At 62.6% G+C, this 56042-nt stretch carries 55 protein-coding genes (2 of these 55 cut by a window edge); 42 read left to right on the plus strand and 13 right to left on the minus strand.

Features of this window, described 5'->3' with window-relative positions; translation table 11 throughout:
* The 7 genes from rseP to lpxB all read left to right on the plus strand — a co-directional run.
* A protein-coding gene (gene rseP, locus AC1RNA_RS16770; RefSeq protein ID WP_492951819.1) for an RIP metalloprotease RseP crosses the window boundary here: on the plus strand, window positions 1-509 show its 3' end. The gene continues 640 nt to the left of window position 1, outside the view; the window shows 509 of its 1149 coding nt (coding positions 641-1149); its start codon lies beyond the left edge, outside the window; the stop codon is at window positions 507-509.
* A gap of 168 nt (window positions 510-677) precedes the next feature.
* On the plus strand, window positions 678-3131 hold the full coding sequence (bamA, locus tag AC1RNA_RS16775; protein WP_492951820.1) for an outer membrane protein assembly factor BamA: 2454 nt from the start codon (window positions 678-680) through the stop codon (window positions 3129-3131).
* Between the two features lie 138 nt (window positions 3132-3269).
* Window positions 3270-4358 carry a UDP-3-O-(3-hydroxymyristoyl)glucosamine N-acyltransferase gene (lpxD, locus tag AC1RNA_RS16780; RefSeq protein ID WP_492951821.1) on the plus strand — a complete coding sequence of 363 codons (1089 nt, stop codon included), beginning with the start codon at window positions 3270-3272 and terminating at the stop codon, window positions 4356-4358.
* On the plus strand, window positions 4358-4816 hold the full coding sequence (gene fabZ / locus AC1RNA_RS16785; protein ID WP_002715663.1) for a 3-hydroxyacyl-ACP dehydratase FabZ: 459 nt from the start codon (window positions 4358-4360) through the stop codon (window positions 4814-4816). Before lpxD ends, fabZ begins: the two co-directional genes overlap by 1 nt.
* A 4-nt stretch (window positions 4817-4820) precedes the next feature.
* Window positions 4821-5624 (plus strand): acyl-ACP--UDP-N-acetylglucosamine O-acyltransferase, encoded by an 804-nt coding sequence (gene lpxA / locus AC1RNA_RS16790; RefSeq protein ID WP_492951822.1) that lies wholly within the window; start codon window positions 4821-4823, stop codon window positions 5622-5624.
* A gap of 11 nt (window positions 5625-5635) precedes the next feature.
* Window positions 5636-6490: an LpxI family protein gene (locus AC1RNA_RS16795; protein WP_492951823.1), complete on the plus strand. Its 855-nt coding sequence runs from the start codon at window positions 5636-5638 to the stop codon at window positions 6488-6490.
* A 2-nt stretch (window positions 6491-6492) separates the two neighbouring features.
* Window positions 6493-7671, plus strand: a complete 1179-nt coding sequence (gene lpxB / locus AC1RNA_RS16800) for a lipid-A-disaccharide synthase (protein ID WP_492951824.1) — start codon at window positions 6493-6495, stop codon at window positions 7669-7671.
* A 40-nt stretch (window positions 7672-7711) separates the two neighbouring features.
* Here lpxB and gltA read toward each other — a convergent pair whose 3' ends face one another.
* Together gltA and gltX are read right to left on the minus strand one after the other, a co-directional pair.
* On the minus strand, window positions 7712-9016 hold the full coding sequence (gene gltA, locus AC1RNA_RS16805; RefSeq protein WP_009340742.1) for a citrate synthase: 1305 nt from the start codon (window positions 9014-9016) through the stop codon (window positions 7712-7714).
* A gap of 142 nt (window positions 9017-9158) precedes the next feature.
* Window positions 9159-10580 (minus strand): glutamate--tRNA ligase, encoded by a 1422-nt coding sequence (gene gltX, locus AC1RNA_RS16810; protein WP_492951825.1) that lies wholly within the window; start codon window positions 10578-10580, stop codon window positions 9159-9161.
* A 209-nt stretch (window positions 10581-10789) separates the two neighbouring features.
* Between gltX and AC1RNA_RS16815 the strand changes: the two genes are divergently transcribed.
* Window positions 10790-12460 (plus strand): glutamine--tRNA ligase/YqeY domain fusion protein, encoded by a 1671-nt coding sequence (locus AC1RNA_RS16815; protein ID WP_492951826.1) that lies wholly within the window; start codon window positions 10790-10792, stop codon window positions 12458-12460.
* Window positions 12461-12550: 90 nt separating this feature from the next.
* Window positions 12551-14824, plus strand: a complete 2274-nt coding sequence (locus AC1RNA_RS16820; protein WP_492951827.1) for a ComEC/Rec2 family competence protein — start codon at window positions 12551-12553, stop codon at window positions 14822-14824.
* A gap of 12 nt (window positions 14825-14836) precedes the next feature.
* Here the strand turns inward: AC1RNA_RS16820 and lexA are convergent, their stop codons facing one another.
* Complete coding sequence (lexA, locus tag AC1RNA_RS16825; RefSeq protein ID WP_009340738.1) at window positions 14837-15541, minus strand: transcriptional repressor LexA; 705 nt, start codon at window positions 15539-15541, stop codon at window positions 14837-14839.
* Between the two features lie 408 nt (window positions 15542-15949).
* Here lexA and AC1RNA_RS16830 point away from each other — a divergent pair, with 408 nt between their 5' ends.
* From AC1RNA_RS16830 to AC1RNA_RS16840, 3 genes are read left to right on the plus strand one after another with little or no spacing between them, the layout of a single operon-like run.
* The gene (locus AC1RNA_RS16830) at window positions 15950-16249 is read left to right on the plus strand and encodes a hypothetical protein (RefSeq protein WP_492951828.1); all 300 of its coding nucleotides are present in this window, start codon (window positions 15950-15952) and stop codon (window positions 16247-16249) included.
* Entirely contained in the window at window positions 16250-17446 is a 1197-nt protein-coding gene (locus tag AC1RNA_RS16835; RefSeq protein ID WP_492951829.1) for a PepSY-associated TM helix domain-containing protein, read from the plus strand.
* A gap of 2 nt (window positions 17447-17448) precedes the next feature.
* Window positions 17449-17643: a hypothetical protein gene (locus AC1RNA_RS16840; protein WP_492951865.1), complete on the plus strand. Its 195-nt coding sequence runs from the start codon at window positions 17449-17451 to the stop codon at window positions 17641-17643.
* A gap of 3 nt (window positions 17644-17646) precedes the next feature.
* Here AC1RNA_RS16840 and AC1RNA_RS16845 read toward each other — a convergent pair whose 3' ends face one another.
* From AC1RNA_RS16845 to AC1RNA_RS16865, 5 genes are read right to left on the minus strand one after another with little or no spacing between them, the layout of a single operon-like run.
* Window positions 17647-18855 (minus strand): molybdopterin molybdotransferase MoeA, encoded by a 1209-nt coding sequence (locus AC1RNA_RS16845; protein WP_492951830.1) that lies wholly within the window; start codon window positions 18853-18855, stop codon window positions 17647-17649.
* Window positions 18856-18870: 15 nt separating this feature from the next.
* Window positions 18871-19356, minus strand: a complete 486-nt coding sequence (gene moaC, locus AC1RNA_RS16850; RefSeq protein WP_009340733.1) for a cyclic pyranopterin monophosphate synthase MoaC — start codon at window positions 19354-19356, stop codon at window positions 18871-18873.
* A 4-nt stretch (window positions 19357-19360) separates the two neighbouring features.
* Window positions 19361-20158, minus strand: coding sequence for an indole-3-glycerol phosphate synthase TrpC (gene trpC / locus AC1RNA_RS16855; RefSeq protein ID WP_048755983.1), 798 nt, complete (start codon window positions 20156-20158; stop codon window positions 19361-19363).
* A 13-nt stretch (window positions 20159-20171) separates the two neighbouring features.
* Window positions 20172-21185 (minus strand): anthranilate phosphoribosyltransferase, encoded by a 1014-nt coding sequence (gene trpD, locus AC1RNA_RS16860; RefSeq protein WP_009340731.1) that lies wholly within the window; start codon window positions 21183-21185, stop codon window positions 20172-20174.
* A gap of 10 nt (window positions 21186-21195) precedes the next feature.
* Window positions 21196-23100 (minus strand): peptidylprolyl isomerase, encoded by a 1905-nt coding sequence (locus tag AC1RNA_RS16865; RefSeq protein ID WP_492951831.1) that lies wholly within the window; start codon window positions 23098-23100, stop codon window positions 21196-21198.
* Window positions 23101-23304: 204 nt separating this feature from the next.
* On the opposite strand from AC1RNA_RS16865, the gene tpiA reads away from it, so the two are divergent.
* The 11 genes from tpiA to AC1RNA_RS16920 all read left to right on the plus strand — a co-directional run bounded on the left by tpiA (window position 23305) and on the right by AC1RNA_RS16920 (window position 32494).
* Complete coding sequence (gene tpiA / locus AC1RNA_RS16870; RefSeq protein ID WP_492951832.1) at window positions 23305-24063, plus strand: triose-phosphate isomerase; 759 nt, start codon at window positions 23305-23307, stop codon at window positions 24061-24063.
* Between the two features lie 288 nt (window positions 24064-24351).
* Window positions 24352-24705 (plus strand): preprotein translocase subunit SecG, encoded by a 354-nt coding sequence (secG, locus tag AC1RNA_RS16875; protein WP_009340728.1) that lies wholly within the window; start codon window positions 24352-24354, stop codon window positions 24703-24705.
* Between the two features lie 185 nt (window positions 24706-24890).
* Complete coding sequence (gene pyrG, locus AC1RNA_RS16880) at window positions 24891-26522, plus strand: CTP synthase (protein WP_492951833.1); 1632 nt, start codon at window positions 24891-24893, stop codon at window positions 26520-26522.
* An 80-nt stretch (window positions 26523-26602) separates the two neighbouring features.
* On the plus strand, window positions 26603-27409 hold the full coding sequence (locus AC1RNA_RS16885) for a COG3904 family protein (RefSeq protein WP_492951834.1): 807 nt from the start codon (window positions 26603-26605) through the stop codon (window positions 27407-27409).
* 117 nt (window positions 27410-27526) lie between these two features.
* Complete coding sequence (locus AC1RNA_RS16890) at window positions 27527-27859, plus strand: NIPSNAP family protein (protein WP_009340725.1); 333 nt, start codon at window positions 27527-27529, stop codon at window positions 27857-27859.
* A 14-nt stretch (window positions 27860-27873) separates the two neighbouring features.
* Window positions 27874-28761 carry a VOC family protein gene (locus AC1RNA_RS16895; protein ID WP_492951835.1) on the plus strand — a complete coding sequence of 296 codons (888 nt, stop codon included), beginning with the start codon at window positions 27874-27876 and terminating at the stop codon, window positions 28759-28761.
* A gap of 71 nt (window positions 28762-28832) precedes the next feature.
* Window positions 28833-29684: a 3-deoxy-8-phosphooctulonate synthase gene (kdsA, locus tag AC1RNA_RS16900; RefSeq protein WP_492951836.1), complete on the plus strand. Its 852-nt coding sequence runs from the start codon at window positions 28833-28835 to the stop codon at window positions 29682-29684.
* Between the two features lie 97 nt (window positions 29685-29781).
* Window positions 29782-30714, plus strand: a complete 933-nt coding sequence (locus AC1RNA_RS16905) for a metallophosphoesterase family protein (protein WP_009340722.1) — start codon at window positions 29782-29784, stop codon at window positions 30712-30714.
* 11 nt (window positions 30715-30725) lie between these two features.
* Window positions 30726-31076, plus strand: a complete 351-nt coding sequence (locus AC1RNA_RS16910) for a cupredoxin domain-containing protein (protein ID WP_009340721.1) — start codon at window positions 30726-30728, stop codon at window positions 31074-31076.
* Window positions 31077-31106: 30 nt separating this feature from the next.
* Window positions 31107-31760, plus strand: coding sequence for a sigma-70 family RNA polymerase sigma factor (locus tag AC1RNA_RS16915; RefSeq protein WP_492951837.1), 654 nt, complete (start codon window positions 31107-31109; stop codon window positions 31758-31760).
* Window positions 31757-32494: an anti-sigma factor family protein gene (locus AC1RNA_RS16920; RefSeq protein WP_009340719.1), complete on the plus strand. Its 738-nt coding sequence runs from the start codon at window positions 31757-31759 to the stop codon at window positions 32492-32494. Before AC1RNA_RS16915 ends, AC1RNA_RS16920 begins: the two co-directional genes overlap by 4 nt.
* Here the strand turns inward: AC1RNA_RS16920 and queF are convergent.
* Window positions 32491-32967, minus strand: coding sequence for a preQ(1) synthase (gene queF / locus AC1RNA_RS16925; RefSeq protein ID WP_492951838.1), 477 nt, complete (start codon window positions 32965-32967; stop codon window positions 32491-32493). The genes AC1RNA_RS16920 and queF overlap by 4 nt on opposite strands.
* A gap of 161 nt (window positions 32968-33128) precedes the next feature.
* On the opposite strand from queF, the gene eno reads away from it, so the two are divergent.
* Window positions 33129-34412, plus strand: coding sequence for a phosphopyruvate hydratase (gene eno / locus AC1RNA_RS16930; RefSeq protein ID WP_009340717.1), 1284 nt, complete (start codon window positions 33129-33131; stop codon window positions 34410-34412).
* A gap of 96 nt (window positions 34413-34508) precedes the next feature.
* On the opposite strand, the gene AC1RNA_RS16935 is transcribed toward eno, so the two are convergent.
* Complete coding sequence (locus AC1RNA_RS16935; protein ID WP_009340716.1) at window positions 34509-34712, minus strand: hypothetical protein; 204 nt, start codon at window positions 34710-34712, stop codon at window positions 34509-34511.
* 178 nt (window positions 34713-34890) lie between these two features.
* Here AC1RNA_RS16935 and AC1RNA_RS16940 point away from each other — a divergent pair, with 178 nt between their 5' ends.
* The 7 genes from AC1RNA_RS16940 (at window position 34891) to AC1RNA_RS16970 (ending at window position 41202) form a co-directional block, all read left to right on the plus strand.
* Window positions 34891-35454 (plus strand): NADPH-dependent FMN reductase, encoded by a 564-nt coding sequence (locus AC1RNA_RS16940; RefSeq protein ID WP_492951839.1) that lies wholly within the window; start codon window positions 34891-34893, stop codon window positions 35452-35454.
* 42 nt (window positions 35455-35496) lie between these two features.
* Window positions 35497-35811, plus strand: a complete 315-nt coding sequence (locus AC1RNA_RS16945; RefSeq protein WP_009340714.1) for an FtsB family cell division protein — start codon at window positions 35497-35499, stop codon at window positions 35809-35811.
* 335 nt (window positions 35812-36146) lie between these two features.
* Window positions 36147-37166, plus strand: a complete 1020-nt coding sequence (gene pdhA / locus AC1RNA_RS16950) for a pyruvate dehydrogenase (acetyl-transferring) E1 component subunit alpha (RefSeq protein WP_009340713.1) — start codon at window positions 36147-36149, stop codon at window positions 37164-37166.
* Between the two features lie 16 nt (window positions 37167-37182).
* Window positions 37183-38574 (plus strand): pyruvate dehydrogenase complex E1 component subunit beta, encoded by a 1392-nt coding sequence (locus AC1RNA_RS16955; protein ID WP_492951840.1) that lies wholly within the window; start codon window positions 37183-37185, stop codon window positions 38572-38574.
* A 15-nt stretch (window positions 38575-38589) separates the two neighbouring features.
* Window positions 38590-39927, plus strand: coding sequence for a pyruvate dehydrogenase complex dihydrolipoamide acetyltransferase (locus tag AC1RNA_RS16960; protein WP_492951841.1), 1338 nt, complete (start codon window positions 38590-38592; stop codon window positions 39925-39927).
* A 28-nt stretch (window positions 39928-39955) separates the two neighbouring features.
* Window positions 39956-40369 carry a hypothetical protein gene (locus AC1RNA_RS16965; protein ID WP_492951842.1) on the plus strand — a complete coding sequence of 138 codons (414 nt, stop codon included), beginning with the start codon at window positions 39956-39958 and terminating at the stop codon, window positions 40367-40369.
* Window positions 40370-40401: 32 nt separating this feature from the next.
* Window positions 40402-41202, plus strand: a complete 801-nt coding sequence (locus AC1RNA_RS16970; protein WP_492951843.1) for a hypothetical protein — start codon at window positions 40402-40404, stop codon at window positions 41200-41202.
* A 15-nt stretch (window positions 41203-41217) separates the two neighbouring features.
* On the opposite strand, the gene modA is transcribed toward AC1RNA_RS16970, so the two are convergent.
* Window positions 41218-41979 carry a molybdate ABC transporter substrate-binding protein gene (gene modA / locus AC1RNA_RS16975; RefSeq protein WP_492951844.1) on the minus strand — a complete coding sequence of 254 codons (762 nt, stop codon included), beginning with the start codon at window positions 41977-41979 and terminating at the stop codon, window positions 41218-41220.
* Between the two features lie 148 nt (window positions 41980-42127).
* On the opposite strand from modA, the gene lpdA reads away from it, so the two are divergent.
* The 4 genes from lpdA (at window position 42128) to AC1RNA_RS16995 (ending at window position 46730) form a co-directional block, all read left to right on the plus strand.
* Window positions 42128-43546, plus strand: a complete 1419-nt coding sequence (gene lpdA, locus AC1RNA_RS16980) for a dihydrolipoyl dehydrogenase (protein ID WP_492951845.1) — start codon at window positions 42128-42130, stop codon at window positions 43544-43546.
* Window positions 43547-43733: 187 nt separating this feature from the next.
* Window positions 43734-43958 (plus strand): hypothetical protein, encoded by a 225-nt coding sequence (locus AC1RNA_RS16985; RefSeq protein ID WP_244469068.1) that lies wholly within the window; start codon window positions 43734-43736, stop codon window positions 43956-43958.
* A gap of 245 nt (window positions 43959-44203) precedes the next feature.
* Complete coding sequence (gene ilvD, locus AC1RNA_RS16990; RefSeq protein ID WP_048755996.1) at window positions 44204-45928, plus strand: dihydroxy-acid dehydratase; 1725 nt, start codon at window positions 44204-44206, stop codon at window positions 45926-45928.
* Window positions 45915-46730 (plus strand): tetratricopeptide repeat protein, encoded by an 816-nt coding sequence (locus tag AC1RNA_RS16995; protein WP_009340698.1) that lies wholly within the window; start codon window positions 45915-45917, stop codon window positions 46728-46730. Before ilvD ends, AC1RNA_RS16995 begins: the two co-directional genes overlap by 14 nt.
* A 107-nt stretch (window positions 46731-46837) precedes the next feature.
* On the opposite strand, the gene xth is transcribed toward AC1RNA_RS16995, so the two are convergent.
* Window positions 46838-47620 carry an exodeoxyribonuclease III gene (gene xth, locus AC1RNA_RS17000; RefSeq protein WP_492951846.1) on the minus strand — a complete coding sequence of 261 codons (783 nt, stop codon included), beginning with the start codon at window positions 47618-47620 and terminating at the stop codon, window positions 46838-46840.
* An 8-nt stretch (window positions 47621-47628) separates the two neighbouring features.
* Entirely contained in the window at window positions 47629-47958 is a 330-nt protein-coding gene (gene erpA / locus AC1RNA_RS17005) for an iron-sulfur cluster insertion protein ErpA (protein ID WP_009340694.1), read from the minus strand.
* Window positions 47959-48053: 95 nt separating this feature from the next.
* Here erpA and AC1RNA_RS17010 point away from each other — a divergent pair, with 95 nt between their 5' ends.
* The 7 genes from AC1RNA_RS17010 to AC1RNA_RS17040 all read left to right on the plus strand — a co-directional run.
* Window positions 48054-49259 carry a deoxyguanosinetriphosphate triphosphohydrolase gene (locus tag AC1RNA_RS17010; protein WP_492951847.1) on the plus strand — a complete coding sequence of 402 codons (1206 nt, stop codon included), beginning with the start codon at window positions 48054-48056 and terminating at the stop codon, window positions 49257-49259.
* Window positions 49260-49384: 125 nt separating this feature from the next.
* Entirely contained in the window at window positions 49385-51103 is a 1719-nt protein-coding gene (gene argS / locus AC1RNA_RS17015; RefSeq protein WP_492951866.1) for an arginine--tRNA ligase, read from the plus strand.
* Between the two features lie 103 nt (window positions 51104-51206).
* The gene (locus AC1RNA_RS17020; protein WP_492951848.1) at window positions 51207-52754 is read left to right on the plus strand and encodes an SPOR domain-containing protein; all 1548 of its coding nucleotides are present in this window, start codon (window positions 51207-51209) and stop codon (window positions 52752-52754) included.
* Window positions 52755-52801: 47 nt separating this feature from the next.
* Window positions 52802-53824: a beta-N-acetylhexosaminidase gene (nagZ, locus tag AC1RNA_RS17025; RefSeq protein ID WP_492951849.1), complete on the plus strand. Its 1023-nt coding sequence runs from the start codon at window positions 52802-52804 to the stop codon at window positions 53822-53824.
* Window positions 53821-54654, plus strand: a complete 834-nt coding sequence (locus tag AC1RNA_RS17030) for a segregation and condensation protein A (protein ID WP_048756001.1) — start codon at window positions 53821-53823, stop codon at window positions 54652-54654. The genes nagZ and AC1RNA_RS17030 overlap by 4 nt, the downstream gene beginning before the upstream one ends.
* Window positions 54655-54675: 21 nt before the next feature.
* Window positions 54676-55431: an SMC-Scp complex subunit ScpB gene (scpB, locus tag AC1RNA_RS17035; protein WP_492951850.1), complete on the plus strand. Its 756-nt coding sequence runs from the start codon at window positions 54676-54678 to the stop codon at window positions 55429-55431.
* A gap of 105 nt (window positions 55432-55536) precedes the next feature.
* A protein-coding gene (locus AC1RNA_RS17040) for a cytochrome c biogenesis protein DipZ (RefSeq protein WP_492951851.1) crosses the window boundary here: on the plus strand, window positions 55537-56042 show its start. 1264 nt of this gene lie beyond the right edge of the window; 506 of the gene's 1770 nt are visible here — the first part of the coding sequence; the start codon lies at window positions 55537-55539; its stop codon lies off the right edge, out of view.

A 56042-nucleotide genomic window follows, 5' to 3' on the forward strand; every position in this document is an offset into this window, starting at 1 on the left:
CCACGCCCGAACTGCGCGAGGTGAAGGACAGCTTCAACAACGTCCACAAGATCGGCATCCTCGGCATCAGCCGGTCCGCAACGCCGGGAGAGCATGCGGTTGAGCGCGTCGATCCGGCGACGGGCCTCTGGCTCGGCGTCAAGGAGACCTGGTTCGTCGCCAAAAGCACGATCCTCTACATCGGTGACATCTTCACCCGCCGCGCGAGCGCCGATCAGCTCGGTGGGCCGATCCGAATCGCCCAGATCTCGGGGCAGGTGGCGACCATCGGCCTTGCCGCCCTGGTCCACCTGACGGCCGTGCTCTCGGTCTCGATCGGCCTTTTGAACCTGTTTCCGGTTCCAATGCTCGATGGCGGTCACCTTTTGTTCTATGCGGTGGAGGCAATTCGGGGGCGTCCGCTGTCCGAAAGGTCGCAGGAAATGGGTTTCCGGCTTGGCCTTGCTCTGGTGCTGATGCTGATGGTGTTCGCCACCTACAACGACATCCTGCATCTCGCTGGATCGTAACGATTTTACCACCCGTGGCCGATAGGCAACGTCTTGGTGGGATTTTAGGTTTTCGATGCGAAAGGACGTTTGCCCGAGTGTTAAAATTGGCTACAAGCGGGCAATGTTTTGGGGAATCTCCCGGCCCTTTTTGAGGGTCGGCTTTGGAATGATAAGGGCGCCTAGCGCATGATGGTTGGATTGCGGGGTCTACGGGGTGGCCTGGCCGCTGCCCTGGTTCTATTTGCTGCGCCTGCTGCGACAGTGGCTGCCGTCGGTTTTAGCGTAACCGCGGCTTATGCCCAGACGGTTGCTTCCATTGGGGTTGAAGGCAATCGCCGTATCGAAGCCGATACGATCCGCTCCTACTTCAAGCCGGGCCCGAGTGGCCGCCTCGACAACGCCGCGGTCGACGATGGCCTCAAGGCGCTGATCAATACTGGCCTGTTCTCCGACGTCCGAATCGAACATCGCGGTGGCCGCCTTGTGGTCGTGGTGTCCGAGAACGCCGTGCTCGGTCGCGTCGTGTTCGAAGGCAACAAGAAGATCAAGGACGAGCAACTCACCGCTGAGGTGCAGTCCAAGCCGCGCGGCACGCTGTCGCGCGCCATGGTGCAGTCCGATACCCAGCGCATCATCGAGATTTACCGCCACGCCGGCCGCTATGACGTGACGGTGACGCCGGAATACATCGAGCAGCCGAACAATCGCGTCGACCTGATCTTCGTCATTCAGGAAGGCAAGAAGACCGGCGTGCAGGCGATCAACTTCATCGGCAACCACGCGTTCTCGAGCTACCGCCTGCGCGACATCATCAAGACCCGCGTCTCCAATTTCCTGTCCTTCCTCTCCTCCGGCGACGTTTACGACCCGGATCGCGTGGAAGCCGACCGCGACCTGATTCGCCGCTTCTATCTCAAGAACGGTTATGCGGACGTGCAGGTTGTTGCGGCGCTGACCGAATACGATCCCTCGGTGAAGGGCTTCATCGTGACCTTCAAGATCGAGGAAGGCCAGAAGTACCGCGTGGCTTCGATCAGTTTCAATTCCACGATTCCCTCGTTCGATGCGAATACGCTGCGTTCTCTGTCGCGCGTCAGCGTGGGCTCCGTCTACAACGTCGAGGCGGTCGAAAAATCGGTCGAGGACATGACGGTCGACACCTCGCGCCGCGGTTATGCCTTCGCGCAGGTCAAGCCGCGCGGCGACCGTAACTTCGAGAATCACACCGTTTCGATCGTGTTCGACGTGACGGAAGGGCCTCGCGTCTACATCGAGCGCATCAACATCCGCGGCAACACGCGCACGCGTGATTACGTGTTGCGCCGTGAATTCGATATCGGTGAGGGCGACGCCTACAACCGCGCGCTGATCGACCGCGCCGAGCGCCGACTGAAGAATCTCGATTACTTCAAGGAAGTGAAGATCACGCAGGAGCCGGGCTCCTCGCCGGATCGCGTCATCGTCAACGTCGACGTGGAAGAAAAATCAACCGGCGACTTCTCGGTGTCGGGCGGCTACTCGACCGCCGACGGTGCGCTCGCGGAAGTCAGCGTCTCCGAACGCAACCTGTTGGGCCGCGGCCTGTACGCGAAGGCGTCGGTGCAGTACGGCCAGTATGCGCGTGGTTACACGCTGTCATTCGTCGAGCCGTACCTGCTCGGCTATCGCGTCGCGCTGGGTCTCGACCTCTATCAGCGCAAGCAGTTGGCCAACAGCTACGTGTCATACAACTCCGACACGTTCGGCTTCAGCCCGCGTCTTGGCTTCCAGTTGCGCGAAGATTTGTCATTGCAGGTGCGCTACTCGATCTCGCAGCAGAAGATCGAACTGCCGTTCCAGTTTCAGGATTGTAATAACGACCCAACCAATCCTGTTATTCCATTCAATCCAACGCCGGGATGCTTTGCGAATGGCGAAGCCTCGGTGCCGGTCAAGGCTGGCTTGGCATTCGGCAGAGTCCTGACCTCGTCAGCAGGCGCGACGCTGACCTACAACACCCTCGATAACAACAAGAACCCAACCTCCGGTATTCTGGCCACCTGGGCAGAAGATTTCGCGGGCCTCGGCGGCGACGTGCGCTACGTGAAGTCCACCGGTGACGTGAAGTTCTATACGCCGGTCGTGTCCGACATCGTCGGCTTCATCCATCTGCAGGGTGGTATCCTCAATGGCTGGGGGGGCGGCGGCGCTGCGAATGCCGGCAACACTTGGGGCAATGTCCGCATGCTGGACAACTTCCAGATGGGGCCGAATCTCGTGCGTGGCTTCGCTCCGATGGGCATCGGTCCGCGTGATCTGACGGTTGGCACGACGAACGACGCGTTGGGCGGTACCAAGTACTGGGGCGCTTCAGCTGAACTGCAGATGCCGTTCTGGTTCCTGCCCAAGGAAACCGGCCTGAAGGGTGCCGTATTTGCCGATGCCGGTTCGCTTTGGGGATACGAAGGTGTGCAATCCTACCTCGGGCAGAATGTTGATCTGGGTGGCACTGACACCATGAAGGTTCGCTCGTCGGTGGGTGTCGGCCTGATCTGGGCCTCGCCGTTTGGCCCGCTGCGGTTCGACTATGCTGTGCCGATCAACAAGGTTACCGGCGACCGCGTCCAGCAGTTCCGGTTCGGCGGCGGTACTTCGTTCTGATCCGGGCTTGAGACACAGCTCGTTTTCACCGAAATTGAAGCGGCCGGATCACCTCCGGCCGCTTGATTTTATGGATGATTTGTTCCGGACTGCTTCCATTATGGATTTTCAAGGCCAGTATTCTGCGAGGCAGCAGGCATGACGCAGCCGGGCTTTTTCAAGCAGCCGGAGCCCATGACCTTGGGTGACATTGCCGCCCTGACGGGAGCTCAATTGGCCGACCCGTCGCGGGCCGGGCAGACTGTCAGCGGAACGTCCACGCTTGATCAGGCGGGTCCCAGGGATCTCGCATTCTTCGACAAGCGCAAATACGGCGAGGAACTGCATCGCTCGCATGCGGGAGCCTGCCTCGTCAGCGCGAGCCTTCAGGCGGACGTGCCCGACCACATCGCTGTGCTGCGTGTCGCCAACCCGTACACAGCCTTCGTGGAGGTTGCCCGCGTGCTCTATGCCGACACCCTGCGGCCGGCCTCCTCGTTCGGCAATGAGGGAATAGCCGAATCTGCCGTCGTCCATCCCGATGCGCTGCTGGAGGATGGTGTGATCGTCGATCCACTGGCTGTGATCGGCCCCGATGTCGAGATCGGCATGGGAACGGTGATTGGGGCCAGCACGGTAATCGGTGCGGGCGTCAAGATCGGTCGTAACTGTAGCATCGGCCCGGGCGTGACGATCCTGCATTGCTTCATCGGCAACGATGTCATCATCCATCCGGGCTGCCGGATCGGGCAGGATGGCTATGGTTTCGTGTCCGGACCGAAGGGGCACAAGAAGGTCCCTCAGCGTGGGCGGGTTCTGATCCAGAACGACGTCGAGATCGGTGCAGGCACCACGGTCGATCGCGGGGCGTTGCGCGATACTGTGATCGGCGAGGGCACCAAGATCGATAATCTGGTGCAGATTGGCCATAACGTCACCATTGGGCGGCGCTGCATTATCGTCAGCCAGAGCGGTGTGGCGGGAAGTTCGACGCTTGGCGATGGCGCCGTGCTGGGCGCGCGCGTCGGCGTAAGCGATCATGCCACCATCGGCGCGGGCTCGATGCTCGCGGCGCGCTCGAGCGTCGTCGGCGAGGTGCCGGCAAATGTGAAATGGGGTGGCTCTCCCGCCAAGCCGATCAAGCAATTTTTCCGCGAACTGTTCGAGGTCGAGAAGCTCGGCCGCGAAGGTCTCAACGGCGGCAAGTCGAAGAAATTGCCGGGTGCGAGTGAAGAAGGGCAACAATAATGGAAGCGCAAGCGCCAATACGCTTGGAGTCGGTGGACATCGGCACCATCATGAAGACCCTGCCGCACCGGTATCCGTTCCTCCTGATTGATCGGGTGGTGGATATTCGCGACGATTTCAGCGGCATCGGCATCAAGAACGTCACGGCGAACGAGCCGTGCTTTCAGGGTCATTTTCCGAACCGGCCGATTTATCCGGGCGTGTTAATGATCGAGGGCATGGCGCAGACAGCGGGTGTGATCGGGATGCTATCGACCGAGACCGAGCGGCCGACGGCGGTTTACTTCCTCACCATCGATAACTGCAAATTCCGCAAGCCGGCGGGGCCAGGTGATGTGATTTCGTACCACATGCGGCTCGTGAACCGGAAACGCGCGATGTGGTGGTTTCACGGTGATGCCAAGGTGAATGGTGTCACGGTCGCCGAGGCCGATGTCGGCGCGATGCTGGCGGATTGAGTTCATGGCCAAGATTGATCCTTCCGCGCGTGTTGAATCCGGTGCCGTTCTCGGCGCCGATGTTACTGTCGGACCCTTTTGCGTGGTCGGCCCGCATGCCGTGATCGGCGCAGGGACGACTCTCATTTCTCACGTCAATATCGCCGGCGCGACGACGATCGGCGAGAGCTGCACGATCTACCCGTTCTCATCGCTCGGCACAGCGCCGCAGTCGACCGGGTATCGCGGCGAGCTGACCAAGCTCGTCATCGGAAACAATTGCACCATCCGCGAGGGCGTGACGATGAATGCGGGCACCGTCTCGGGTGGCGGCGTCACGACCGTCGGAGATCGCGGATATTTTATGAACAATGCACATGTCGGTCACGACAGCCGCGTTGGTAATGACGTGATCTTCGCAACATCGGCGACGCTTGGCGGTCATTGTGAGGTTGGCGATTTCGTCTTCATGGGCGGTCTGTCGGCGGTCCATCAGTTTACGCGGATCGGCTCACAGGCGATAATCGGCGGCATGTCTGGCGTTACTCACGACATCATCCCGTATGTCATGGCTAATGGTCAGCGGGCTCGTCTGGAGGGGCTGAACATTGTTGGCATGAAGCGGCGCGGGTTTACCCCGCCACGCCTCAGGGTCGTGCGGTCGTTTTACGATAAGTTGTTTTTTGGGCCCGGCGTTTTCGCAGAACGGCTGCCGGCGCTGCAAAAGGATCATGATTCCGATCCGGCGATTCTGGACATTCTCGATTTTATAACGGCCGATCGGAATCGGCCGTTATGCCTTCCCTCGTTTCATTCCGATCACTCCTGAACGGGATGACGATGGACAATCGGACCGATCATCAACATCCGGTCGGATTGATTGCTGGAGGTGGCGTGCTTCCATTTGCGCTGGCCGACAGCCTGCTCGCGCAGGGGCGCACCCCGGTCTTTATCGGCCTGAAGGGATTCTGCGATCCACAGCGCATCGTGAATTATCGCCATCACTGGTTTTCAGTCGGCCAGTTTGGTTCGATCATGAAGGCGCTGCGCGAGGAAGGGTGCTCCGACATCACCTTCATCGGCAATCTGGTCCGGCCTGCGTTCAAAGATCTGCGGTTCGACTGGCTGGCGATGCGGCTTATTCCCCGGATTTTGAAGGGCCTGCGTGGCGGCGACGACCATATCTTGTCAGCCACGGCGCGGGTGTTCGAGGACGGCGGCTTTCGCGTGCTCGGCGTGCGCGACCTCGCACCTGATCTCCTGATGCCATCCGGCTGCCTCACGCATGCGCAACCTGATGCAGCGAGTCTGAATGATGCGGCGAAGGGGCGGGAGGTGCTGCGAGCGATCAGTCCGTTCGATGTCGGACAGGCGGTCGTTGTCATCGATGGCCATGTGGTGAGCATCGAGGACATTGCGGGGACCGATGCTCTGCTCGTACGGATCAAGGAGCTCCGAGAGAGCGGGCGGTTGCGCGCGAAGCCCGGGCGGGGCGTTCTCGTCAAGGCGCCGAAGCAGGGGCAGGATCTGCGCCTTGATCTTCCCGCGCTCGGACCGCAGACGATCCGGGGGGTAGCGGAAGCCGGCCTTGCTGGGATTGCTGTGATGGCAGGACACTCGGTTGTCGCTGAACCGCAAGCGATGGTTGAGGCGGCGGACAATACCGGCATCTTCGTCGTCGGGCTGGAATCCTGACCATGACGCAGAAGGTCATAGGGAGCCCGCGAAAAATCTTTCTGATTGCGACCGAGCCTTCCGGCGACCACCTTGGCGCGGCCTTGATGAAGGAGTTGCATCATCGGCTCGGCAACGAGGTTGTGTTTGCGGGCATCGGTGGCCGTGAAATGGAGGAGCAGGGGATCGTCTCGCTGTTCCCGATTGACGATCTCGCGATCGTCGGCTTCGCAGCAGTCGCGCAGCAGCTTCCTATGCTGCTTCGGCGTATCCGGGAGGCGGCTTCGGCGGTCGTCCAGGCCAGGCCTGACATTCTGGTGATCATCGACAGTCCCGACTTCACTCACCGCGTGGCGAAGAAGGTTCGCCAGGCCGTCCCTTCGATACCCATCGTCGACTATGTCTCGCCGACGGTATGGGTGTGGCGTCCGGGCCGCGCGCGGGCGATGACCCGTTATGTGGATCACGTCTTGGCGGTGCTACCGTTCGAGCCCGATGTGCATCTCAACCTCGGCGGCCCGGCTTGTACCTATATCGGCCACCCGTTGATCGAACGGCTCGATACATTGCGGCCAGATGCGGAGGAAGCGCGGCGGCGGAAAACGCCGCCACCGGTGCTTGTTCTGTTGCCGGGCAGCCGTCGCGGTGAAATCCGCCACCACATGCCGGTGTTTGGCGATACATTGGCGTCGCTACGCGAGCAGGGGCTTGTGGTCGAAGCTGTGCTGCCGACCTTGCCGCATCTGCTGGACGCTGTGAACGAGGCTGTTGCGCAATGGCCAATACGGCCGCGCATCGTCACGACAGAAGCGGAGAAGCAGTCTGCGTTTCGCAATGCGCGCGCGGCGCTGGCAAAGTCGGGAACCGTAACGCTCGAACTGGCGCTGGCCGGCGTGCCGATGGTGACGCTCTATCGCGGAGGCGCGGTGGAAGCCTGGATCGCACGTCGCGTCGTCCGTGTGTCCTCGATCATCCTCGCCAATCTTGTAATCGGTGAGAACGTCATCCCTGAGTTCCATCAGGAGGAATGCACGGCGCAGAACCTCGCGCCTGCGTTGCTGAGTGTTCTGAACGATACGCCACAGCGTCGGCACCAGCTTGAGGCTTTCGCGAAGCTCGATCGGATCATGGACACCGGCGGGCGCTCGCCGAGCGAGCAGGCGGCAGACGTTATCTTGCGGGAAATGAAGCCGCAAAAATAAAAACGGCCGGAAGATCCGGCCGTTTTCTGTCTCGAAGCTTTTACTTGCGCTGGTCGAGCGGCACGTAATCGCGCTTGGTCGAGCCGTTGAAGAGCTGGCGCGGGCGGCCGATCTTCTGTTCAGGGTCTTCGATCATCTCGCTCCACTGGCTTATCCAGCCGACGGTGCGGGCAACCGCGAACAGCACGGTGAACATCGATGTCGGGAAGCCCATCGCCTTCAGCGTGATGCCCGAATAGAAGTCGACATTCGGGTACAGCTTGCGGTCGATGAAGTACTGGTCGCTCAGCGCGATCTTTTCCAGCTCCATGGCGACATGCAGCAACGGATCGTTGCCGTGGCCGGTTTCCTTCAGAACCTTATGCGCGGCCTGCTGCATCAGCTTGGCGCGCGGATCGTAGTTCTTGTAGACGCGATGCCCGAAGCCCATCAGGCGGACATTGCTGTTCTTGTCCTTCACCTTTGCGATGAATTCCGGAATCTTGTCGACGGTTCCGATTTCGCCGAGCATCGCCAATGCGGCCTCATTAGCGCCGCCATGTGCAGGTCCCCACAGGCAGGCGATGCCAGCCGCGATGCAGGCAAACGGATTGGCGCCGGACGATCCCGCGATGCGCACCGTCGATGTTGATGCGTTCTGCTCGTGGTCGGCGTGGAGGATGAAGATCTTGTCCAGCGCGTCGGCGAGAACGGGGTTGACCTTGTATTCCTCGCACGGCACCGCAAAGCACATGTGCAGGAAGTTCTCGGCGAAGTGCAGCCGGTTCTGCGGATAAACGAACGGCTGGCCGATCGAATATTTGTAGGCCATCGCCGCGAGCGTCGGAATCTTGGCGATCATCCGCATGGAGGCGATCATGCGCTGCTGCGGATCGTTGATGTCGGTCGAGTCGTGATAGAACGCGGCGAGGGCGCCGACAGAGGCCACCATCACGGCCATGGGATGCGCGTCACGGCGGAACGCCTGGAAGAAACGCGCCATCTGCTCGTGCACCATGGTGTGATGCGTGACGCGCTTATCGAAATCGTCCTTCTGCGCCTTGGTCGGCAGCTCGCCGTACAGGAGGAGGTAACATGTTTCGAGGAAGTCGCCGTGTTCGGCGAGCTGTTCGATCGGATAGCCGCGGTACTGAAGGATACCTGCGTCGCCATCGATGTAAGTGATTTTCGACTGGCAGCTTGCCGTGGAGGTAAAGCCCGGATCGTAGGTGAACATACCGGTCTGGGCGTAGAGCTTGCTGATGTCGACGACATCCGGGCCCACCGTGCCGCTGTAGACAGGCAAGTTTACGCTCTTGTCGCCTACGGTAAGGGTGGCTTGTTTTGTGTTGGACTTCACATCCATCGTGGATCCCCCGATGTCTCTTGGTACAGATTGCGAGCGGTGGACAATCTCGAAGTCGGCCGATCGCCCAAAATCTTCGGCAGAAGGGGTACCGTATTGCTATGTGCGCTGCAAGACGGCGATCTTAAGCCTTGGTAGGGGGTTACTGGCTCTGATCCTGCAACCTTGCCAAGGATATTTCACGTCCTAGAACGGCCAGGACGTCAAAAATACCGGGAGACGTCGTTCTGCCGGTCAGAGCCACGCGCAATGGCTGGGCGACAGCTCCGAGTTTCAGGTTGTTTTTCTCGGCGTAATCACGCATCGCGGCTTCTGTCGTTGCCCCGTTCCATTCCTTCACCTCGGCGAGGTGACGGCGGAGTTCGCTAATGAGCGCGCGGGTTTGCGACGTCAACAATGCTGAGGCCTTTGCGTCCATCGTGAGGGGCCGGTCGGCGAAGATGTAGTTGGCGCTCTCGACCAGTTCGATCAACGTCTTGGCGCGCTCTTTCAGTCCGGGCATCGCCTGCAAGAGTTGCGCGCGCGTGGTGTCGTTGAGTTTGGCCTGCAACGCGGGGCCTTGCGGGATGAAGTGCAGGACATCCTCGAAACTTTTCACCAGTTCGGCATCGTCGGTGGAGCGAATATAATGGCCGTTCAGGTTTTCGAGTTTGGCGAAATCGAAGCGCGCGGCCGAGCGGCCGATCGAACCGAGATCGAATGCCTCAATCATTTCCTGTGTGGAAAATATTTCCTGATCGCCATGACTCCAGCCGAGCCGCACCAGATAATTCCGTAGCGCCGCCGGGAGGTATCCCATGGCGCGATAGGCTTCGACGCCAAGCGCGCCATGGCGCTTGGAGAGCTTTGAGCCGTCCGGTCCGTGGATCAGCGGAATGTGCGCCATGACCGGCACATCCCATCCTAGCGCATCGTAGATATGCTTCTGGCGCGCAGCGTTGATCAGGTGGTCGTCGCCGCGGATGACGTGGGTGACGCCCATGTCGTGGTCATCCACGACGACGGCGAGCATGTAGGTGGGGGTACCGTCGGAACGAAGCAGCACCAGATCATCCAGGTTCTCGTTCTGCCAGACCACGCGGCCCTGGACCTGATCCTCGATCACGGTTTCCCCGCTCTGGGGCGCCTTGAGACGGATCACCGGCTTGGCCCCGGCAGGAGCCTCCGCCGGGTCGCGATCGCGCCAGCGGCCATCGTAGCGCACGGCCCGGCCTTCGGCCCGCGCTGCCTCGCGCATCTGGGTCAGTTCCTCCGGAGTCGCGTAGCAGCGATAGGCCTTGCCCTCAGCAAGAAGCAGCTCGGCGACCTCGCGGTGCCGCCCCGCGCGGCTGAACTGGTAGATCGTCTCGTCGTCCCAATCGATACCCAGCCACTTTAGCCCGTCGAGGATCGCATCGATCGCCGCCTGCGTGGAACGCTCGCGGTCGGTGTCTTCGATCCGCAGCAGCATCTTGCCACCATTTTTGCGGGCATAGAGCCAGTTGAACAGAGCGGTGCGTCCGCCGCCGATATGGAGAAAGCCGGTCGGAGAGGGCGCAAAGCGGGTGACAACGGGTTTGGTCATTTCAGGTGGTTCAATCGCTCTCGGGAGGGGGTATTGGGCGGGCCTTTATCATACTGCCGGGACACTGTCCCGGCATCCCGGCGGCAAATGCCGCCGGAAGGTCAAAAGTTCGTTTTTTACAGGCTGCCAAGGCAGGCCCTATCCCTTGGATGTGCTCTTGGCGCGGCGGCGCGGATTTGGCACATAGGGCGCAACTTGAAGGGATAAAAATGACTGACGAATCGACGCCGGATGCGGGCCGCGACTTCATCCGCGAGATTGTGGCGGCAGACCTGGCCTCGGGGAAGCACAAGGGCGTGGTGACGCGCTTTCCGCCGGAACCCAACGGGTACCTGCATCTCGGCCATGCCAAGTCGATCTGCCTGAATTTCGGTATCGCCGAGGAATTCGGCGGGCGCTGCCACCTGCGTTTCGACGATACCAACCCGGCGAAGGAGGAGCAGGAGTTCATCGACGCCATCCAGCGCGACGTCCGCTGGCTCGGTTTCGACTGGGGTGAACACCTGCATTTTGCTTCGGACTATTTCGAGCAGCTTTACGCCTGGGCGCAGGACCTGATCCGCGCCGGCAAGGCCTATGTCGACGACCAGTCGCCGGACGAGATCCGGCTGACGCGCGGCACCCTGACCGAGGCCGGGCAGAACAGCCCGTTCCGCAATCGTTCAGTTGCGGAGAATCTCGACCTGTTCGCACGGATGCGCGCTGGTGAATTTCCAAACGGCACGCGCGTGCTGCGCGCCAAGATCGACATGGGTTCCGGCAACATCAACCTGCGCGACCCTGTGCTCTATCGGATTCTGCACGCGCACCATCCGCGCACCGGAACGGCGTGGAACATCTATCCGAGTTACGATTTCGCGCACGGCCAGTCCGATTCCATCGAACACATCACGCATTCGATCTGCACGTTGGAATTCGAGGATCACCGGCCGCTTTACGACTGGTTCCTTGACAATTTGCCGGTGCCCTCGCACCCGCATCAGTACGAGTTCGCGCGCCTCAACATGACCTACACGCTCTTGTCCAAGCGCGTGCTGACCGAACTGGTGCGCGAGGGCCATGTTTCCGGCTGGGACGATCCGCGCATGCCGACGCTTGCCGGGCTGCAGCGGCGTGGCGTGCCTCCGCAGGCGCTGCGCGATTTCGTCAAGCGCATCGGCGTCGCCAAGGCCAATTCGACCGTCGATATCGGCATGTTTGATTTCGCGATCCGCGAGACGCTGAACAAAACTGCGTTGCGCCGCATGGCGGTGTTGCGCCCGCTGAAAGTGGTGATCGAGAATTACCCCGAAGGTCAGGTCGAGGAACTCGAGGCGGTCAATCATCCCGAGGATGAGACACAGGGCACGCGCAAGATTCCGTTCGGGCGTGAGCTTTACATCGAGCAAGACGATTTCATGGAGGAGCCGCTGAAGAAGTTCTTCCGTCTCGCGCCGGGGCGCGAGGTGCGGCTGCGCTATGCCTATTTCATCACCTGCCGCGAGGTTATCAAGAACACGGCGGGCGAGGTGATCGAGTTGCGCTGCACGTATGATCCGGCAACGCGCGGCGGCAACGCGCCTGACGGCCGCAAGGTGAAGGCGACGATCCACTGGGTCAGCGCCGCTGCGGCGGTGCCGGCGGAAGTTCGTGTCTACGACAATCTGTTCGCGACCCCGCAGCCGGAGGCGGGCAATTTCGCCGCGCAGCTCAATCCGAATTCGCTGGAAACGCTGACGGGCTGCAAGGTCGAGCCTGCATTCAAGAGCGAGGCGGCGGATGGTGCGGTGCAGTTCGAGCGGCAGGGCTATTTCGTCCGCGACCGCGACTCGACGCCCGACCGGCTGGTGTTTAACCGCACCGTCGGCCTGCGCGACAGCTACGCCAAGGTTACGGGCTAACCGGCTGTCGGATTCTGCATCCGTTCCCGTGTCGGGGTCTGATCGCCTCCGCTAGCATGGCGGTGGGATAGCCGACACACGGGCGGCGGAATGGCGGACAGGGGCCGGGAGCAGGAAAGGCCGCGCGCGGGCAGGGCCATCGCATGGCCGACGCGCGAGACAGCGATCGCGTCTACTTTCCCTGGGCGCTGGTGGCGCTCGCTCACGGAATCGAATCTCAACTGGATACGCGCCGAGACTGGTCCCGGCCGGTTGCTGCCATGGATTCCGGTCGCTTTCGGCGCAGGCATCGCACTCTATTTCACGGCTGCGCGCGAGCCGATGGCGGCGGTTGTCGCGCCGGTCGCGGGACTGGCGTGTCTGCTTGCGCTGGCCGTGCGGCGAAGGCCGATGTTTCCCTATATCGCGTTGTTTGCGGCGCTGCTTGCCGGCTTTGCCACCGCGACGCTGAAGACTGCATACGTCTCGCACGCGGTGCTGCTGACCCCGGTGGGTTCGGCGACGCTGGAAGGCTTTGTCGAGACGCATGAAGAACGCGAGCGCGCCGACCGCTTCATGCTGCGGGTTGAGAAAATGGAAGCGCGCGGCGCGCCGCGCTTGCAGCGGGTCAGGTTATCGGTGCGCAAGGGCACGGCGCCTGCGGTCGGCAGCTATGTGACGCTGAAGGCGAGGTTGTTGCCGCCGCTGCGGCCGCTTCGCCCCGGTGGCTACGATTTTGCGCGAGACATGTATTTTCAGGGCATCGGCGCATCCGGTTTCGCGCTCGGAACGATCAGGACACAGGACACGCCGAAGCAAGGCGACTGGCGGTTGCGTTATGCGGCGTTGATGCAGGGTTTGCGTGACGCCGTGGACGCACGCATTCGCACGGTCTTGAGCGGCGACCAGCGCGCAATTGCAACCGCACTTCTCACCGGCCGGCGCGATGCGATCTCGACGACGAACAACGATGCACTGTTTGTCTCTGGGCTCGGCCATGTGCTGTCGATCTCCGGTTATCACATGGCGGTGGTCGCGGGCGTAGTGTTCTTCGCGATCCGCGCGCTGCTGGCGCTGAGCCCGATGTTGAGCACGCGCTATGCGATCAAGAAATGGGCCGCACTGGCGGCGTTGATCGCGGCGCTGTTCTATCTGCTGCTATCGGGTGCGGAGGTCGCGACACAGCGCTCCTTCTATATGACGGCGCTGGTGCTGGTCGCGGTGATGGCGGACCGTCGCGCGATCACGTTTCGCACGCTGGCGCTGGCCGCCATGCTGGTGTTGCTGATCGCCCCGGAGGCGCTGGTGCATCCCAGTTTTCAAATGTCGTTTGCTGCAACGCTTGGGCTTGTCGTGCTGGCGCAGATCGGGATGCCGCAATGGTTTGCCGCGAGCGACGATAGCAACCTCGGGCGCTTCGCTGCCTGGGGTGGACGCGAGCTTGTGGTGCTGGCGCTCGCGTCGTTTGTCGCGGGCCTTGCTACCACGCCTTATGCCGCGTTTCATTTCCACCGGATCGCGCCTTACGGCGTCATCGCCAATCTGGTCGCGATGCCAGTGGTGTCGGGGCTGGTGATGCCAGCCGGCTTGCTCGGGATCGTGGCCATTCCGTTCGGTTTCGACAGCCTGTTCTGGCACCTGATGGGTGTCGGCATCGACTGGATGATCTTCGTGTCGCAATGGGTAGCGGCGTTGCCGGGTGCGTTCGGCCGCGTTCATACCTTTAGCATCGGGCCGCTGATCGTCATGAGCGGCGGCATCGTCGTGCTCGGTCTGTTGCGCTCGCCGCTGCGCTGGGCAGGAGTGGGGTTGATCGGTTGCGGCGTGGTATGGGCGGCTGTTGTGACGGAGCCCGACATCCTGATCGCGAGCGATGCATCGAGCGTCGCGGTGCGCGGCAAGGATAGCCGTTTGCGCATCATGCACACTGCGAAGAATGTCTTTGTTTGGCGCGAGTGGCTGGCGGCCGATGCCGATCCGCGCGCCGTCACCGACCCGAGCATTGCGCAAGGCGTCTCGTGCGACGAGGAGGGCTGCGTGGTCGAGGGGAAAGAGGGCGATCTGATCGCGCTGACGAGACAGCCAGAGGCACTGGTCGATGATTGCGCGCAGGCCAAAATCCTCATCACGCCATATCAGACGCCCGCCGATTGCGCCGCCCGCGTTTTCTATCGCGACGATCTGCGTGGGCTGGGCGGCGTTGCATTAAAAAGAACGGCGCAGGGCTACAGCATCACTATGAGTGAGCCTGAGGGTGTGGACCGGCCATGGGCTCCCGCGATGGCATCCGCCCGCGTGCGGACTAATGCCGCAGCAAGGCATGGAGCGACCTCGAAATCCGTCGATGCGACGCCGCCGGAGACCGAGCAGGAGGCCGCCGACTGAGCGGTGGCGGTCCTAGTATTTCCGGTAAAGCCCGATCAGCTTGCCCTGGATGCGGACACGGTTGGGCGGCAGGATGCGGACCTCATAGGCGGCGTTGGCAGGCTCCAGAGCAATGGAGGCCCCGCGGCGGCGGAAACGCTTCAGAGTCGCTTCCTCCTCGTCGATCAGCGCCACGACGATGTCGCCGGTATCGGCATTCTCGTTGCGCTGGATCAGCGCCATGTCGCCGTCGAGGATGCCGGCTTCCACCATCGAATCGCCGCGCACTTCGAGCGCGTAATGCTCGCCGGAGCCGAGCATATCGGGCGGCACGCTGATGGTGTGGCTGCGGGTCTGCAGCGCCTCGATCGGAGTACCAGCGGCGATGCGCCCCATCACCGGGACCGCGACGGGCTGCTCGCCACTTTCATCGAAACCGCCAGGAACAGTGCTGCGCACCTTGCCGAGATTGCCTTCGATCACGCTGGGGGTGAAACCGCGCCGGGCGCCGCTGCTGGCGACGGGCTCGGGCAGCTTGATGACCTCGATGGCGCGGGCGCGGTTGGCGAGCCTGCGGATGAAGCCGCGCTCTTCCAACGCCGTGATAAGCCGGTGGATGCCGGACTTCGACCGCAAGTCGAGGGCATCCTTCATCTCATCGAAGGAAGGCGGAACGCCGCTTTCCTTCAGCCGCTCGTTGATGAAGCGCAGCAGTTCATATTGTTTGCGTGTCAGCATCCGGCGCAGCCCTCAATCTCATCGTCCAGCGGATAGTCATGTTCAAGCGGGTCATCACCCGTTTCCTCGGCCGCCTGTTTGTTCACGACAGGTGCCAGACTCACTCGAAACAAATCATGAACATACACTATATGTTCCATACATGTTCTGCAATAGTTAAATTCTTATGAATCCGAAGGCGCTGTTTTTAGGAAATCATGCCGGAATGGACCGGAAGTCGTATTTGGCCCCCGGGTGTAGCGGCGCACGCCTTTGAGCGACGCCCAAGGCGCTGCTCATCTGATCGCGCAATGCTGCCCATGCGATGGCTTCGATATCTTCTAATTCCAGAAGGGAATGTTCGGTTGAGGGCCTCGTGGCAACCGCCTACGTCTTCGCGTGATGCGATGAGCAGTAGGAGAGATGTCGATGGCAGATCACGACGGGCCTGAACCGATGCAGGCCGAGATCGATCACCACCTGATGGCGACGTTTTGCCGGACGCTCGACAGTTCCGCGGTGCCTCCGATGACGGTGATGCGGATGATGGCTTCCGCGCTCGGCGCGATCTATCGGCAGTCTTCCGCCACGCATCATGCACAGGAATGCCCTTGCGGCTGGCAGCCATTGCCATCTGATGTCGACATATTGCTGGCGGAAATTGAAGCCGCTGCCCGCCGCCCGCCCGTTCCTGACCTTTCGAACATGCAGATCGTCGGCAGAGCATAAATGACTCGCTCCGCCTTTCGAAAATGGTTCTGGGTCCATAAATGGGCCAGTCTGATTTGCACGGCATTTCTGCTAGTGATCTGTATCACCGGTCTGCCGCTGATATTCGGCGAGGAGATCGAGCATCTGCTCGATACTGATCCACCTTATGCGTCGCTGCCCGCGGATACGCCCAGCGCCAATCTGGATGGGATCGTCGCCAAGAGCCGGCAGATGTATCCTGACGAGATCGTCGTCTCGACGTTCATGGACGACGACGAGCCCAAGGTCATCGTTACGATGGCGCCGTCATGGGAAGCATTTAAGGCCAACCGTAAGGTGGCGCACTGGATCAAATACGACGCGCGCACGGCGCAGGTGATCCGGCAGTCGAAGCCGCTGACCGAGGAAAGCCCGACCTTCCTCGGGCTGATGCTTACGCTGCACAGGGATATGTTCGCGGGCCTTCCCGGCGAATTGTTCCTGGGCACGATGGGTTTTCTGTTCGTCGTCGCGATTGTCTCGGGGATCGCGGTCTATGGTCCGTTCATGCGCAAGCTCGATTTCGCCACCGTGCGCGCGGATCGCTCGCCGCGCCTGAAATGGCTCGATCTGCATAACATGATCGGCGTCGTGACGCTGGCCTGGGCGCTCGTGGTCGGCGCGACCGGAGTCATCAACGAACTGTCGAAGCCGATGTTCATGCTGTGGCAGAACACGGACGTGCGCGCGATGCTCGAACCCTTCGAGGGCCAGACCACGCCGGCCGCTTCTGAGATGAGTTCGGTGCAGCAGGCGCTGGAGACGGCGCAGGCGGCCGTGCCTGACATGCGCATCACCAGCGTGGTGTTTCCCGGCTCGCAGTTCGGTTCGCCGTTTCATTATCTCTTTTGGGCGAAGGGCAAGGAGCCGCTGACATCGCGGCTGTTCAGTCCGGTGATGATTGATGCCCGCGGCGGCAAGCTACAGGCGGTGGTCGAGATGCCGTGGTATCTGCGTGCGCTGGAAGTGTCGCGGCCGCTGCACTTCGGCGATTACGGCGGCATGCCGCTGAAGATCATCTGGGCACTGCTCGATCTCGTCACCATCATGGTTCTGGGCAGCGGGCTCTATCTATGGCTGTCGCGGCGAACGTCGTCTGCCAGCGAGTCGGATACGGAACTGGTGGAAAGCAACGCCAGCGCGGCACTTGCCGTCTCGCGTGAAGCGGCGGAGTGACTATGCGCTTTGGATTTTCCCGGATCTGGCGCTGGCCGGCCGCTCTCGCCGCCCTGGTGATCTTCGGGTTGTTGTCGGCACTGCTCGGACAGGGCGGTGTCTGGTGGGCGCTGTCGTGGGTCGCGCTGGCGATCCCGCTACTCGTGATCGTGGCGGCATGGCAGAAGCGCCGCCGGCCGGTCGATTCCCGGCCGTAAGGCTCAAATTGGCAGCCGGATGATGTCGCAGCGCGCGCCTGCCGGTGCGGCGGGTGCGTGCGGCGGGCGGATCAGCAGCGCATCTGCAGCGGATAGATTGTTCAGCAGCGAGCTATCCTGATGATCCACGGCGGTCGCGACGGCGATGCCGCTATCGTTGATCGCGATCCGCGCCCGCATGTATTCCTGACGATGATCGTTGGCGGGCAGATTGTGGCTGAGGATGGCAGTCTCGATGCAATGGGCGATGTGCGCGCGCCCTGAAAGTGCGCGGATTAGTGGCACCACGAACACGAACGAACAGACGTAGGACGATGACGGATTGCCGGGCAGCCCGATCACGCTCATCGCTCCCTTGCGGCCGTGCATCATCGGCTTGCCGGGGCGGAGCGCTATCTTCCAGAATTTGATGTCGATGCCTTCGGCCTCGAACGATGGTTTGACGAGATCGTGCTCGCCGACCGACGCGCCGCCGGTGGTAATGAGAATGTCGGCACTAAGCGCCTCGGCGCGACGGATGGCAGCGCGGGTGTCTTCCAGCGTATCGCGGGCGATACCGAGATCGATTGGTTCGGCACCGCTGTTATGCATGAGCGCGCGAATGGCATAGGCGTTCGAATAGATGATCTGGCCAGGTGCCGGTTGCGAGCCCGGCATCACCAGTTCGTCGCCGGTGGCGAGGATCGCGACCTTCGGCTTGCGATGTACCGGCAATGCCGGGTGGTTCATCGATGCGGCGAGCGACAAATCGCGGTCGCTGAGGAGGGTTCCGCGCTTCAACAGGACGTCGCCTTCACGGAAATCGATACCCGCTTTGCGGATGTGGCGGGGCACAGGGGCGGCTTCCGATAAAGTGATGAAATCGCGGTCGCGCTGCACGTCCTCCTGAATGACGATGGTATCAGCGCCGTCGGGCACCACGCCTCCGGTGAAGATGCGGACCGCCTGGCCCTTGCCGACGGATTGGTCGAACGGGCGCCCGGCGGCGCTCTCGCCGATTACACCGAGGCGCGCGCCCTTGAGGGCATCCTCGAGATGGATGGCGTAACCGTCCATCGCCGACATCGGCGCGGGTGGCTGGGTTCGGCGTGCGGCGATGTCGCGGGCCAGAGTGCGATGAAGCGCATCGTCCAGTGCGACGTCTTCTGCGGGCAGAGGCTGTATGCCGTTGAGGATGGAGTTCAGTGCGTCGGCGACCGGCATTAGCGCCATGATGGAGCTTCCGTGTTATTTTTCATGCTTGTAGTGACCGGACTTGCCGCCACTCTTTTCGAGAAGGCGGATGCCTTCAATGTGAACGCCGCGCTCGACCGCCTTGATCATGTCGTAGATGGTCAGGCAGGCAACCGACACCGCGGTCAGTGCTTCCATCTCCACGCCGGTCGGCCCCGTCACCTTGACGCTCGCCTCGACACGGCAGCCGGGCAGCTTGTCATCGGTGGTGATGTCGAGCGTGACTTTGGAGAGAGCTAGCGGATGGCACAGCGGAATGAGATCGGAGGTGCGTTTCGCCGCCATGATACCGGCGACGCGCGCGGTGCCGAGAACGTCGCCTTTCTTGGCGTTGCCATCGACGATGAGTTTAAGCGTAGTCGCGCTCATCACCACGAAACCTTCCGCCATCGCGACGCGTTCGGTCGCGTCCTTTGCCGACACATCGACCATATGCGCTTCGCCCTTGGCGTCGATATGGGTGAGGGAAGGTTTGGTCATCGTCTCATGAAGCCTTCGCAAGCAGGGTGCGGGTGGCGGAGGTAACGTCGGCCTGCCGCATCAGGCTTTCGCCGACGAGGAAGGTCGAGATGCCGACCTTCGCCAGCCGCGCGATGTCAGCGGGCGTGAAGATGCCGCTCTCGCCGACCATAATGCGATCTTTCGGTACGGAGGCCGCGAGCGCCTCGCTGGTTGCAAGCGTCGTCTCGAAGGTGCGCAAATTACGATTGTTGATGCCGAGCAAAGGCGAGTGCAGCTTCAAGGCCCGTTCAAGTTCTTCCTGATTGTGAACTTCGAGCAGCACGTCCATGCCGAGGTCGAACGCGGCGTTCTCGATGTCGCGCGCCGCCGCATCATCGAGCGCGGCCATGATGATGAGGATGCAATCGGCTCCGTGCGCGCGCGACTCCATCACCTGATAGGTGTCGTACATGAAGTCCTTGCGCAGCACCGGCAATGAGACGGCCGCACGCGCGGCGACCATGAAGTCGAGATGGCCCTGGAAGGAGGGGGTGTCGGTCAGCACCGAGAGACAGGTCGCGCCGCCCGCCTCATATGCTTTTGCGAGAGCGGGCGGATCGAAATCGGCGCGGATCAGTCCCTTTGATGGCGACGCCTTCTTGATCTCGGCGATCAGCGCAAATTCGTCGCGGGCAATGGTATCGCGGATCGCTTTGGCGAAGCCGCGCGCGGGTGGTGCGCGCCGGGCCGCGTCCGCGACCTTGGCCTGCGGGCGCGCGGCCTTGGCGGCTGCGATTTCCTCGCGCTTGTAGCGTTCGATCTTTTGCAGAATGTCGGACAAGGATACGTCTTCCTCAAGCACGGGACACGGCAACGAGTTGCGCCAGTTTCGCCGCGGCCGCCCCACTGTCGAGCGCCTTGACGCCGAGCGCAACACCTTCCTTGAGGTCTTTCGCCCTGCCTGCGACAACAAGCGCAGCACCGGCGTTGAGCAGGGCAACGTCGCGGTAATGGTTCTTTGCGCCGTCGAGCACCGCCTTGAGCGCGGCCGCGTTGGCGGTGGCATCGCCACCCTGGAGGTCGGCGTTTTTCACGATGGAAAGACCGCCGTCTTCAGGTGAGACTTCAAATGAACGGATGGCGCCATCGGCCAGTTCTGCCACGTAAGTCGGACCGGTGAGGGTGATCTCGTCGAGTCCATCTGAGCCGTGCACGACCCAGGCCGAGGTCGCGCCAAGGTTCTTCAGAACCTGCGCCACGGGCTCGACCCAATGTCTGGCGAACACACCGATCATATGCCGCTTCACGCCCGCCGGATTGGCGAGCGGCCCCAGCAAATTGAAAATCGTGCGGGTACCAAGTTCCACGCGCGTCGGTCCGACATGGCGGATCGCCGGGTGATGCGTGGGTGCGAACATGAAGCCGATACCCGCCTTCGCGATGCAGGCGCCGACCTGTTCGGGGGTCAGTTCGATATTGACGCCGAGCGAGGCCAGCACGTCAGCCGCGCCGGATTTCGACGACATCGCGCGATTGCCGTGCTTGGCAACCGGCACGCCTGCGCCTGCGACGATAAACGCCGCACAGGTCGAGACATTGACGGAGCCTGCGCCGTCGCCGCCGGTGCCGACCACGTCCACTGCATCAGCTGGTGCGGTCACGCGCAGCATCTTCGCGCGCATGGCACTCACGGCACCCGTGATCTCGTCCACGGTTTCGCCACGCACCCGCATCGCCATCAGCGCGCCGGCGATCTGCGACGGCGTGGCCTGGCCTGACATCAGATAGTCGAATGCGCTGACCGCTTCCTCACGCGATAGCGATTTGCCGTCCGCGAGCTTGGCGAGGATCGATTTGAAATCGCTCATGCGCGGCCGGTCACTGGTTGCCGGTCGCGCCGGTCGCGATCGCGAATACGTTCTCGTTCACCTTCACGCCGAGAGTGGTTTCCAGATGGGTGATGTATTGCCCGATCTGCTCGTCGCTCAGGTTTTGCGCGAGGCCTTCCTTCATCTTCTTCGATGCGTCCGAATTGAGATCGACCGCCGGGGTGGCGACGTTGGTGACCTGGAAAACGACCACGCCGCTGCTGGCCGGTATATTTTCTGCCATCGCGGCGCTGCCCTTCGCGGTACGGAAAGCCGTATCGACGACGATATCCGGCAGCCCGTTGATCTTGTCCTCGCGCTTGAACGGGGTGGAGGTTTGCGTGGTCAGCCCGGCGGCCTTCACCTCGGTCGCGAACACGCCGCCTTTGTTGATCTTCTCGACCAGTTCTTTGGCCTTGGCGCGCAGGCGCGTGGCGACCTGCTCGTCGCGCCAGCGGGCGGTGACCTGATCCTTGACCTCGTCGAGCGTGCGGTCGCGCGAGGGGGTGATGCCAAGCACGTCGAACCAGACTTCGCCGCCCGGGAAGGTGAGGGGATCGTTGTCGACGCCGACATCGCTGCCGAACGCCGCCGTAATCAGATCGACGCCCTTCGGCAGGGCAGCTTCCTTGCCGTCCGGTGTGCGGCCGGAGCGGTCGACATCGACCGTTGTCGCTTCGAGGCCGCTCTTTTGTGCGGCCTCCGCGATGCTGGCGCCGCCGCTGCGCTCGTCCTCGACGGCGTTTCGCATCTTGTCGAAATCGGTGCGCACGCGCTGCTCGGCGATTTCCTTCTTGATGGCAGGAGCGACCTTCTCGAAGGCCTCCGTCGAGCCGGGCTCGATCTTGGTGACCTTGAGCAGCACGGTCGCGAGCGCGCCCTTCACCGGCTGGCTGACTTCATTGAGCGGCAGTGCGAACGCGGCCTTGGCGATGATGGGATCACCGAGGCTCTTTTCGCTGACGAGGCCGAGGTTCATGTCCCCGGATGTCAGCTTCATGTCCTTGGCAAGGTCCTCGAAGGACATGCCGCCAGCGATCTTCGCGCGCGCGGCCTTGGCGGCGTCCTCGCTCTGGAAGGCGACCTGCTGCACTTCGCGGCGATCAGGCTTCACATAATCGGCGCGGCGGCTGTCATACACCTTGCGCGCATCGTCGTCGGACACCACGACCTTCTTGGCGAGTTCGTCGGGTGAGAGCGTAAGGTAGACCACCTTGCGATATTCCGGCGCGCGGAACTGAGCCTTGTGGGCCTCGAAATAGGTGTTGAGCGCGTCCGGCGACGGAGCTTCGATAGTGCCGGCCTGATCGGGGCCGATCTTGGCGTAGTCGATGGTGCGCTGCTCGTCCTGGAAACGACTGATCGCCTCGATCTGGGTTTTGGTGGGCTCGACGCCCGCGACGATGCTGCCGATCAGCTCACGCCGCAGGGTGAGGCGGCGCTGCTCCGCGATATAGCGCTGCTCGGTGTAGCTGTAATCGCGCATCGCCATGGCGAAGCGGGCGGGGTCGAACTTGCCGTTCGGTCCGGCGAAGGTCGGATCGCTTGAAATGGTGCGGACGATTTCCGCGTCCGACATCCGAAGGCCCATGCGGCGGCCTTCCTCGTCGAGCGCCGTCTCGGCGATGGTCTGTTGCAGCAACTGGCGGTCGATGCCGAAGGCGCGGCCCTGCGTGGGGGTGAGCGGCCGGCGGATCTGGCGGCTGATCTGTTGCAGCTTGTCGGTATAGGCCGAGCGGAACTGCTCCAGCGGGATATCGGTGTTGCCGACCGTTGCGAGCGTCGTCTGCGTCGAACCCTTGAAAATGTCGGCGATGCCCCAGACGGCGAAGCTGACAATGAGGATGCCGAACAGCACGCTCATGATTGCCTTGCCGACCCGGTTCGACGTGACGTTTCGTATCCCTCGAAGCATGACACCACATTTGTAAGAGGAGGCGGAATAGACTGGGCCGAAGACCCTCACCGCATTGTTCCGTCTCGTATAAAACGCCGCCCCGGCGGGGGCAACCGGTGCGAGGCCGCGGCAGGGCCGACGAGTGCTGGATAAGGCCTGCCGGCGGGTGGCGCGAGGACGAACCCTCTGCTAGCGGAGGTGATCACCAGAGGGGGAGGAGTGATGCCGGCTGCCATCCGACCGCTAATTGCGGGCAACTGGAAAATGAACGGCCTGAGGGGTTCGCTGCCGGAACTGGAGGCGATCCTGGAATCGGGCGCCTCCGCCAAGGGGAATGCTGACCTGCTGATCTGCCCGCCCGCCACGCTGGTGGCGGCTTTCGCCGCCCGCGCCAAAGGATCGAAGCTTGCTATCGGGGGGCAGGACTGCCACGCGGAGGCCTCCGGAGCCCATACCGGCGATATTTCCGCCGAAATGCTGGCGGACGCGGGAGCGACTGCCGTCATCGTCGGTCATTCCGAGCGCCGTACCGATCACCACGAAACCGACGAGATCGTGCGTGCCAAGGCCCTTGCCGCACGGCGGGCGGGTCTGCTGGCCATCGTCTGCGTCGGCGAAACCCGCACCGAGCGCGACGCCGGACGGGCGATGGAGGTCGTGGGCGGCCAATTGGCCGGATCGATCCCGGACGGGGCCACCGCAGCCAATCTGGTCGTTGCCTACGAGCCGGTCTGGGCGATCGGAACCGGACTGACCCCGACATCGGAAGATATCGAGCAAATCCATACCTTTATCCGCCAGAAGCTGACGGACAGGTTCAAGGAGGAGGGAGCGGGCGTGCGGCTGCTTTATGGCGGGTCGCTGAAACCTGGCAATGCCGCCGAAATCCTGTCCCTGGTGGACGTCAATGGAGGTCTGATCGGTGGTGCCAGCCTGAAAGCGGCGGATTTCCTTGCCATCGCGGCGGCCGTGCCCGCTTAGTGTCCCGAATCCGAAGTTCGCCTACTTTGCCGCGCCTTCCGGAGCGAACTTCGGATTCGAAAGGACACTAGCAAATCTATGATTCTAGTGTGGTTTAGGTTCAGAAGTTCGCTTGTAAGGATTCGCTGAGAGAATGAAAGCGAACTTCTGAACCTCCACACTAGGGCCGGACAGGCGCGTCGGGGTGGCATTCACCGCCCCGATCGTGTACAGACGCGCCAACCTCAACCCCTCAGACATTGGCGTATCCGGCTGGCTGGTCGCGATTGTTTGTGACGGAAAGACATTATGCAGACCGTCGTTATCGTCATTCATCTCATCATTGTCGCCGCCCTGATCGGCGTCGTGCTGTTGCAGCGTTCCGAAGGCGGTGGCCTTGGCATCGGCGGCGGTGGTGGCGGTGGCTTCATGTCGAGCCGGGGCACCACGAATCTTCTGACCCGGACCACCGCAATTCTGGCGGCGGGCTTCTTCATCACCAGCCTGTTCCTGTCCTGGCTGGCCGGTTACGACAACCGGCCGAAGTCGCTGATCAATCCCGCGCCGACGTCGCAATCGGGCTCGCCGGCACCGGAAAAGAACCTTCTGGATTCGCTCAAGCCCGCAGAGCCGGCCGCTCCGCAGGCGCCGCAGTCCAAGTAAGGGTTCGAACAAGCCCGAACTATCGGTGGACACATCCCCGGCTTTGCTGCCATCGCGCCTGAGCGGTGGCCGCTAACCGGCTGTGTTTGTTTAAAATTCAACGTAACCCACAGGGAATGATTTTTTCCGGGGGGAAGGGCGATTCGTTTTGCGAATCTCGCCCGTGGCGATAAAGGTAGGCTCCCATGGCGCGGTACATTTTTATCACCGGCGGCGTGGTTTCCTCGCTCGGAAAAGGACTTGCATCGGCGGCGCTCGGCGCTGTCCTGCAGTCGCGAGGTTACAAGGTCCGCCTTCGCAAGCTCGATCCCTACCTCAACGTCGACCCCGGTACGATGTCGCCGTATCAGCACGGCGAGGTGTTCGTCACCGACGATGGCGCGGAAACCGACCTCGATCTCGGCCACTACGAGCGGTTCACGGGCCGCCCGGCGTGCAAGGCCGACAACATCACCACCGGGCGCATCTATCAGGAGATTCTCGCCAAGGAGCGCCGCGGCGACTATCTCGGCGCGACCGTGCAGGTGATCCCGCACGTCACCAACGCCATCAAGGATTTCGTCCTTACCGGCAACGAGGGTTACGACTTCGTGCTCTGCGAGGTCGGCGGCACGGTGGGCGACATCGAGGGTCTGCCGTTCTTCGAGGCGATCCGCCAGATCAAGAACGATCTGCCGCGCGGCGAGGTGATCTACATCCACCTCACGCTGCTGCCCTACATTCCGAGCGCGGGCGAACTCAAGACCAAGCCGACCCAGCACTCGGTCAAGGAACTGCGCTCGATCGGCATCCAGCCGGATATTCTTCTTTGCCGCACCGACCGGGAAATCCCGAAGGAGGAGCGCCGCAAGCTCGGCCTGTTCTGCAACGTGCGCGAAAGTGCGGTGATCGAGGCGCGCGACGTCGACAACATCTATGCGGTGCCGGAGGCCTACCACATCGCCGGTCTCGACGATGAAGTGCTGGCCGCCTTCGGCATCGAGCCGAAGCAGCCACCCGCTTTGGCGCCATGGCACGAGATCAACGAGCGGGTCCGCAACCCCGAGGGTCAGGTGACGATTGCCGTGGTCGGCAAGTACACCGGCATGAAGGACGCCTACAAATCGCTAATCGAGGCGCTGTCGCACGGCGGCATCGCCAACAAGGTGAAGGTCAATCTCGACTGGATCGAGAGCGAGGTGTTCGAGCGCGAGGACCCCGCGCCGTTCCTCGAACACGTTAACGGCATCCTTGTGCCGGGCGGCTTCGGCCAACGCGGGGCTGAGGGCAAGATCAAGGCGGTGCAGTTCGCGCGCGAGCGCCGCGTGCCGTATTTCGGCATCTGCTTCGGCATGCAGATGGCGGTGATCGAGGCGGCGCGCAATCTCGTCGGCATCAAGGACGCCAATTCCACCGAGTTCGGCGAAACCAAAGAACCGCTGGTCGGTCTGATGACCGAGTGGCTGCGCGGTAATGAGCTGGAGAAGCGCTCGAAGGCGGGCGACCTCGGCGGCACCATGCGGCTCGGCGCTTTTCCGGCGGTGCTGCGCAAGGGCAGCCGCGTCTCGCAGGTCTATGGCGGCGTCACCGAGATTTCAGAGCGCCATCGTCACCGCTACGAGGTCAACACCGCCTACAAGGACCGGCTTGAGCAGCACGGCCTGCGTTTCTCGGGCATGTCGCCCGATGGCGTGCTGCCGGAGATCGTCGAATACGAGGATCATCCGTGGTTCATCGGCGTTCAGTTCCATCCTGAATTGAAGTCGCGCCCGCTGGATCCGCACCCGCTGTTTTCGTCCTTCATCGAGGCGGCAGCGGCGCAGAGCCGTCTGGTTTGATCGTTCGCACAATCCATTGAACAGGCATCCGCGGGCCGGATAGGCTGCGCCGGGCCATTCTGGCGAGCGTGATCGGGCCGATGAAAATTCCCAACATCAAACCGCCGTCCCGCGATGAACCGGCGCGGCCATGGGGTGCAACTCCCGGCGCGGAACCGAGGGCACCGGATCGGCAGCCGTCCGCGAAGCGTGTTCGCTGGTTTGGCCGTAGCTGGCTGTCATCGGTTTTGTTCGTTGTCCTCATCTTCGCTCTGTGGGGCGGTCGGGCCTGGGAGGATTTGTCCCAGCCGTCGGCATGGGCCTACTGGAAGGACCGGTATTTTGCGCCGACGCTGACCTCATCGGTCATCCGGATCGAGGAGGGTGGGCGCTTGCATCGCGCGCTGGCCGTCTCGGGTGAGATCGGCGCCGCGGCCGCGATCTGGTTTCGCGAGAAGCTGGACGCGGCGAAACTGACCGAAGGCGATTTTGTCGTGCTGTCGTCGCCGGGCGGGCAACTTGATCAGGCCCTCATCATGGGCGATGTCATTCGTTCGCGCGGACTGACCACCATGGTGGCAAAAGCCGATGCTCAAGGCCGCTTGCGCTCGTCCTATTGCGCCAGCGCCTGCGTGCTCATTTTTGCCGGCGGGACAATTCGCGAAGCCTTTCCCGGATCGGTACTCGGCGTTCATCAGTTCACCACCGAAGCGCCGAAAACCGCGGACTTCCGCCGCGACATCGTTGCCGATACCCAGAAGACCACGGGTATCATCCTTACTTACATGACGCGAATGGGAGTCTCGCCGTCGATCCTGCAGGCGATGTCGGCCACGAAGAGTATTCGCTGGCTGACCGAAAAAGAGGCGTTCGACCTCAAGCTGGTGACGGACCGGTTTGCCCGCTGATCTATCGTCCCGGCTTCCCCCAAGCTGAACGAATGGCGGAGAGAAATCGGCTGCACGAGGCAAAGACATGCCCTCGGTGGAGCGCTATAAAGCCGGCATCGAAATCCGGGGTTTGCCATGTCGAAGATTTATGAGCTGCGTGTTTATACCTGCCTGCCGGGCCGTCTGCCTGCGCTGTCGAAGCGCTTCGAGACCAAGACGTTGAAGATCTGGGAGAAGCACGGCATCAAGCAGGCCGGTTTCTTCACCACGGTGGTGGGGCCGTCCAATCAGGAACTGACTTATCTGCTCGAATGGGATTCGCTCGCCGAGCGCGAAAAGAAGTGGAATGCCTTCCAGTCCGATCCGGAGTGGATCAAGGAACGCGCCGAGACCGAGAAGGACGGCCAGATCGTCGCGAACATCGCGAGCTCCTTCCTGACGCCGACGTCATATTCCTCGGTGAAGTGAACGATCGTCCCATCATGCCGACGCAGACATGGTCGCGGCCGCGCGGCCTCGACCATGTGGTGCACGCCGTGCGCGATCTTGATGCGGCGTCCGATTTTTATGCGCGCGCGGGTTTTCAGGTCGGTGGCCGCAATCGCCATCCGTGGGGCACGCATAACCGCATCATCCAGTTGCCCGGCTTCTTCATCGAGCTTCTGGAAGTCGCGGAGCCGGAGAAGATCGTGCCTTGTGCGCTGGGGCAGTTTTCGTTCGGCGCCTTCCAGCGCGACTTCCTGAAAGCGCATGAAGGCCTGAGCATGGTGCTGCTGGCCAGCACCGACGCGCGCGCCGATGCAAAACTGTTCGATGAAGCAGGCATTGGTGGTTTTGAGGTGTTCGATTTCGAGCGCGAGGGCGCAGGGCCGGGCGGTTCGCCGGTCAAGGTCGCATTCTCGCTGGCGTTCGCGCGTGATGGGCTTTCGCCGCATGCGGGCTTTGCCGTCTGCCAGCATCATTTTCCGCAGAATTTCTGGAATCCGGCGCGTCAGGTTCACGGCAATGGAACGGTTGGTGTCGGTGGTGTGGTGCTGGTTGCCGACAATCCGGCCGACCATCACATTTTTCTCTCCGCTTTCACCGGCGTGCGGGTGCTGCATTCCAATTCGATCGGTGTGAAGTCTGTGACGCCGCACGGCGACATCGACCTGATGGAAGTGCCGAGCTTTCGCGACCAATTCGGGGTTGTCAAAATAATGGCGGACCAGGGCGCGGAGTTGTCCGGCCTGCGCCTCGAAGTGCGTGATCTGGGTCATCTCGAAGCGCAGTTGAGCGCAAGCGGCATCGCGCATCACCGCCGGGTCGGGCGTGTGGTCATCGCGCCGGAGGCGGCGTTTGGGGCGACGCTAATTTTCGAGCAGGCGTAAAAAGCTTAACGGCTTCAAAGCGGCTGGATCGCCTTGATCTTGTCCCGCGCTCCCGGCAAAAGGGGGCCTCAATGCGGAGCACCCCTTTGGTTTCAGCCTCGAAAACCGTATCCGTCGGCAACGTCACCTTCGGCAACGATCTGCCGCTGTCGGTCATTGCCGGGCCATGCCAGTTGGAAAGCCGTGCGCACGCGCTCGAAGTCGCCTCGGCGTTGAAGGAAATTGCCGCGCGGCTCAACATCGGGCTCGTCTACAAAACCTCATTCGACAAGGCCAATCGCACCAGCGTTTCCAGCGAGCGCGGCATCGGGCTTGCGAAGGCGCTTCCCATATTTGCTGAAATCCGCGAGACGCTCGGCCTGCCGGTGCTGACCGACGTGCACGACGCCACACAGTGCGCCGAAGTCGCGCAGGCGGTGGACGTGCTGCAAATTCCGGCCTTCCTGTGCCGGCAGACCGACCTGCTGCTTGCAGCGGCAGCCACCGGCAAGGTCGTCAACGTCAAGAAGGGCCAGTTCCTCGCGCCCTGGGACATGAAGAACGTCGTCGCCAAGATCACCAGCGGCGGCAACGCGAACGTGCTGGTAACGGAGCGCGGCGCGTCGTTCGGTTACAACACGCTGGTGAGTGACATGCGTGCGCTGCCGATCCTCGCGCGTACCACCGGCGCGCCGGTGATCTTCGACGCCACCCATTCGGTGCAACAGCCGGGTGGGCAGGGCACGTCATCGGGTGGCGAGCGTGAGTTCGTGCCGGTGCTGGCGCGTGCCGCGGTGGCGGTGGGGGTCGCAGGCGTCTTCATCGAAACCCATCCCGATCCCGATCATGCGCCATCCGACGGGCCGAACATGGTGCCGTTGAAGGATTTCGAGCCGCTGGTGAGGAACCTGATGGCGTTCGATGCGCTGGCGAAGGCGCGCTGACCGCAGCCAATAAAAATCTTCGGACCGGGAGAATAAATTCGCTCTCTGCCCAGTCTCCTGAACAGCGCCCTCCGTGGGCCCTTTCAGGGAGACTGCCATGTCAAAAGATCATCCCGACCTCGGCCGCCGCCACGCCCTCGAATGCATGATCTGGGCTGGAACCGGCGTCCTGTGGACTGTCAGCGGTGGCGTCCCGCATTCCGTAGGTTTGATCGGCGACGCGAGCGCAGCGCCGTCGTCCGGCTTCACGTTTCTGCAAATGAGCGATAGCCACATCGGGTTCGATAAGGCCGCCAATCCCGATGCGCTCGGCACCTTGCGCGAGGCGGTGGGCATCGTGAAAGCGATGCCGGTCAAGCCGTCCTTCATCATTCATACCGGCGATATCACGCACCTGTCGAAACCCACCGAGTTCGACAATGCCGATCAGGTGTTCGGTGAGACCGGCGTGAAAATTCACTACGTTCCCGGCGAGCACGACATCATCGATGAGGATCAGGGCAAGGCGTACCTCGATCGCTACGGCAAGGGCACGCAGGGCGCAGGCTGGTACAGCTTCGACGACCACGGCGTGCATTTCATCGGCCTCGTCAATGTGGTCGATCTGAAAAGCGGCGGCCTTGGCAATCTCGGCGCAGAGCAACTTGCGTGGCTGCAAGCCGACCTCAGGGATCGGTCGAGCGAGACGCCCATCGTGGTGTTTGCGCATATCCCGCTGCAGACGGTCTATCGCGAATGGGGCTGGGGCACCGACGACGGCATGCGCGTGCTGGAGATGCTGAAACGCTTCGGCTCGGTGACCGTGCTCAACGGCCACATCCATCAGTTGCTGCAGAAGGTCGAAGGCAACGTGACCTTCCACACCGCGATGTCCACGGCGTTTCCGCAACCGGCGCCGGGTGCTGCTCCATCGCCGGGGCCGATGCGCGTTCCGGCGGAGCAGCTTCGCTCCATGCTTGGGCTCACGAGCATCAATGTCGTGCAGGGCGGCAAGCCACTCGCGTTCATCGATAAAACGCTCGCAAGTTAAGGAAACTCATTATGGGAATGATCGCAAATCGCCGGACCTTCGTTGCGGCTGCTGTGTTCGGCCTTGCCAGCGGAGCGATGCTGGGGCTTGGCGTGGTGAAGGCGGAAGGCACGGCTAAGGAAGTCACCATCGACAATTTCACTTTTGGTCCGGCTGAGTTGTCTGTGCCGGTAGGCACGACCGTGACCTGGATCAACCGCGACGACATCCCGCATACGGTCGTTGCAAAGGACAAGGGTTTCCGCTCGAAGGCGCTCGATACCGATGACCGTTATTCTTTCACGTTCACGAGTGCGGGGACCTACGATTATTTTTGCGGTCTGCATCCGCACATGACCGGAAAGATTGTCGTCACGCCGTGACGTGATGCAGAAAGGCGGCGAAGATTGCTCATGAAGCCCCGGCTGCGGCTGGTCGTGCCGACATCGACCCGATGTGCTAAAACCGAGGTGCCGGAGTTTCCGGATGGCTCCGGTCTGATGCAGTGCCCGGGTGCGGCCTTGCCAAATCGCGATGATCGCTCGCTGTTCGACGAGATATTTCTGCCGCATCTGGCCGAAGCCTATCGGCTGGCGCGCTGGCTGACGGGCAATGGTGCGGATGCCGAAGACGTGGTGCAGGAGGCGTCGCTGCGGGCGTTTCGGGCGATCCAGACCTTCGACGGCACCAATGCGCGTGCGTGGTCGCTCTCGGTTGTCCGGAACACGGCCTATAGCTGGCTCCTGAAGAACCGGCCCAGGGCGGTGGTTCTCGCTGATGATCTCGGTGAGGCAGACCGCCAACAGATGGAGCAGGGCGATGCGCATCGGTCCGGCGTGCAGACGCCTGAGCAGGTACTGCTGCTCAAACTGGACATCGAAAGCGTGCAGGATGCGCTGACGAGATTGCCGGCACCGCTGCGCGAAATCATCGTTCTTCGCGAAATGCATCAGTTGAGTTACCGCGAGATTGCAGAGATCGCGGGCATTCCCATCGGCACGGTGATGTCGCGCCTGGCGCGAAGCAGGGACGTGCTCGCATACATGCTGGGAGAGCAGGATAAATGATGGCATCTCCGGACGACGACGATCTTGAGTTGCAGGCTTATCTCGACGGTGAGTGCGATGCGAATGCCGCGCATGCGTTTGAGAAGCGCCTTGCAAGCGACGAGGGCTTGCGGCTGCGCTTTGAACAGATGCTTGCTCTGAGCAACGCGCTGCGGGCTATTCCACAGGAGGACATGCCGGCGACGTTGCGGGCGCGCGTTGGCGCGACGGTTGCGGGTGAAAGTCCCCGGGGAAAGCGGTGGTCGTGGCGCGCGCTGGCGGCGGCGGTCATTGTTGGGGTGTTGATCAGCGCGGCTTCGATACTGGCCCTCGACCAGTACCGTTCGCGGCAGGAGCTCGTGCAGCAGGTGATCGCAAGTCACGTGCGTGGGTTGCTGGCATCGCAGCCGTTCGACGTTGCTTCCTCGGACAGTCACGTCGTCAGGCCGTGGTTCATCTCCCGCATTGCGCGTTCCCCTCAGGTGCTCAACCTGGCGCAACAGGGGTTCACGCTCTCGGGAGGCCGTATCGATGTCGTCGGCAACACGCCGGTCCCGACCGTCGTGTACAAACACGACACCCATGTGGTGAGCCTGACGGTGCTTGCTCCGGGACTATCGCTGCCGGTGGTGAGCCGGTCCGGCTATCAGGCCCTGAGCTGGAGCGACGGCAAGGCGACCTATGTCGCCGTGTGCGATCTGCCGGTGAAGGATCTCGCGAACTTCCGGCGTATTTTCACCGCTGCTTCGTCCTAGCCGCGCCCTCTGTACGGTGGCACACCCTGATCCGGCACCCAGATGTTCTTCGGCAGTTTGCCGGTCTGCCAGAATACGTCGATCGGAATGCCGCCGCGCGGGTACCAGTAGCCGCCAATGCGCAGCCATGTGGGCTTGATCTCGCGCACGAGGCGTTTGCCGATCGCGACCGTGCAATCCTCGTGAAACGCGCCATGGTTGCGGAAGCTCGCGAGGTACAGTTTCAGCGCCTTCGATTCCACCAGCCAGTCGCCGGGCACGTAATCAATCACAAGATGCGCGAAATCGGGCTGGCCGGTGATCGGGCACAGGCTGGTGAATTCGGGTGCCGCGAAGCGCACGAGATAGCCCGTGCCGGGGTGCGGATTGGGAACGCGGTCCAGCTTTGCCTTGTCGGGTGAGGCGGGCAGGGTGACCGGGCGGCCAAGCTGGAGCGGGGCCTTTACGGCCGATTTACGCGGCTTTCGTGACATTTGTTTTCTCCGTTGCCGCGGTGATAGCGAAATCGACGGGGTACGTCACGGGTCCTGCATCCGGCCACGAATTCTGTTATGCGCCCATGCGGCTTTTCCCGCCGGAATCCTTGCTGTAGAAGCAGCCATCCTGTTTCCAATCCAATCCAAATGAGGCGCTCATGACTGCCATCGTCGATATTATTGGCCGCGAAATCCTGGACAGCCGTGGCAATCCGACGGTCGAGGTCGATGTGGTTCTGGAGGACGGCTCGATGGGCCGCGCTGCCGTGCCGTCGGGGGCTTCGACGGGCGCCCACGAGGCGGTGGAACTGCGCGACGGCGACAAGGGCCGCTATGGCGGCAAGGGCGTGCAGAAGGCAGTCGAGGCCGTCAACGGCGAGATTTTCGATGCCATCGGTGGCATGGATGCCGAGCAGCAGGTGCAGATCGACAACGCGATGATCGCGCTTGACGGCACGCCGAACAAGAAGCGTCTCGGCGCGAACGCCATTCTCGGCGTCTCATTGGCGGTGGCGAAAGCTGCGGCAGCGTCCTGCGACATGCCGCTCTATCGTTATGTCGGCGGCACTTCCGCGCGCACGCTTCCGGTGCCGATGATGAACATCGTCAATGGTGGCGTGCATGCCGACAACCCGATCGATTTCCAGGAAATCATGGTGATGCCGGTCGGCGCGGCGAGTTTCGCGGAAGCCCTGCGCTGTGGCGCGGAGATTTTCCATACGCTGCGCGGCGAACTGAAGAAGGCCGGCCACAACACCAATGTCGGCGACGAGGGCGGCTTCGCGCCGAACCTGCCGTCGGCCGATGCCGCGCTCGACTTCGTCATGAGCGCCATCGGCAAGGCTGGCTACAAGGCAGGCAGCGACGTGATGCTGGCGCTCGACTGTGCCTCGACCGAATTCTTCAAGGACGGCAAGTACGTCTACGAAGGCGAGAAGAAGACCCGCTCGCGCTCCGAGCAGGCGAAGTACCTGCAGGATCTCGCCAACCGCTATCCGATCGTCTCGATCGAGGACGGCATGGCGGAAGACGACATGGACGGCTGGAAGGAACTGACCGATCTGATTGGTGGGAAGGTCCAGCTTGTCGGAGACGACCTGTTCGTCACCAATGTCATGCGGCTTGCCGATGGCATCAAGAAGGGCATCGGCAATTCGATCCTCGTCAAGGTCAACCAGATCGGCACCCTGACGGAAACGCTCGCCGCCGTGGAGATGGCGCACAAGGCGGCCTATACGGCCGTGATGTCACATCGCTCCGGCGAGACGGAAGACTCCACCATTGCCGACCTCGCGGTCGCCACCAATTGCGGGCAGATCAAGACCGGCTCGCTTGCGCGTTCCGACCGCACTGCGAAGTACAACCAGCTCCTGCGTATCGAGCAGCAGCTCGACAACCAGGCGATCTATGCGGGTCGCGCAGCACTTCGCGCATTGGCTTGATCCTGTCGCACTCGCGACAGGCTGGGCTCTCGCCAGATTGCTTGCTGCGTGATGCGATGACGTTAAAGCCCGGCCTCTGGCCGGGCTTTTGCATTGTTACTTTACCAGCCCGCGCCGGCAGTCATGAATGAATTTGTTCATGCCCCCGTTTGCGGTGCCGTGCTGACCCTGACTTCTGTCGAATCCGCGCGCATGCGCCAGATCGATGCATTCTTGCTTCGGGCGAAGCGGCTTTTTCTCTGCGTAGGCAACCGACGATCCAAGAACGAGCAACGCAACCGTGGCGGAAAGAGCCTTCATGTCGCAATCTCCTGACAGGCCGGGAAGGCTCGGCGCGCGTAGCCGGGGCTGACCAAGACAACATACCCACGTGACGGCAGCCTTGCCGGCGGGTTTTCATGCACTTGCATCTTTCGTGACGCGCACTAATGTGTGCGTCAGTCGAACCCTACTGCCTCATTGCTCGAAGGACGTGCTTATGCCCCATCAAGTTCTGGTCATCGTCGGAAGCCTTCGCAAGGAATCCTTCAGCCTCAAGATCGCCAATGCGCTGGCAAAGATGGCTCCAGCTTCGCTGAAGCTGAACGTGGCGACCCTGCATGGTCTGTCCTTCTTCAATCAGGACCTTGAAGCCAATCCGCCCGCGGACTGGCTGGCGTTCCGCGACAAGATCAAGGCGTCGGATGCGGTGATCTTTGTTACGCCGGAATACAACCGCTCGGTCTCCGGCGTGCTCCGGAATGCCATCGACGTGGCCTCGCGCCCTTCAGGACAGAGTGCGTTTCTGGGCAAGCCTGTCGGCATCATCGGCAACTCGCCGGGCCCGCTCGGCGGCGTCAGCGCGGCGATGGAATTGAAGCGCTCATTGCCGGGCATCACCGGGCCGATCCTGGGCCAACCGGAAATCTACCTGACACACGTCGGGAACTCGTTCAACGAGCAGGGCGAGGTGACAAGCGAGAGCTTCGGCAAGGTGCTGCACCAATATGGCGAGGCCTTCGCCGCGTTCGTTGAAAAGCAAAAGAAAGCTGCCGCGGCGTAAGGCATTAGCGCGGCATTAACCCTGCCGGGGCATCGTGCGCGGATGGTTTCTCGCGCACGATTCAAGGCGATCCTGACCGGCCTCGCGCTCTATGCGATCGCGGCCGGTTTCATCACCTATTTCGGCGTCAACGCCTATACCGGCCGCTACGGCCTCAATGCCCGCGTCGAGTTGGAAAAGGAAGCCGCCACGCTGACGACAGAGCTGGCCCGGCTCAAGGCCCAGCGCGCCGATGAAGAGAAACACGTTGCGCTTCTGCGCTCCGACCGTGTCGATCCCGATATGCTCGACGAAGAAGCGCGGTACCAGCTCGGCTACGCAAATCCGCGCGATCTGGTTCGTCTCCTCAATCGCTGAACTTGGAATATCGTACGCCACCTGTGGCATTGGCCGATGAGAGAAGAATCTTCTCTCATCGGGGCCTGCTGATATCTGCTTTCCAGCACGTTCTTATTTATTCGCTTGTGCATAAACAGGATGCAAAACGTATCCCCACAGGCGACGATAACGTCTCGATGTGACGCGATCGCAAAACAAACAACACAAATTTCAAAATCGCACGCGGGCGATGCCATAAATTTCAAGTCGCTGCGCTGCAAAATGTTTTGTAATCCTGCGGCGTTACGCGATCCTTCCACGCCGATCAGAGTTGGAGTAGAGAGGATTCATCGCCTCTCTTATCCGGACATCTCATGCCATCTGGAAAACCTTCGGCAGCCGCGACCAAGGGCACGTCGGCCAGTGCCGCCAAACTGGAATTCACCAAGGAGCAGGAGCTCACCGCGCTGCGCGACATGCTTCTGATCCGCCGCTTCGAGGAAAAGGCGGGACAGCTTTACGGCATGGGCGCGATCGGCGGCTTTTGCCATCTGTACATCGGACAGGAGGCCGTCGTGACCGGCATCCAGATGGTGTTGAAGCAGGGCGATCAGATCATCACCGGCTACCGCGATCACGGCCACATGCTGGCGACCGGCATGGACCCCAAGGGCGTGATGGCGGAATTGACCGGACGCCGCCACGGCTATTCCAAGGGCAAGGGCGGCTCCATGCACATGTTCAGCAAGGAGAAGCACTTCTACGGCGGCCACGGCATCGTCGGCGCGCAGGTGCCGCTCGGCACCGGATTGGCCTTCGCCAACCGCTACCGCAACAATGGCAATATCAGTGTTGCGTATTTCGGTGACGGCGCGGCCAACCAGGGCCAGGTCTATGAAAGCTTCAACATGGCCGAGCTGTGGAAGCTGCCGATCATCTATGTGATCGAGAACAACCGCTACGCGATGGGCACCTCGGTGACGCGCTCGTCCGCGCAGACTGACTTCTCCAAGCGCGGCATCGCGTTCAACATTCCGGGCGAGCAGGTCGACGGCATGGACGTGCGCGCGGTGAAGGCGGCGGCCGAGCGTGCCGCGGCGTGGTGCCGCGAAGGCAAGGGCCCTTACATTCTCGAAATGCAGACCTACCGCTATCGCGGCCACTCGATGTCCGACCCCGCGAAATACCGGACGCGCGAGGAAGTCGAGAAGGTTCGCCACGATCAGGACCCGATCGAGCAGGTGCGCAAGCGTCTGCTCGACGCCAAGGTCGATGAAGCGGAGTTGAAGAAGATCGACGCGGAAGTGCGCGAGATCGTCAACGAAGCCGCCGATTTCGCCCAGCACGATCCGGAGCCGGACGTGTCCGAACTCTACACCGACATTTACCGCTAAGCGCGAGCAACCGACCATGCCGATTCAAGTATTGATGCCCGCGCTCTCGCCCACGATGGAGAAGGGCAACCTTGCCAAGTGGCTGAAGAAGGAAGGCGATACCATCAAGTCCGGCGACGTCATCGCCGAGATCGAAACCGATAAGGCGACGATGGAAGTCGAGGCGACCGACGAAGGCACGCTCGGCAAGATCCTCGTGCCGGAAGGCACCGCCGATGTCGCCGTCAATACGCCGATCGCCACTATTCTGGCCGATGGTGAAAGCGCCGCCGATCTTGGCAAGGCGCCTGCCGCACCGGCACCCGCCCCGAAGGCGGACACAGCTCCAGCCGCAGCGCCTGCACCGGCTGCGCCGAAATCCGATGCCGCGCCTGCCGTACCGGCGAGTCAGGCCGCGCCCGATCCCGACATTCCGGCCGGCACCGAAATGGTGACGATGACGGTGCGCGATGCGTTGCGCGATGCCATCGCCGAGGAAATGCGCCGCGATGAAGACGTCTTCATCATGGGTGAGGAGGTCGCCGAATATCAGGGCGCCTACAAGATCACGCAGGGCATCCTGCAGGAATTCTCGGCGCGGCGCGTGATCGATACGCCGATCACCGAACACGGCTTCGCGGGCGTCGGCATCGGTGCGGCGATGGCAGGGCTGAAACCGATCGTCGAATTTATGACGTTCAACTTCGCCATGCAGGCGATCGACCAGATCGTCAACTCGGCCGCCAAGACGCTCTACATGTCCGGCGGGCAGATGGGGTGTTCGATCGTGTTCCGTGGCCCGAACGGCTCGGCGGCGCGCGTCGCGGCCCAGCACAGCCAGGACTATGCGGCGTGGTACTCGCAGATTCCGGGCCTCAAGGTGATCGCGCCTTACACGGCGGCCGATGCCAAGGGTCTGCTGAAGGCTGCGATCCGTGATCCGAACCCCGTGATCTTCCTCGAGCACGAAATTCTTTACGGCCAGAGCTTCGAAGTGCCGAAGCTCGACGACTACGTGCTGCCGATCGGCAAGGCGCGCATCGCACGCACCGGCCAGCACGTCACGCTGATCTCGTGGTCGCATGCGATGACGTGGACGCTGAAGGCCGCCGAGGAACTCGCCAAGGAAGGCATCGAGGCAGAGGTCATTGATCTTCGCACCATTCGTCCGATGGATACCGAGACACTGATCGCCTCGGTGCAGAAGACCGGACGCGCCGTGGTCGTCGAGGAAGGCTGGCAGCAGTCGGGCGTCGGCTCCGAAATCGCCGCACGGCTGATGGAGCATGCGTTCGATTATCTCGATGCGCCGGTCGCGCGGGTATCGGGCAAGGACGTGCCGATGCCTTACGCCGCCAATCTCGAAAAGCTCGCATTGCCGACGGTGGAGGAAGTTGTCGCCGCCGCCAAAGCCGTCTCATACCGCTAAGGGCAGGGTCCGGTCATGCCGATCAACATTCTGATGCCTGCTCTGTCGCCGACGATGGAAAAGGGCAACCTCGCCAAGTGGCTCAAGAAAGAGGGCGACAAGGTTTCCTCCGGCGATGTGATAGCGGAGATCGAGACCGACAAGGCGACGATGGAAGTCGAGGCGGTGGATGAGGGCACCATCGCAAAAATCCTGGTGCCGGAGGGCACCGCCGACGTGCCGGTCAATCAGGTGATTGCCGTGCTCGCTGGTGAGGGCGAGGACGTGAAGGCCGCCGCGAGCGGTGGTGGCGCATCCGCTCCGCCGCTGGAGGCCCCGAAAGCCGCTGAAGCGCCGAAGCCTGCGGCCGCACCGGCTGCAAAGCCGACGGCATCTGCCGCGCCAGCGCCAGCCGCGCCACAACCTGCGCCGGCCCATAGTAACGGCGCACGTACGTTTTCCTCGCCGCTGGCGCGCCGTCTTGCGAAGGAAGCGGGCATCGATCTGTCGCGCGTCACCGGCACTGGCCCGCATGGCCGCGTCGTCGCCCGCGACATCGACGAGGCGAAGTCCGGCAAGGGGTTGAAGCCTGCCGTCGCCGGTGGCGGTGCTGCGCCGTCCTACACGCCGGGTCCGAGCGATGCGCAGATACTGTCGCTGTTCAACAAGGACAATTACGAGGCGGTGCCGCACGATCAGATGCGCAAGGTGATCGCGCAGCGCCTGTCGGCGTCCGACCGCGACGTGCCGCAATACTACCTCACCTGCGATTGCGATATCGGCAAGCTCGTCGCCGCGCGCGAGGAGATCAACGGCCTTGCGCCTAAGGACAAGGATGGCAAGCCGGCCTACAAGCTTTCGGTCAACGATTTCGTCATCAAGGCTCTGGCGATGGCGTTGCAGCGCGTGCCCGATGCCAACGTGACCTGGACCGACGAGGCGATGCTGCGCCACAAGGTGTCGGACGTCTCGGTCGCGGTGTCGATTCCGACCGGGCTGATCACGCCGATCATCCGCAGCGCGCATGCGAAGTCGGTGGCGACGATTTCCAACGAGATGAAGGATCTCGCCGCGCGCGCCAAGGCACGCAAGCTCAAGCCCGAGGAATATCAGGGCGCGAGCACGGCGGTGTCGAACCTCGGCATGTACGGCATGAAGCAGTTCACCGCCGTCATCAACCCGCCGCAGTCGACCATTCTCGCGGTCGGCATGAGCGAGGAGCGGCCGGTGGTGCGGAACGGCAAGATCGAGATCGCGACCATCATGACGGTGACGCTGACCTGCGATCATCGCGCGATGGACGGCGCGCTCGGCGCGCAGCTTCTCAGCGCCTTCCGCCTGCTGATCGAAAACCCGGTCATGATGGTGGTGTGAGGCGCGCGCCTCGCACCCTGAGACACTCATGAAGTTTTTCGGCACGATCATCCTCGCAGCCATTGTTTCCGCGCTCCTCGGGGGCGTGGCGACGGTCGCGTTGTCATCGCTTGCGGCCTGCTGGCATGGCGGATGCGCTCTTAGCGGCACGCAGCAGCTCGCGCTGATGCCATTCTATGCGGCCCTTGGGGCTATCGTGTTCGCTGTCGCCGCGACCCGGAAGCAATGGCGCGAGGCCGTCTTCTATGCGCTGCGGCTGCTGATGCTGATCCCGGTCGTGCTTATCATCGTCGGCTTTGCGGCGGGGGCATCGCCCCGCGCCCATGCGAAATTCGAATTCGGTAACGCGTTGTTGCTTTCGATTCCATTCTGGGTCGTGATCGTCTCGCAATGGTGGCTGGTGCGCCGCGCGCTCGTCTTGCGTGAGGCCGTACGTTCGTAACGGGTTATCTTGTCGCAAAGGTGAGGTCGGCAATGCTGCGGAACGGTCGGTGGCTGCTGGCGGCCATTCTTGCACTGTCATTCACCGCCGCGAACGCGCAGGTGAAACCGAAGGTCGCCAAACTCGATGAGGCGCCGAGGACGGTTCTCTACATCGGCAACAGCTTCTTTTATTACAACAACAGCCTGCACAATCATGTGCTGAAGCTGGCAAATGCCGCCGATCCGGCTGCGCATTACAAGGCGACCTCCGCAACGATCAGCGGCTCAGGACTGAACTGGCACGATGTGGAGTCGCTCTTTTCGACCGATGGCATGGCATCCTATTCGTTCGTTGGCGACAACGAAGTCGTCATGAACACGCGCAACAAGAAGTTCGACGCGGCGATCATGATGGATTGCAGCCAGTGTCCGGTGCATCCGCAGCTCAAGTCGCTGTTCGGCGAGTCGGTGGCGAAGGACGCCGCGATCGTGCGCAAGCATGGTGCCGATCCAGTGCTGTTCATGTCGTGGGCATATGCCGACAAGCCGGAGATGACTGAGCAACTGGCGGAGGCCTACACCACCGCCGGCAACGACAACAACATGCTGGTGATCCCTGCCGGTCTCGCGTTCGCCCGCGCCAGGAAGGAGCGGCCCGATCTTGTCCTCAATGTCGAGGACAAGCGGCACCCGACGCTCGCAGGCACCTATCTCGCGGCCTGCACGGTACTGGCGTCGGTCTACAATCGCTCGCCCGTCGGCAATTCTTATCGCGCAGGCCTCGACGACAAGACCGCAGCCTTTCTGCAGAATATCGCGTGGGACACCGTACAGGATTATTACAGGAAGTAGGCCGCTGCCTGTCGTCTAGCTCGGCTCCAGTCCCCGCGCCTTGAACACCTTGACGGCTTCCGGCGAGGTCAGGAATTTCACGAAGGCCTCGGCGGAGGATTTCGCGGCTGTCGTGGCGCTGATGTCGGCGGCAAAATGCGTCACCTTGTTGAGCGGGCCGGGCAGCGCGCCGACGAGATCGACGCCCGTGGCGGACATCACTTCCGGCGTCTGCTGGATCGCGAGTTCGGCCTCGCCGCTCGCGACCAGATGGGCGGCGTTGCCGCCGGCCGGCGGATGCCTCGTTTTATCTTTCACCTGATCGGCGATGCCCATGCCCTCAATCATTTTGCCGACATAGACGCCGCTCGCGCCGCCCGCGGCGGGATTGGAGTAGGCGATGGTTTTGGCTTTCAGGAGCGTCGCCTTCAGGGCTTCCGGTGTCGAGATGTCGGGTTTCGGCGCGCCGTTTTTCACTACCATCGAGATGCCGGAGCTGGCCACCGGCGTGATGTGGCCGGATGTCTTGTTTTCCTTGCCCAGTGTTTCGAGGTTCGGCCGGGTCAGGATCATAACGTCGGCATGCTCGCCGGCCTGGATGCGCTTGGTCAGGGCGGCGGCGGTATTGAACGTGAAGTCCAGCTTGTCGCCGGTCTGTTTCTCATACGTCGGTGTCAGTTCTTTCAGGGCGGCCTGCACGCCGATGGTTGAGTAGACCTTCAGTTCGGCGGCCGTGGCCAGCCCTGTTTGCATGGCAAGGCAGACGGTGGCGGCGAGCAAGCTTCCAACCCGGATCATGACATTTCCCCCAGACGGTTTTGTTATTACGATAATTACAAACCGCGGTGTTTTGCGATGCAAGTCATGCCACCTGTCTTGATTGCGATTGTGGGGTGTGGGAGACCAAAGGCAGCACAACTTATCTTGATCGCAAGTGGAGAGCCCCGTGGCTGATACCTCATTCGACGTCGTTGTGATCGGCTCTGGCCCCGGCGGCTATGTCACCGCCATTCGCGCCGCCCAACTCGGCTTCAAAACCGCGATCGTGGAGAAGCAGCATCTCGGCGGCATCTGCCTCAACTGGGGATGTATCCCGACCAAGGCGCTGCTGCGCTCGGCGGAAATCTACCACTACATGCAGCACGCCAAGGATTACGGCCTGTCCGCCGAGAAAGTCGGCTACGACGCCAAGGCCGTGGTGCAGCGCTCGCGCGGCGTCTCCAAGCGCCTCAATGACGGCGTCGGCTTTCTGATGAAGAAGAACAAGATCACCGTGATCTGGGGCGAGGCGACGATCGATGCGCCCGGCAAGATCACGGTGAAGGGTGGCAGCGCTGATGCACCAAAGGGTGTGCTCGGTGCGGGCAGCTATCAGGCCAAGCATATCATCGTCGCGACCGGTGCGCGGCCGCGCGTACTGCCGGGTCTCGAGCCGGACAAGAAACTGGCCTGGACCTATTTCGAGGCGATGGTGCCCGAGAAGATGCCGAAGTCGCTTCTGGTGGTCGGCTCCGGAGCGATCGGCATCGAGTTCGCCTCGTTCTATCGCACCATGGGCGCGGAGGTGACGGTGGTCGAAGTGCTGCCGCAGATTCTGCCGGTCGAGGACGCGGAGATCGCAGGGCTTGCGCGCAAGCAGTTCGAGAAGCAGGGCATCCGCATCCTCACCGGTGCGAAGGTCACCAAGCTCGACAAGAAGACCGACAGCGTCACCGCCACCATCGAGGCTGGTGGCAAGACCGAGCAGATCACCGCCGAGCGCGTGATCTCGGCGGTGGGCGTCGTCGGCAACATCGAGAACCTCGGGCTTGAGAAGCTCGGCGTAAAGACCGACCGCGGCTGCATCGTGATCGACGGCTACGGCAAGACCAACGTGCCGGGCATCTACGCCATCGGCGACGTCGCGGGCCCGCCAATGCTCGCGCACAAGGCCGAGCATGAAGGCGTGATCTGTATCGAGGCGATCAAGGGCCTGCACCCGCATCCGATGGACAAACTTCTGATTCCCGGCTGCACCTATTGCCATCCGCAGGTGGCTTCCGTCGGCCTGACCGAGGCCAAGGCGAAGGAGGCGGGCAAGGATATCCGTGTCGGCCGCTTCCCCTTCGTCGGCAACGGCAAGGCAATCGCGCTCGGCGAGGATCAAGGTCTCGTCAAGGTGATCTTCGATAAGAAGACAGGTCAGCTTCTCGGCGCGCACATGGTCGGCGCGGAGGTCACCGAGTTGATTCAGGGCTACGTGGTGGCGATGAACCTCGAGACCACCGAGGAAGAATTGATGCACACCATCTTCCCGCATCCGACGCTGTCGGAGATGATGAAGGAAGCGGTGCTCGACGCCTATGGCCGCATGCTGAACATGTAAAATTGTAACTGCCCCCGGCGAAGGAGCGGACGTGCGCGGGCGTGGCGTCAAAACGGTCTGGGCCCGGGCGGTAGTTTTGACCGGCCTATCCTCCAGCGTCCTGGGCCAGCCCGTTCTTGCCGCCGAAAACTGCCGGGAGCCAGAGACCGGGACCCGGCAAATCCCGCTATTTTCACCACCCCTGAGCATGGCTGTCACCGGTGCCGGGCGGCTTCAATTCTATGCGGCGCCCGATGTCCGTTGCCCGACAAGCGGCATCTTCGTCATCCCGAAGGGTGCCCTGATCGCCTATGCCCAGTCTGCCGATGGCTGGTCATCCGTGATGTATTTGAACCCGAGAACCGGCGAGAGCGTCTCCGGCTGGGTCAGATCGGCCCGGTTGAAGGCGACAGGCACCGTCGGTCCGCGATGACGGCGGCACGCTGCACCGCACGCGGGCGGGTGGTTTTGGCGCAACAAATGTTGCGAAGCCGCCACAGTTTTTGAACATTTAACCCTCGTCGTAGTAAGCCCTTGCGCGCGCCGCGATTTGGCCACACGCCTCCATGAAATCGTGTTCATGTAGCGTGGATGCAGTGATCCGCCGCGTGACCATTGCGAAGGCCCGCTTTTTTCAGGGGTTTTGAGCGAAAGGGCTGCCGCGGCGAAGGTTTTGAGATGGACGCGAAGACCAACATCAAGTCGAGACTGCCCAGCCGCCATGTGACGGAGGGTCCGACCCGCGCTCCGCATCGCTCCTACCTATATGCCATGGGCCTCACCACCGAGCAGATCCACCAGCCGTTTGTCGGCGTGGCGACCTGCTGGAACGAGGCCGCGCCCTGTAACATTTCGCTGATGCGCCAGGCTCAAGCTGTGAAGAAGGGCGTCGCCTCCGCTGGCGGCACTCCGCGCGAGTTCTGCACCATTACCGTCACGGACGGCATCGCTATGGGCCATGAGGGCATGCGTTCCTCGCTGCCGTCACGTGAGGTGATCGCCGATTCCGTCGAGCTGACCATCCGCGGCCATTCCTACGACGCGCTGATCGGGCTCGCCGGCTGCGACAAATCCTTGCCCGGCATGATGATGGCGATGTGCCGCCTCAACGTGCCGTCGATCTTCATCTACGGCGGCTCGATCCTGCCCGGCAATTTCCGGGGGCAGCAGGTCACTGTGCAGGACATGTTCGAGGCGGTCGGCAAGCACTCGGTCGGCGAGATGTCGGACGCCGACCTCGACGAAATCGAGCGTGTGGCGTGCCCCTCGGCGGGCGCCTGCGGCGCGCAGTTCACCGCCAACACCATGGCGACCGTCTCCGAGGCCATTGGCCTCGCGCTGCCGTATTCGGCCGGTGCGCCTGCGCCTTACGAAATCCGCGATTCCTTCTGCGCCGCCGCTGGCGAGAAGGTCATGGAACTGATCGCCAAGAACATCCGCCCGCGCGAGATCGTGACCCGCAAGGCGCTGGAAAACGCCGCGGCCGTCGTCGCAGCCTCCGGCGGCTCGACCAACGCGGCGCTGCATTTGCCCGCCATCGCCCACGAGTGCGGCATCGAATTCGACCTGTTCGACGTGGCTGAAATCTTCAAAAAGACACCTTATGTCGCGGATTTGAAACCGGGCGGCCGTTATGTGGCCAAAGACATGTTCGAAGCTGGCGGCATCCCGCTGCTGATGAAAACGCTTCTGGATCACGGCTTCCTGCACGGCGACTGCCTGACGGTCACCGGCCGGACGATTGCCGAAAATCTGGCCAGCGTGAAATGGAATCCGCATCAGGATGTGGTGCGCCCCGCCGACAAGCCGATCACGGTGACCGGTGGCGTCGTGGGCATGAAGGGCAACCTCGCTCCCGATGGCGCGATCGTGAAAGTCGCTGGAATGTCCGTTCTGAAATTCACTGGGCCAGCGCGCGTCTTCGATTGCGAAGAGGACGCGTTCGAAGCCGTGGACAAACGGACCTACAAGGAAGGCGAGGTCATCGTCATCCGTTACGAGGGCCCCAAGGGCGGCCCCGGTATGCGCGAAATGCTCGCCACCACGGCGGCGCTTTACGGGCAGGGGATGGGAGCCAAGGTTGCGCTCATCACGGACGGCCGCTTCTCCGGTGCCACGCGCGGCTTCTGTGTCGGGCATGTCGGTCCCGAGGCTGCAGTCGGGGGCCCGATCGGCCTTATCCAAAATGGGGATATCATCGAACTTGATGCCGAGGCTGGCACACTCAATGTGAAGTTGAGCGACGCCGAACTGGCCGAGCGGCGCAAGGCCTGGAAACCGCGCGAAACCGGCACGGGTTCCGGGGCACTCTGGAAATACGCCCAACAGGTTGGACCTGCGATCAAGGGCGCGGTGACCCATCCAGGACGGGCGGGTGAGAAGAGTTGCTATGCGGATATTTAAGGGTGGCGTCATTGTTGCGTGTGCGACCGTCGCCGTTTTTGCGATGACCCGGACCTATGCCTTTGACGGAACGGTCGATCCCGACAGCGCGTCGGCGCCGCTCGGGGCGGTGACCACGTCTTCCGGCGTCGCGGTGGTGAAGAAGACCCTGCCTCCGAACAGCAATGCGCTGACCGCCCTGCAATATGCCGCCGAGGACGGACACGCTGCGGCACAGTGGAAGCTCGGCAAGATGTTTGCCGATGGCGTGGGCGTTGAGCGCAACGATCTGCGCGCCTTCGATTACTTCAGCCGGATCGCCAACCAGCACGCCGAGGATAGCCCGGGTGCGCCGCAGGCCAATATCGTGGCCAATGCATTCGTGGCGCTTGGGCGCTACTACACCACGGGTATCGCCAATTCCAATATCAAGCGTGACCCAGAGCGGGCGCGGGAGATGTTCTCCTACGCCGCGTCATATTTCGGTAGCGCCGAGGCGCAATACAGCCTCGCCCGGATGTATCTGGAAGGCAAAGGCATCCAGCGCGATGTGAAGTACGGCGTGCGCTGGCTCGGTCTTGCCGCGCACAAGGGTCAGCATGAAGCGCAGGCGCTGCTCGGCCAGATGTTGTTCAACGGCGATCATTTGCAGCGGCAGGCCGCGCGCGGCCTGATGTGGCTGACGCTCGCACAGGAAAGCGCCACGCCGGACGAGAAATGGATTCACCAGAGCTACAATGAGGCGCTTGCGAAGGCCTCGGAAGACGACCGCGCCATGGCCCTGCAGATGTTGCAGCGCTGGGTGCAGGGCCGCCGCGACTGATCTGTCATTCCGGACATAGCGCTCCTGCACGATGATCCGGAATCCCGCGCCGGTACCTTGAGATTCCGGGTTGGCTCGGTTCACTCGCGCCCCGGAATATCCCTTATCTAGAAATCCAGATCCGCCCACACCGGCACATGGTCCGAGGCTTTTTCCCAGCCACGCACATGCTTGTCGATGCCGGCGGCTTTGAGGCGGTCGCTCGCGGGCGGCGACATCAAGAGGTGGTCGATGCGGATGCCGTTGTTCTTCTGCCAAGCGCCAGCTTGATAATCCCAGAACGTGTACTGCTGTGGCGCGTCTGAGGTCGCGCGGAAGGCGTCCGTCAGACCGAGATTGAGCAGCGTCTGAAATTTGTCGCGGGTTTGCGGCAGGAACAGCGCGTCTTCAAGCCAGGCCTGCGGATTGTAGACGTCGGCGGGGGTCGGGATGACGTTGAAATCCCCCGCAAGCACGAACGGTTCTTCCGACTTCAGCCGCTCACGCGCATAGTCGATCAGCCGGTCCATCCATCGCAGCTTGTACGGATATTTTTCCGTGTTCACCGGATTGCCGTTCGGCAGATACAGACAGGCAAGGCGGAAGGTACCGTCCTTGTGCGACACGACGCCTTCGAGAAAGCGGGCGTGAAGGTCCTCGGGATCACCCGCGAGCTGCGGCCTGGTTTCTTCGAAGCGATATTTCGACAGTAGCGCGACGCCATTGAAGGTCTTCTGCCCGTGCGTCACGACATTGTAGCCGAGCGCTTCGATCGGCTCGCGCGGAAATGCCTCATCGAGGCATTTGATTTCCTGCAGGCAGACGAGATCGGGCTCGCGCTCTTTGAGCCATGTCAGCAGATGGTCGAGGCGCTGGCGCACCGAGTTGACGTTCCATGTCGCGATTCGCATGGGCGGCGTCAGATCGAGAAGCTGGTGCCGCAGCCGCAGGAAGCGGTGGCGTTCGGATTGTTGACGCGGAACGAGGCGCCGATCAGGTCGTCGACGAAGTCGAGTTCGGAGTCCGCGAGGAACGGAGCCGAGGAGGGGTCGACCAGCACCACGGCGTTGTCGCGCACGATCACCAGATCATCCTCGGCCTGGGTCTTGTCGATGTCGAACTTGTACTGGAAGCCGGAGCAACCGCCGCCTTCAACGCTGATGCGCAGCTTGGCGCCGTCGCCTTCGCCCTTGAGGATTTCGCCGATCCGCCGCGCCGCCCGCTCGGAAATTGTCACATTCGCGGTCACGTCCGCTCTCCCTCAGAATCCGAAAGTTTGAATCTGTTCCCGTCCATAGTTAAGTACTCGCCACGCCAGAATCAAACGCCAAAGGAGCGTCCCCAATGTCCGTGGGACGGGCGGCGCCTGCCGCACCTTACCGCTGCGACCCCGATTTGAGCCGCGGCCGCCGCTTCAATGAGCCGCCGAGCCGCCACCGCAGCGCCTTTCGCCGCGATTGCGACCGGGTGATCCATTCGACCGCGTTCCGCCGCCTCAAGCACAAGACGCAGGTGTTCATCTTCCATGAGGGTGACCATTACCGCACCCGGCTGACCCACTCTCTGGAGGTGGCGCAGATCGCCCGTGCGCTGGCACGCCAATTGGGTCTGGACGAGGACCTGACCGAAACGCTGGCGCTGGCGCACGATCTTGGCCATCCGCCATTCGGCCATGCGGGCGAGCGCGCGCTCAATGCCTGCCTGAAGGATCACGGCGGCTTCGACCACAACGCGCAGTCGCTCCGCGTCGTCACCTCGCTGGAGCGCCGCTATCCGGCCTTCGACGGGCTGAACCTCACCTGGGAATCGCTCGAGGGTATCGTCAAGCACAACGGCCCGCTGATGGATCGCGACGGCAAACCGCTCGGGCCTTATGCGGCTCATGGCCTGCCGATTGGGATCACAAACTACAACGCCTCGCATGACCTTGAATTGTCGTCCTACGCCTCGCTGGAGGCGCAAGTCGCGGCGATCTCCGACGACATCGCCTACAATGCTCATGACATCGATGATGGTCTGCGCGCGGGCCTGTTCACTATCGCCGACCTCAACGCCATTCCGCTGATCGCCGATCTCAATGGACGGATCGTTTCGCGTTTCCCTGGCATCGACGAGGCGCGACACGGGGCCGAACTCGTACGCGAATTGATCTCGTACTGGATCGAATCCGCGTTCTCCGAGACGATGCGGCGGATCGCGGGGGCCGCGCCCCAAACCGTGGAGAACGTGCGCCATGCTGATGGCCCGCTTGTCGCCTTCAACCCGAAGGCGAGGGCGGCGGAGCAGGCGATCAAGGCTTTCCTGTGGGAGCACATGTACCGCCACGAACGGGTGGTGCGGGTGATGACGGAAGCCGAGGGTGTCGTCGCCGACCTGTTCGAGCGCTACAGCCGCCATCCGGATGACCTGCCTGCCGACTGGGCGCATGGGGATGTGGACGGCGACGAGGAGGCGGCGAGGCGGATCGGCAATTTCATCGCCGGAATGACCGACCGCTATGCCATCACCGAGCACCAGCGCCTCTTTGACTCGACCCTCGAATTGCGTTAGGCGCGCAGGGAAATCCGGCCGATTATGGCCGCCGTTACAGGAGATTCGCGTTGTCCGTCCCGACCCATCCAGACCATCTTTTTGCAGACATTCTGGGCCGGGTTCATGGCGTCTGCCGCGATCTGATGACCGAGGGCGTGCTGCCGGAGGGCATTGATCTGTCGCGCATTGTGGTCGAGCCGCCCAAGGACGCGACCCATGGCGATATGGCGACCAACGCGGCCATGGTGCTTGCCAAAGAGGCCAAGGCGAAGCCGCGTGATCTTGCCGACAGGATCAGCGACAAGCTGCGTACCGATCCGCTGGTGCTGGCAGTAAGCGTCGCTGGGCCGGGCTTCATTAACCTGACGCTGAAGAATGAGGCGTGGTTCGAGGCGCTGCGCACGGTGCTGCGCACGGGCGAAGGCTATGGCCGCTCGCACGTCGGTGCGGGTGAGAAGGTCAACGTCGAATACGTCTCCGCCAACCCGACCGGGCCGATGCATGTCGGCCACTGCCGGGGTGCCGTGTTCGGTGACGCGCTCGCGACGTTGCTGGCGTCGGCGGGCTATGCGGTCACGAAGGAATATTACATCAATGATGCCGGCGCGCAGGTCGATGTGCTCGCGCGGTCGGCGCACCTGCGCTATCGCGAGGCGCTGGGTGAGACCATCGGTGAGATTCCCGAGGGGCTTTATCCCGGCGATTATCTGAAGCCGGTGGGCGAGGCGCTTGCGCGTGAATACGGCGACAAGCTTGTAAAGCAGCCGGAGGCAGAGTGGTTGCCGCTGGTGCGCGACAAATCCATCGCGATGATGATGGAGATGATCCGGGGCGATCTAGCGGCCCTCAACATCAAGCATGACGTGTTCTTCTCGGAGCGCTCGCTGATCGCGGGCGAGACCGATCAGGTCGGCGCGACCATCGCGGGACTTCGCGCCAAGGGCGATGTCTATGAAGGCCGCCTGCCGCCGCCGAAGGGTACGCCTGTCGAGGATTACGAGGATCGCGAGCAGACGCTGTTCCGTGCCACCGCGTTCGGCGACGACGTCGATCGCCCGCTGAAGAAGTCGGACGGCTCCTACACCTATTTTGCCTCCGACATCGCCTATCACAAGAACAAGTTCGACCGCGGTTTCCGCAACATGGTGGACGTGTGGGGCGCTGATCATGGCGGCTACATCAAGCGCGTGCAGGCGGCAATCAAGGCGGTGACGGCGGGCGAGGGCGAACTCGACGTCAAGATCGTCCAGCTCGTGCGGCTGTTGCGCAATGGCGAGCCTGTGAAAATGTCGAAGCGCGCCGGGGACTTTGTGACGCTGCGTGAAGTGGTGGATGAAGTCGGTTCCGACGCCGTGCGCTTCATGATGCTGTTCCGCAAGAACGACGCGGTGCTCGATTTCGATCTCGCCAAGGTGCTGGAACAGTCCAAGGACAATCCGGTGTTCTATGTGCAGTACGGCCACGCGCGGGGGCATTCGGTGTTCAAGAACGCCCGCGCCACGGTTCCCGATCTGCCCGAGGATGACGGCAAGCGGCGCGCCTGGCTCGGCTCGGCCGAGGTGGAACGGCTTAACGACCCGGTCGAATTGTCGCTGATCCGGCAGCTTGCCTTGTTCCCGCGCACGCTGGAATCCGCCGCGCTGGCCCACGAGCCGCACCGCATCGCGTTTTATCTCTATGATCTTGCAAGCGAGTTTCACGCGCTCTGGACCAAGGGCCGGGATGCGCCTCATTTACGCTTCATTATGGAGAATGATGCTGGAATTACCACCGCGCGACTTGCCTTGGTTCAAGGCGTCGTCTCGGTTCTGGCATCTGGCCTCGCCGTCCTCGGCGTCCATGCTCCGAACGAGATGCGATAAAGGTGGCTGTCTGTCCACACGGGGATGACGTGGCGGCAGCCAGGAACGGCAAACTGGATTATGTTGCGTGAGTCTGCCGTCTCCGCAGGGGATGCGAGATCACATGTCTGATCGTTACCGTGACAGGCCGTTTCCGCCCGATGATCGGGATTATAACCATGCGCCTCATCAGCAGGGCGCGGACGACCCGCTGGCGGAACTTGCCCGCCTGATCGGCCAGACCGATCCATATTCCAGTTTTGGCCGCCATGCGGCCCAGCCCGCTCCCGCTCATGAGGAGCCGGCTTACGACGATCAGCCCGATCCGCACGACGATATGGGCTACGATCCTCACCACGACGATCCGCCGCTGCCGTCATGGATGCGCCCGCGCGATCCTGCACCGCAGCCCGCGCCCGCGCGCGACGATTACAACTATCCAGCCACAACGTCCGAGCACACCTACAATCGCCATTCGGGCTACAGGCTCGGCTATGAGGTGTCGCGGTTCGATTCTCAGCAGGAAGCGGACGCCTCCTACGCAGAGAGCGGCCAGAACCATTACGATGATGGCGGTTATCGCCAGGATGCTTATGGGCGAGCCGCTTATGGGCAGGGCACTTACGCGCAGGATGGTTATGCTCAAGGCGGCTATGACCAGAGCCAGTATGGTCAGGGTCAGGACCGTTACGATCAGGTTCTTTACGGCGAGCAGCCCCTTCAGCGGCAGGGCGGTGCGCCTTATGCCGCCTACGATCAGGGCTATGACGAAGATGCCTACGATCAGCATTATGCGGACGAGTCGGAGCAGCCGAAACGCCGCGGTGGCATGATGACGGTTGCGGCCGTGCTCGCGCTGGCCGTGCTCGGCACCGCGGGGGCTTATGCCTATCGCTCGATCGCAGGTTCGCCGCGCAGCGGGGAGCCCCCGATCATCAAGGCCGACTCCAGCCCGAACAAGGTCATTCCCGAAAGACAGGCGAGCGAGAAACAGATTTACGATCGCGTCGGCGACAAGTCCGGCGAGCGGATGGTGTCGCGCGAGGAACAGCCGGTGGATGTTGATGCCCGTTCCGGCGGGCCGCGCGTGGTATTCCCGCCGCTGACCCAGAATCCGTCGCCGCCGTCCGGCGCATCGGTTTCGCCTGCGGTTCGCCCCACCGGGCCGGGGGTCGCCAACGGAACCTTGAGCGGGGAGGTCCCGCGCCGGATCCGTACGGTCAGCATCCGCCCGGACCAGACCGACGCGACGAATGCGGCGCCGCCGCCTGCGCCCCCGCCGGTTCAATCGACAGCGGCAAGGGCTCCGGCGGCTGCTCCTTCCAACGCGCCACTCGCTCTTTCGCCTCAGGCGGCCCCTCAGGCCACTGAGACGCGCTCGCGCGTCGCTTCGCTGGCGGCCCCGGCGGGCGTGCCCACGGCGTCCGGCTCTTACGTGCAGGTCTCCTCGCAGCGCTCGGAAGCCGATGCAATGACCTCCTACAAGGTGCTGCAGGGCAAATATCCGGGTATCCTCGGTTCGCGTCATCCAACTGTGCGCCGCGCGGATCTCGGCTCCAAGGGGGTCTACTACCGCGCCCTCGTGGGCCCGTTCGCCTCGACCGAGGAGGCCACCCATTTCTGCGTGAACCTGCAATCGGCAGGGGGTAAGTGCATCGTCCAGAGGAATTAGCGGCCGTTTCCTTGACCCTTGAGGCGGCCACGGGCTAATCGCCCCTGATGGCCGTCCGCGCTTTCATTACCGGCATCTCCGGCCCCGTCCTGACCGACGGGGAACGCACGTTCCTGCGCGCGGAACAGCCATGGGGCTTCATTCTATTCAAGCGGAACGTCGAGAACCCGGCGCAAGTTGCTGCACTGGTTGCAGAGTTACGCGCCGCCGTGGATCGCCCCGACGCACCCGTGCTGATTGATCAGGAAGGTGGACGGGTGCAGCGGCTCGGCCCGCCGCATTGGCCGCGTTATCCGGCCGGGGCTGTGTTCGGTGCGTTGTATGACCAATTGCCAGAAAAGGGCCTGCGGGCGGCCTGGCTGTCGTTGCGCCTGATCGCGGCCGATCTCGCTGCCCTCGGCATCAGCGTCGATTGCCTGCCGCTGGCCGACGTACCGGCGGCCGGGGCCGACGCGGTGATCGGTGATCGCGCCTACGGCACCACCCCTGAGAAAGTTGCAACCATCGCGCGAGCGGTCGCGGATGGATTGCGTGATGGTGGTATCCTACCTGTCTTGAAACACATTCCCGGCCATGGCCGCGCCACCGCGGACAGCCACCTGCGGCTGCCGACCGTTGATACGCCGCGCGCGGAACTGGAACGCACCGATTTCGTGGCATTTTCGCAGCTTTCGGATCTGCCGATGGCGATGACCGCACATGTTGTGTTTAGCGCCCTCGATGCCGCCCAACCGGCGACCACTTCTGCGACAATCATTGCTCAAGTGATTCGCGGCGCGATGAACTTCCAAGGCTTGCTGATGAGCGATGACGTCTCGATGAATGCGCTGAACGGCTCGATCGCCGAGCGCACCCGCGCGAGCCTCAAGGCGGGGTGCGACGTCGCGCTTCATTGCAACGGCAAGATGGACGAGATGCGCGCGGTGGCAAGTGAGGCACCCCTGCTCGCGGGCGAGGCGCTGCGACGGGCCGACCGTGCGCTGGCGGCACGCAGGCCGCCGCAGCCGTTCGACCGCGACAGTGGCCGCGCGGAGCTTGATGAACTGATCGCACAGGCGGGGATCGCATGAGCGCCGAGATTTTATCCTTCGAGACCGGGCAGCCTGCCGTCAGCGCCGAGCGCGCGCAGGACGAGCCGGCGCTGGTTGTCGATGTCGAGGGCTATGAAGGCCCGCTCGATCTTCTGCTTGCGCTCGCCCGCCAGCAGAAGGTCGACCTCGCCAAGATTTCCATTCTGGCGCTGGCCGACCAGTATCTGGTTTTCATCGAGGCGGCCCGCAAGCTGCGGCTCGAACTTGCCGCCGATTATCTGGTGATGGCGGCGTGGCTTGCGTATCTCAAATCGCGCCTGTTGCTGCCCGAACCGCCGACGCCCGATGGGCCGAGCGCCGAGGACATGGCGAGCGCACTCGCCAATCGCCTGCGCCGCCTCGAACAAATTCGCGAAGCCGCTAACCGTCTGATGACGCGCCCGCAATTCCGCCGCGACATCTTCCCGCGCGGGCTGCCGGAGCAGATTGCGCAGATCAAGCATCCGCAGTGGAATGCGACGCTTTATGATTTGCTGTCGGCCTATGCCGCGCAACGCCAGCAGCATGTGCTCGCGAGCGTGCATCTGGCGCGGCGCACAGTCTGGTCGCTCGCAGAAGCGCGTGCTTCGCTGGAGCGGCTTGTCGGCGTCGCCGAGGACTGGAGCAGGCTCGACGAATATCTCGTGTCCTATGTGATCGATCCCTCGCAGCGCGCCACGGTGATGGCCTCGAGCTTCGCGGCGGCGCTCGAACTGGTGCGCGAAGGCATCGTCGATATTCACCAGCAGAACGCGTTCGCGCCGATCTATTTTCGTAAGCATGCGGCCGCCGGGCAGGGTGCACCCGAACCGCAAGCACCGGTCGAGTAAGTGGAAGAAGGAGACTCCGTCATGGCCACCAGTCTGGCTACCAAACCCGTCGAGGACACTGATCCCTCGCACGAGACGGCCGAATCCTCGCCCGAGACGGCTGTGCGCCCCGAGGAGTTGCGTCTTCTCGAAGCGATGCTATTCGCCTCCACCGAGCCGCTCGATGTGGCTTCGCTCGCCAAGCGCCTGCCGGAGGATGCGGACGTGAAGGCGCTGCTCGAACAGTTGCAGGCCGATTACGCGATGCGCGGCGTCAACCTCGTGCGCGTCGCCAATAAGTGGACGTTCCGTACCGCCGCCGACCTGTCGTGGCTGATGACGCGCGAGAGCACCGAGACGCGGCGCCTGTCGCGTGCTGCGATCGAGACGCTCGCGATCATCGCCTATCACCAGCCGGTGACGCGCGCCGAGATCGAGGAAATCCGTGGCGTCATCACCTCGAAGGGCACGCTCGACGTGCTGCTGGAGACGGGCTGGATTCGTCCGCGCGGTCGCCGCAAGACGCCGGGCCGTCCGCTGACCTTCGGTACCACTGAGGCATTCCTGTCGCAGTTCAGCCTGGAGCAGTTGGGCGATCTGCCTGGGCTCGACGAATTGAAGGGTTCTGGTCTGCTCGATACCCGCCTGCCTACTGGCTTCAGCGTGCCGTCGCCGTCTGACGATCCGGCGCTGCGCGACGACGAGGAGCCGCTGGAATCGGGCGACGAGCTGCAACTGACGCTGGCGCCGATCCCGGACCCGGAAGAGCCCAATTCCGGGGAATCCACGGGAGCGTGATCGGGTTCGCGTGTAACGCGCGCCGTCTCACCCGCGTAGACCTGTCGAAGCCCGTGACGGATGTGATGCCGTGATGGGCCCGTGCGATCAACGCGAGTCCTGAAAATGCTTCTTTTCGTCCTGGCCTATCTCGGCGGCGTGCTGACCATCATCAGCCCCTGCATTCTCCCCGTTTTGCCGTTTGTGTTTGCGCGAGCCGACCGGCCGTTTCTCAAGAGCGGCCTGCCGATGCTGATTGGCATGGCGCTGACGTTTGCCGCCGTCGCGACGCTCGCGGCCGTGGCCGGCGGATGGGCGGTCGCGGCCAATGAATATGGCCGGATCGCGGCCCTGGTGCTGCTGGCCTTGTTCGGCATCGCGCTGTTGTTTCCCGCCATCGCGGATCGCGCAACGCAGCCGCTGGTCGCGCTCGGCGGGCGGCTGTCGCAATCGGCGGACGGCTCGGGCGGCTTTTTGCCGTCGCTGCTGCTCGGTGTCGCGACAGGGTTACTGTGGGCGCCATGTGCGGGGCCGGTGCTGGGATTGATCCTGACCGGCGCGGCGCTACAGGGCGCCAATGTCCAGACCACCTTCCTGCTGCTCGCCTATGCGGCGGGTGCGGCGACATCGCT

It is taken from the genome of Afipia sp. GW821-FHT14H12 (assembly GCF_058803465.1).

What these genes read in the sequence shown, in the direction of transcription:
- bamA (WP_492951820.1), top strand. Translation starts at nt 678, where the DNA reads ATGATGGTTGGATTGCGGGGTCTACGGGGTGGCCTGGCCGCTGCCCTG.
- lpxD (WP_492951821.1), top strand. Translation starts at nt 3,270, where the DNA reads ATGACGCAGCCGGGCTTTTTCAAGCAGCCGGAGCCCATGACCTTGGGT.
- fabZ (WP_002715663.1), top strand. Translation starts at nt 4,358, where the DNA reads ATGGAAGCGCAAGCGCCAATACGCTTGGAGTCGGTGGACATCGGCACC.
- lpxA (WP_492951822.1), top strand. Translation starts at nt 4,821, where the DNA reads ATGGCCAAGATTGATCCTTCCGCGCGTGTTGAATCCGGTGCCGTTCTC.
- AC1RNA_RS16795 (WP_492951823.1), top strand. Translation starts at nt 5,636, where the DNA reads ATGGACAATCGGACCGATCATCAACATCCGGTCGGATTGATTGCTGGA.
- lpxB (WP_492951824.1), top strand. Translation starts at nt 6,493, where the DNA reads ATGACGCAGAAGGTCATAGGGAGCCCGCGAAAAATCTTTCTGATTGCG.
- gltA (WP_009340742.1), bottom strand. Translation starts at nt 9,016, where the DNA reads ATGGATGTGAAGTCCAACACAAAACAAGCCACCCTTACCGTAGGCGAC.
- gltX (WP_492951825.1), bottom strand. Translation starts at nt 10,580, where the DNA reads ATGACCAAACCCGTTGTCACCCGCTTTGCGCCCTCTCCGACCGGCTTT.
- AC1RNA_RS16815 (WP_492951826.1), top strand. Translation starts at nt 10,790, where the DNA reads ATGACTGACGAATCGACGCCGGATGCGGGCCGCGACTTCATCCGCGAG.
- AC1RNA_RS16820 (WP_492951827.1), top strand. Translation starts at nt 12,551, where the DNA reads ATGGCGGACAGGGGCCGGGAGCAGGAAAGGCCGCGCGCGGGCAGGGCC.
- lexA (WP_009340738.1), bottom strand. Translation starts at nt 15,541, where the DNA reads ATGCTGACACGCAAACAATATGAACTGCTGCGCTTCATCAACGAGCGG.
- AC1RNA_RS16830 (WP_492951828.1), top strand. Translation starts at nt 15,950, where the DNA reads ATGGCAGATCACGACGGGCCTGAACCGATGCAGGCCGAGATCGATCAC.
- AC1RNA_RS16835 (WP_492951829.1), top strand. Translation starts at nt 16,250, where the DNA reads ATGACTCGCTCCGCCTTTCGAAAATGGTTCTGGGTCCATAAATGGGCC.
- AC1RNA_RS16840 (WP_492951865.1), top strand. Translation starts at nt 17,449, where the DNA reads ATGCGCTTTGGATTTTCCCGGATCTGGCGCTGGCCGGCCGCTCTCGCC.
- AC1RNA_RS16845 (WP_492951830.1), bottom strand. Translation starts at nt 18,855, where the DNA reads ATGGCGCTAATGCCGGTCGCCGACGCACTGAACTCCATCCTCAACGGC.
- moaC (WP_009340733.1), bottom strand. Translation starts at nt 19,356, where the DNA reads ATGACCAAACCTTCCCTCACCCATATCGACGCCAAGGGCGAAGCGCAT.
- trpD (WP_009340731.1), bottom strand. Translation starts at nt 21,185, where the DNA reads ATGAGCGATTTCAAATCGATCCTCGCCAAGCTCGCGGACGGCAAATCG.
- AC1RNA_RS16865 (WP_492951831.1), bottom strand. Translation starts at nt 23,100, where the DNA reads ATGCTTCGAGGGATACGAAACGTCACGTCGAACCGGGTCGGCAAGGCA.
- tpiA (WP_492951832.1), top strand. Translation starts at nt 23,305, where the DNA reads ATGCCGGCTGCCATCCGACCGCTAATTGCGGGCAACTGGAAAATGAAC.
- secG (WP_009340728.1), top strand. Translation starts at nt 24,352, where the DNA reads ATGCAGACCGTCGTTATCGTCATTCATCTCATCATTGTCGCCGCCCTG.
- pyrG (WP_492951833.1), top strand. Translation starts at nt 24,891, where the DNA reads ATGGCGCGGTACATTTTTATCACCGGCGGCGTGGTTTCCTCGCTCGGA.
- AC1RNA_RS16885 (WP_492951834.1), top strand. Translation starts at nt 26,603, where the DNA reads ATGAAAATTCCCAACATCAAACCGCCGTCCCGCGATGAACCGGCGCGG.
- AC1RNA_RS16890 (WP_009340725.1), top strand. Translation starts at nt 27,527, where the DNA reads ATGTCGAAGATTTATGAGCTGCGTGTTTATACCTGCCTGCCGGGCCGT.
- AC1RNA_RS16895 (WP_492951835.1), top strand. Translation starts at nt 27,874, where the DNA reads ATGCCGACGCAGACATGGTCGCGGCCGCGCGGCCTCGACCATGTGGTG.
- kdsA (WP_492951836.1), top strand. Translation starts at nt 28,833, where the DNA reads ATGCGGAGCACCCCTTTGGTTTCAGCCTCGAAAACCGTATCCGTCGGC.
- AC1RNA_RS16905 (WP_009340722.1), top strand. Translation starts at nt 29,782, where the DNA reads ATGTCAAAAGATCATCCCGACCTCGGCCGCCGCCACGCCCTCGAATGC.
- AC1RNA_RS16910 (WP_009340721.1), top strand. Translation starts at nt 30,726, where the DNA reads ATGGGAATGATCGCAAATCGCCGGACCTTCGTTGCGGCTGCTGTGTTC.
- AC1RNA_RS16915 (WP_492951837.1), top strand. Translation starts at nt 31,107, where the DNA reads ATGAAGCCCCGGCTGCGGCTGGTCGTGCCGACATCGACCCGATGTGCT.
- AC1RNA_RS16920 (WP_009340719.1), top strand. Translation starts at nt 31,757, where the DNA reads ATGATGGCATCTCCGGACGACGACGATCTTGAGTTGCAGGCTTATCTC.
- queF (WP_492951838.1), bottom strand. Translation starts at nt 32,967, where the DNA reads ATGTCACGAAAGCCGCGTAAATCGGCCGTAAAGGCCCCGCTCCAGCTT.
- eno (WP_009340717.1), top strand. Translation starts at nt 33,129, where the DNA reads ATGACTGCCATCGTCGATATTATTGGCCGCGAAATCCTGGACAGCCGT.
- AC1RNA_RS16935 (WP_009340716.1), bottom strand. Translation starts at nt 34,712, where the DNA reads ATGAAGGCTCTTTCCGCCACGGTTGCGTTGCTCGTTCTTGGATCGTCG.
- AC1RNA_RS16940 (WP_492951839.1), top strand. Translation starts at nt 34,891, where the DNA reads ATGCCCCATCAAGTTCTGGTCATCGTCGGAAGCCTTCGCAAGGAATCC.
- AC1RNA_RS16945 (WP_009340714.1), top strand. Translation starts at nt 35,497, where the DNA reads ATGGTTTCTCGCGCACGATTCAAGGCGATCCTGACCGGCCTCGCGCTC.
- pdhA (WP_009340713.1), top strand. Translation starts at nt 36,147, where the DNA reads ATGCCATCTGGAAAACCTTCGGCAGCCGCGACCAAGGGCACGTCGGCC.
- AC1RNA_RS16955 (WP_492951840.1), top strand. Translation starts at nt 37,183, where the DNA reads ATGCCGATTCAAGTATTGATGCCCGCGCTCTCGCCCACGATGGAGAAG.
- AC1RNA_RS16960 (WP_492951841.1), top strand. Translation starts at nt 38,590, where the DNA reads ATGCCGATCAACATTCTGATGCCTGCTCTGTCGCCGACGATGGAAAAG.
- AC1RNA_RS16965 (WP_492951842.1), top strand. Translation starts at nt 39,956, where the DNA reads ATGAAGTTTTTCGGCACGATCATCCTCGCAGCCATTGTTTCCGCGCTC.
- AC1RNA_RS16970 (WP_492951843.1), top strand. Translation starts at nt 40,402, where the DNA reads ATGCTGCGGAACGGTCGGTGGCTGCTGGCGGCCATTCTTGCACTGTCA.
- modA (WP_492951844.1), bottom strand. Translation starts at nt 41,979, where the DNA reads ATGATCCGGGTTGGAAGCTTGCTCGCCGCCACCGTCTGCCTTGCCATG.
- AC1RNA_RS16985 (WP_244469068.1), top strand. Translation starts at nt 43,734, where the DNA reads ATGGCTGTCACCGGTGCCGGGCGGCTTCAATTCTATGCGGCGCCCGAT.
- ilvD (WP_048755996.1), top strand. Translation starts at nt 44,204, where the DNA reads ATGGACGCGAAGACCAACATCAAGTCGAGACTGCCCAGCCGCCATGTG.
- AC1RNA_RS16995 (WP_009340698.1), top strand. Translation starts at nt 45,915, where the DNA reads ATGCGGATATTTAAGGGTGGCGTCATTGTTGCGTGTGCGACCGTCGCC.
- xth (WP_492951846.1), bottom strand. Translation starts at nt 47,620, where the DNA reads ATGCGAATCGCGACATGGAACGTCAACTCGGTGCGCCAGCGCCTCGAC.
- AC1RNA_RS17010 (WP_492951847.1), top strand. Translation starts at nt 48,054, where the DNA reads ATGTCCGTGGGACGGGCGGCGCCTGCCGCACCTTACCGCTGCGACCCC.
- argS (WP_492951866.1), top strand. Translation starts at nt 49,385, where the DNA reads ATGACCGAGGGCGTGCTGCCGGAGGGCATTGATCTGTCGCGCATTGTG.
- AC1RNA_RS17020 (WP_492951848.1), top strand. Translation starts at nt 51,207, where the DNA reads ATGTCTGATCGTTACCGTGACAGGCCGTTTCCGCCCGATGATCGGGAT.
- nagZ (WP_492951849.1), top strand. Translation starts at nt 52,802, where the DNA reads ATGGCCGTCCGCGCTTTCATTACCGGCATCTCCGGCCCCGTCCTGACC.
- AC1RNA_RS17030 (WP_048756001.1), top strand. Translation starts at nt 53,821, where the DNA reads ATGAGCGCCGAGATTTTATCCTTCGAGACCGGGCAGCCTGCCGTCAGC.
- scpB (WP_492951850.1), top strand. Translation starts at nt 54,676, where the DNA reads ATGGCCACCAGTCTGGCTACCAAACCCGTCGAGGACACTGATCCCTCG.